This is a genomic window from Mycobacterium sp. NGS51 (genome assembly GCF_059812525.1).
On the sequence record NZ_JCALCV010000006.1, the window covers coordinates 230686 to 285527 of the forward strand.

Consider the following 54842-nt stretch of genomic DNA (forward strand, 5'->3'; position numbering starts at 1 on the left):
CGGTGCAGATCATCAGCAGATCATCCGGCGACACCGTCACGTTCTGATCAGTACCGCCTTGTGCCAGTGCATCATCCAGCGAGACCGCACCGGGCAGTTGCGGTGCCACACTGCCGTCGTCGACCGACACCAGCACCTCTGCACCGTCCGGTGGCAGCACTCCGGCGAACTTGGCGCCGAGTGAGCGGTGGTAGATGACCGCGCTGGGGCGCAGATATTCCAGCAGTTCGGCGACCTCACGCGGCGTGTAGTTGTAGTTGACGTTGACCGGAACGGTGCGGGCCTTCAGGCACCCGATCACCATGTCGGTGTAGAGGTCGTTGTGCATGACTAGCGCAACACGGTCTTGCCCGCATTCCCAATTCCGCAGGCTATCCCGTTCCCGGTGGGCGCCAAGACCTCGACCGGCAAGGAAGTTCGCGAGCCGACGGGTGCGATCCGCGGACTCGGCGAAGGTGCTGCGGCGGCCCCCACACACCGTCATCGTCCGGTCGCCAATGACGTCGGCGATGGCGTTCAGAACCGCGCCTATGGTCCATTCACTCATGCGCGTGATCGGCTACGCTGCCGACCCAACCTTTATTCCGAGCAAATCCAAGGCGTTGTCCCGCATGATCTTTCGGATATCGCCGTCGCTGAAGCCAGCCAGTTCGTCGGTGAACGATAGCGGCGATTCCAGGCCTTCCCCGTGCGGCCAGTCACTGCCGAACAGAATCTTGTCCACCCCGATGGTGTCGGCCAACAGCGGCACATCATCCTCGTAGTACGGAGCAATCCAGACGTTGTTGCGCAACTGCTCCACCGGGTCCTCCGGGAAATAACGCGGCTGGTTATTGGCGGCCTTCTTGAGCCGCTTGATCAGCCGGTACACGAAGTACGAGCCGTTCTCGATGCTGACCGCCTTCAGCTTCGGGTGCCGGGTGAATACCCCGTGCACGATCATCGAGGCCATGGTGTCGTGGATTGCGCGATCGTCGAGCAGCACCGTATCCAGCGGATCTTTGGCGCCGAACCCCTCGAAGGTCGCCTTGCCGCCCCACAGCGCGGCGATTGCCAGATACCCGCTGTCGCTCAGGTGAAAACCCACCGGCACACCGGCCTCCGCCAACCGGGCCCACACCGGGTCGTGGCTGCGATCGCCCAGCGAGCGCGGCTTCACCACCCCGGGCACCGGCGCCGGCCGCACCAGCACCATCTTGGCGCCGCGCGCCAGCACGAACTCGACTTCCTCGACGGCCTTGTCCGGATCGGCCAGCGAGATGATCGGAGCCGCGACAATCCGGTGATCAGGCCGGTCGAACCCCCAGTCCTCGTCGAGCCACAGGTTGAACGCGTGGACCGAGGCCATCGTCGCTTCGATGTCGTGTTTGAGCGCTTCCTCGACACCGCACGCGAAAGTGGGCAGCATGAAGACCGTTTCGATGCCCTGGGTGTCCATCACCGCGATACGCGCATCGCGGTTCTGGTACTCCGGGTGCTCGGCGAGCCGCTCGACCTTCATCAGCGACGCCGGGTCCACGCCTTCCGGAATCTCCCCGCGGAACAACAGATCCAGGCAGCCGGGCACGATGATCGGGTCGAACGTGACGTTGGGAATGAAGTGGTTGATGCGCTCACCCATCAACGCCCAGGTGCGCTTACCGTCGCTGACCATCTGCACACCCCGGCGCCTGAACTCCTTGTCCAGGTGCCGGGTGAACGAGTCGAGCGGTTCGTAGTAGTGGTTGTCGACGTCAATGGCTTGGTAGCCCAACGCGGTCATGATGATCCTCTCGGCTCAGGTCGCCAGCGGCGGAAACTTCGGCGGCCGCTTCTCCAGAAAACTGGTGATGCCTTCGATGACGTCGGGCCGTAACAGTGACTCGTGCATCAGCGTTTCCGCACGCGCACTGACGTCGGCCACGTCGCGCAGCGCGTCTCCGTAGGCCTGTTGCTTGATCACGGCCAGCGACGCCGGTGAACAGTTGCGCGCGATGTCTTCGGCGTACTCCATGACGCGTGCCATCAGCTGTTCGGGTGCGACCACTTCCTTGACCAATCCGAGTTCGTGGGCCTCTTCAGCGTGAAACGTCCGTCCGCTCAGCAGCAGATCCATGGTCACGCCCCAGCCCGCGAGCCGCGGCAGGATCCAAGTGATGCCGTATTCGCCGATCAGTCCGCGGCGGGTGAACGCCGTAGCGAACTTGGCGCCGGCAGCCGCGAACCGGATGTCGCACATCAGGGCATGGGTCAGGCCGATTCCAACGCACGCGCCATTGACCGCAGCGATGACGGGCTTGTGCAGCGCGGTGAGGAAGTGCGGGTAGCGTTCGCCGACCAACGCAGTGACATCGACGTCGCGCTCGCCCAGCTTTTCGTCGATGGATCCGGCGCCGCCCAGATCTGCGCCGGCACAAAATCCCTTGCCGTTGCCGGTCAGCACGATCACCCGCACCGCGGGATCGGCGTCGGCGCGGTCCATGCATGCGTAGAAGCGCGACGAGATGTCAGGCCCCCAGGCGTTGAGCCGTTTCGGGCGATTCAGCGTCACGACCGCGACACCACTCGGGGTCTCCTCGTACAGCACCGCGTCGGCGGTGGCCACATCGTCGGCCGTACTCACATGACGCTCCTGTCGCCCCAGTGGCCAGTTATGACACGCGAAATCGCCGACGGCGTGTGCTAAGTGGCCACTCGCGGCTGTCTGACAAAGCTATTACTCATACTGTATACCTTTCGATATCGGGATCTCGCAAGTTGCGACGGGCCCCCGATGAACCGACCGTCGCTGGTCAGAGGTCAGATTTGGGCCAGCACCGGAAAGTGCCACGTGAACCGGCATCCGAGTGACTAGCAGCGGTGGTCAAACTCGGTAAGCTCACCAACATGTCGCCCGACAATCTGGAAGCCCGTGTGACCAAGTTGGAGTCGCAGGTGCACCAGCTCGCCGCGCGGGTAGGGGCAAGCGAACAAGATGCCGCCGCTGCACGAGTGCTCGCGGGCGCAGCCGATCGCGATGTCACAGAGTTTCGTGACGAACTGCGCGACTTCCGGCGAGCCACCACCGCCAGCTTCAACGCCGTACGGGAAGACCTCACCGACTTGCGGGGGTATGTCGACCAGCGGTTCGGCCAAATCGACGAGCGATTCAACCAGGTCGACGAGCGATTCAACCAGGTCGACCAGCGATTCAACCAGGTCGACAACGGGTTCATCGGGATTCGCGGCAAGCTTGATGCGGCGGCCACCGGTCAGCAGCACATCGTCGAACTTCTCGAAGGCCTCATCGCCGACCAGGGCTGAGTCAGCTTATGCCTGAATGAGTCCCAGTCGGCGATAGGCCCGTTCGATCTGGGCTTTGCCCTCGGGCGGCAACTGGGCTTGCGGCGGACGCGAATGCGGGTAGTCGCCCACCGGGAGCCCGAGCAGCGACGCCGCGTACTTGAACGCACCGCCCCAATGGGTGAAGTAGTCGGATCGGCCCGGATAGCAGGTGAACCAGGAACCCATGTCGGTGTCGAACTGGTCCAGACCCGAATCACGCCCGTAGTCCATCGCCTCCACCAGCTTGTCGTTGACGATCAACTCCCAATACTCAGACAACAACCGCCGCTGCGGCGTCTCGAACAAGTAGCCGGCGGTGCCCAATTGCGCCGGGCACACGATCCCGTCGCGCAGCCAGCCGGCCCGGTAGACCGTTTTGTCGCATTCCCACAGCACCAGACCAGGCGCCAGCTCGTGCAGCAGTCGGCTGGCGGCGGGCCGGAACGCGCCCTCCTTCGTCGCGCATACCGCGGGCACTTCGTGGTAAATGCGCGCGCTTTCGGCCGGGCTCAACACATAGCCCGAAGACGGCGAATTGAACATGCCCAGCGCAATGTCGGTGCGCTCACCGATGTATCTGAAGAACCGCAACACTCCCTCGCCGCCGTGCGCCTCCATCATCGGGGTCTAGATGTAGGCGATGTCGGCGCCGGCGAGCTGCGCATGCAGCGTCAGGTCCAGACAATCCTTGGCCGACATGGCCGCGGTGCAAGCCTGTACGACGACGTCCGGGTTGACGGCCCTGGCTTCTTCGATCGCCACCTCCAGCAACCGCTTACGCTCGTCGAGCGTCAGCGACCAGAACTCGGCGATACCGCTGGTGCACCACAACAGCGGATGCCCGAGATCGTCCACGCAATAGCGGGCCAATGTCCGATACGCAGCCCAGTCGATACCGTCGCCGTCGGTGCCGCAAAACGGTGTGTAGAGCGAGTCGCCGATTCCGCGCAATGCACCGCGCGCCCATCCGCGTGCCTCGCCAGCCGTTGCCACGATTTACTCCTTGCGCAGCCCCAGATCCATCGCGTATCAAAACCCCTACGATAGGTATTACAGTAGTAGATCGTAACGGCGGCGCGGCTGCAACGATGCGGTTCGGTGAGCAAACTGCCGGTAAAATTCGAGCCTGACGGCCGCGCAGGCCGGGATGGCATGCGCAGCAGCGAACTTGATGGAGGTGCCCGTAGTGGCAAAGCAAGCGACCGCCGTGAAGCGTCAGCGACGTGAACGCGGGTCCATCAATCCCGATGACATCATCAGCGGCGCGTTCGAGCTCGCTGAGGACGTGTCGATCGACAACCTGAGCATGCCGTTGCTCGGCAAGCACCTCGGCGTGGGAGTCACCAGCATCTACTGGTACTTCCGTAAGAAAGACGATCTGCTCAACGCGATGACCGACCGCGCCTTGCGCAAGTACGTGTTCGCCACGCCCTACGTCGAAGCCAGCGACTGGCGCGAGTCGTTGCGTAATCACGCGCTTTCGATGCGGGAAGCGTTCATGGGCAACCCGATACTGTGCGACTTGATCCTGATCCGATCGGCGCTCAGTCCCAAAGCGGCACGAATGGGTGTTCAGCAGATCGAGAAGGCAATTGCAGGTCTGGTGGAGGCAGGCCTATCGCCGGAGGATGCCTTCGACACGTACTCGGCGGTGTCGGTTCACGTCCGGGGATCGGTGGTGCTGCATCGGCTGCACGAGAAAAACGCGGCGACCGAGAACGGAGCGCGCACGATCGAGGACTCGATGATCATCGACGCCGAAACGACGCCGTTGCTTGCCCAAATGACGGCCAAGGGCCACCACATCGGGACACCCGACGACAGCAATTTCGAGTACGGCCTGGACTGCATCCTGGATCATGCCAGCCGGTTGATGGAGCAGGGCGCCAAGTCGACGCCTCGCCAGCAGAAGGCAACCAAGTCGGCAAAACCCCGAGGACGAGCGAAGGCCGCTCGCTAGCGCGCGGAACGCCTTACGGCGCTTGGGGTTCCGGCACGTCGAAATGTTCGTCGCGGAGCCGGAAAGCCTCCTTCGTTCCGTGCTGGGCGCGGGCTTTGACGAAGTTGAATTCGCCGGGCGCGAACTGGAGGTTCGTCCCGAATGCGTGGAATAAGTAGCTCGCGACTTCCTCACCTTGGTAGGCCTGGCTCTGTTCGACGAGCCGGAACGCTTCCTTGGCGATGACGATACCGTCGGCCGGCATTTTCGCCGCCTTCTCCGCCCAGTACCGGGCCCGCGCGGTGACCATGCCGGGATCGCAAGTGTCGGTGAAGATTCCGAGGTGCTCGACGGCCCCGGCCTCGATGATGTCGCCGGTCAACAACAGGCGCCGGGCCAGTACCGGGCCCAGTCGATGAAAGAACATGTGCAGGCTGCCCAGCGCCGGCCCCAGAAAGCGGGTGGCCGGCATGCCGATCTTCGTGTTGCGGGCGATGACCGAAATGTCGGTCATCAGAGCCATCTCGAAGCCGCCGCCGAGCGCATACCCGCCGATCTCCCCGACCGTAACCTTCGGAAAACCCATCAGGTTGTGGTAGAAGCCGAATGACCTGCGGTCCACGGTGAGTCGACGACGTTGACTGGGCCGAGCCTTGGATCCTTGCTCGCCGTACCAGCCGTAGGCATTGTTCATATCCGCGCCGGTGCTGAAGACTCCGTCCGCGCCGCGCAGCAGCACCACGGTGAGATCGTCGTCGGCGGCGACCCGGTCCAGATATCGGGCCACGGCTGCACGCATAGCGGCGTCGTAGGAATTGCGTTGCGCGGGGTTGTTCAACGTGATGGTCGCGATTCGCTTTTCCGGATCGACGTCGAAAAGGACCCGATTGTCCGAGTCTGTCATCTGTCGGACTCCTTCCTGCGTGATGGCCACCCGTTGTTGCCGGGTTTGCCGGTGTCCGACATCCGCTTGGCCTCAATGGTTTTGTCGGTGCCGAAGGCAAGCGTGTTGCGCCGCGCCGCCGCCAGGTGATCTTGTGCGAGCCCGACCGCACGCGCGACGTTGCCGTCGCGGATGGCGTCGAGCAGGCGCTGATGGTCGCGCAGTGCGGCGCGCCGGGTCTTGCCCGCCATCGGCGCCGGGTCGCCGTCGTCGCTCCATACCGATGACTCGTGCGCCGACCAGACCAGCTCCAGCGAGCCAATCAGCAGGATCATCGATTGGTTGCCGCATCGAGAGACCAACGTTTCGTGGAACCGCCGGGCATTCGGCACGTACTGGATCACGTCATCGAACTGCGTTGTCTGGCTGTCGACTTCGGCTTGCAGGTAAGGCACTACTTCCGTCATTCGATCTTCGCGGGCGGCGCACATCCCGGCGCAGATCGGCTCGAGATGCATCAGCGCTTCACTGACGTCGGACGGTGTGGCGGCCCGCGCCTGCAGAACCATGCTGATCATGTGCGCGGTCCGTTCGGCCGTCGGCGCATGAACGACTGCTCCGCCGACATTGCCGCGACGCACCGAGATCAGCCCGTCGGTCTCGAGAAGGTGGATCGCCTCCCGCAACGCCGGTGGGCTCACGCCGAACTCACCGAACAGACTCTCCTGCGACGGCAAGACGTCGCCTTCCTTCAGCCGCCCGGACAGGATGTCGTCGCGCAGCCGTGATGCCACGATTTCGGCGACGCGTGGTTGGCGAATCCGCTGCACCACCACGTCAGGCCTGCTCAGCTCGCCGCTTGCCGAATCGGTGCCCGGTCAACTTGTCCGGGGTCATTGCCAGTGTGCTCGTCTCGCCGATGCACAGCACCTCGTCGTCCAGCAGCAGCCGGGCCGTCGACGTGATGCCCCGATCAATCTGGGACCTGGTGATATCGAAGCTCAGTTCGGTGAGGATCGGTGTCGGCCGGCGAAACGTCACGTTGAGTGATCGCGTCTTGCCCGACAGGCCGCTAACGCAGTTCTGGTGCTGGGTGACACAGTCGAAGAAGACGCCGAGAAAACCGCCATGCACCAACCCAGGTGGACCCTCGTACACCAGTGGAAAGGTGACTCGCCCCGACGCTGTCTGCGCCTCGAGCCGATCGAAGCAGTATTCGGGGAAGCACGGGTTGAACGCGCCGATGTCGGTGGCGTGATCGAGATACACCCGGCGGGTGTCATCGTCGTCCCCGATCCGCGGCGCGCTATCCGGCGAAGCGACTGCCGAGAACTCACGTTCCCATTCGGCGCATCGCGCAATCATGGCGTCGACCGTCGGGTGGGAGTTCTCCAACGCCAACAGCAGCGAACCGAGCCGCCGGATAATGCCCGCAGCGGCGACAGTCTGGGCCAGCGGCTGTTCGCCAAACCGGGCACCCTCGGGGCCGCTGCCCTGCACCATCGCGTCCTCTTCCGGTGAAGCGGCTGTTCCGCCGACAGGCTTTCCTTGCTAAGTTATACAGAGTAGCAATCGTATCGCCTACTGTATGGGTAACCGTAGCGGCGGGGAGGGGCGGATTCAACGGTGAGTCGACAGCTCGACCCCGAGCCCGACGAAGGCTCGCTGACCGTAGACCGCGACGGCGGTGTCCTGCGGCTGACCCTCGACCGGCCGTCCCGGCGCAACTCGTTGAGCCAGTCCATGATTGAGGCGTTCGTCGCCGCGTTGACCGAGGCCGCCACCGACGACTCGCTGCGCGCCATCTATATTCGCGGCGTCGGTAACGACTTCTGCGCCGGCGCGGACTGGGTCGCCACCAACGACAACGGTCAACCTCGTCCGCGGGCCGGACACCTCGTCCGCCGTATCCCGCACGCCGCCCACCGCGTGATCGAGCTGATCCACACCGTCCAGCTGCCGGTGGTCTGCGCTGTACGCGGCTGGGCCGTCGGCCTCGGGTGCAATCTGGCGCTGGCCTCCGACTTCACCGTGGCCGCCTCCGACGCCGTGTTCTGGGAGCCGTTTGTGGCGCGGGGCTTCAGTCCGGACTCGGGTTCCACGTGGTTGCTGCCCAGGCTGGTTGGGTTGGCGCGGGCCAAACACATGCTGTTGCTGGGCGAAAAGATCAGCGGGACCGATGCGGCGGATTGGGGCTTGATCCATCGTGCCGTCAGCGCGCCGGACGTCGATGACGCCGCCGGAGAACTGCTCAGCCGGCTCGCCACCGGCCCCACCGTGGCGATCGGGCTGGCTAAACAGGCCATTCACTATGGCCAGCACGCGACGTTGAGCCAAGGTATGACACAGGAACTCCACGGCCTCGAACTGGCTTGCCGGACCGCAGATTTCAAAGAAGGCTTGGCAGCGTTTCGGGAACATCGCCCGCCGGAATTCCACGGCCGGTGACGGCGCGCCTACGCGAAGGGAACAGCATGCCGTACGACACCATCAAATATGAGGTCGACGGGCACAAGGCCACGATCACCTTGAATCGCCCGGACGCGCTGAATGCGCTGAGTCCGCACATGATCATCGAGCTGCGAGCCGCATATCAGCAAGCCGAAAACGACGACAACATCTGGCTTCTCATCGTGACCGGGAGCGGTCGAGCGTTCTGCACCGGCGCTGACGTCAAGGCAATCCCCGGTGACGGCAAGGTGATCAACGAACGGCCGTACCTGTCCACCTACGACCAGTGGGAAGCGCCGCAGGAGGGCACGCCGCCGTTTCGCACGATGGCCAAACCGGTGCTCGCCGCTATCAACGGTCTGTGCTGCGGGGCCGGTCTCGATTGGGTCACCACCGGTGACATCGTCATCGCGTCGGACAAAGCGACGTTCTTCGATCCGCACGTCAGCATCGGGTTGGTGGCCGGCCGCGAGGTGGTGCGGGTGGCCCGGGTACTGCCGCGCTCGATCGCGCTGCGAATGGCGTTGATGGGCAAGCACGAGCGGATGAGCGCGCAACGCGCCTACGACCTCGGAATGATCAGTGAGGTCGTCGAGCACGACCGCCTGTTGGAGCGCGCCCACGAGATTGCCGACATCGTGAACTCCAACGCGCCGTTGGCCGTCCGGGGTACCCGATTAGCGATCCTCAAGGGGCTGGATCTGCCGCTGCACGAAGCCGAGATGCTGGCCGAATCATTCCGGGAGCGCAACCTGCACACCGCGGATTCCCTGGAGGGCCCTAAGGCGTTCGTGGAAAAGCGGTCCCCGGAATGGCAGTGCCGATGAGCTTTGACACCATCCTGCTCGAGGTGGATGCCCTCGACCGGGTCGCGACCATCACCTTGAACCGCCCCGGCCAACTCAACGCGTTCAACCGCACCATGTGTGAAGAGATGGCCCAGGCCTGGCGGATCGTCAAGGCGGACGACTCAGTCAACGCGGTGGTGCTACGCGCCGCCGGTGACCGCGCGTTCAGCGCCGGCCTTGACATCAAGTCGCCCTACGGCCAGCCCGACAACATCTGGAATCACGAGGACCCCGGCGAGGCGCTCAGCCCGAAGTGGCAGAAGCTGTGGAAACCCGTGGTGTGCGCCGTGCAGGGAATGTGCACCGCCGGTGCGTTCTACTTCGTCAACGAATCCGATGTGGTCATCTGCTCGGACGATGCGACGTTTTTCGACTCCCACGTCTCCGCAGGTTTGGTGAGCGCGCTGGAACCCATCGGCCTGATGCGCCGCATCGGCCTGAGTGAAACGCTGCGAATAGCGCTGCTGGGCAACGACGAACGCGTCAGTGCCGACACCGCGCTGCAGATCGGCTTGGTGTCGGAGGTGGTGTCACGCGACCGACTGTGGGGGCGGGCCCACGAGATCGCCGCAACGATCGCGGCCAAACCACCGTCGGCGACTCAGGGCACCGTCAAAGCGATCTGGGAATCACTGGACAAGCCATACCGCGCGGCCATGGAACAAAATCTCATCTACACCCGACTGGGCAACCCGATCGGAACCGCACAGTTGGCGGCGCACGCGGAGCGTCCAACCGTGGAGCCGAGAATTCGGTGACCCCCCACCCGCTCAGTCAGCGCATTGCCGACGTCCTGGCTCTGCAGCCCGATGCACCGGCTCTGGAGCATGAGGACCGCTGGATGTCGTGGGGCCAGCTCGCAGACATCACCGGCAAAGTCCGTTCCCTCGCCGGCAGTCGACAGGTCGGAATCCTGCTGCGCAACAAGCCGCCCCACGTCGCCGCGCTGTTGGGCGTCCTGCTGGGCGGCGGCACCGTCGTCGTCATCAACCCCTCCCGCGGCGATGAGCGCACGCTCGCCGACATCGACCAGCTGCGACTTCCTCTGATCCTCGGCGAATCCGACGACTTGCCTGTTTCGGCGCCTGGCACATCGATGGTCTCGCTTATCGATCTCGTAAGCGGACCGCCGGTAGCTGACCGTGGTGACGACGCTGATCTACGGCCCGGCGTTGCGGTGCGCATGTTGACCAGCGGAACAACAGGGCCGCCCAAGCGAGTTGATCTGACCTACGACATGCTGGCGCACAGCGTGATGGGCCCGGAGTTCGACCGGTCCCCGTCGCCGACGGGCTTGCGGCACGGCGTCGCGATCGTCAACTCGCCGCTGGTCCACATCGGCGGCGTGTTCCGCATCCTGCAGTGTGTCGCCGAGGCACGGCCTTTCGTGCTGTTGGAGCGATTCGAGCTCGACCGCTGGGCCGATGCGGTCCGCAGGCACAAGCCGCGGGCGGTGTCGCTGGTGCCCGCAGCGTTGCGTATGGTGCTGCATTCCGAGCTGACGCGCGAGGACCTGCACAGTATCCGCGCCGTCACGTCCGGCACTGCGCCGTTGTCTGCCGAGGATGCCGAGGCGTTCACCGCCAAGTACGGAATTCCCGTGCTGACATCTTATGCGGCAACCGAATTCGGTGGCGGCGTCGCGGGCTGGACATTGGCCGACCACCAGAAGTACTGGGTTGACAAACGCGGCAGCGTAGGACGCGCCAGTCTCGGTGCGCAATTGCGCGTGGTCGACGGCGACGGCGCACCGCTCGGGCCGGACCAGGTTGGGCTGCTCGAGGTCAAACCGGGACAGCGAGGGCCATCCGCCGAGTGGATGCGCACCACGGATCTGGCCCGCATCGATGCCGACGGGTTTTTGTGGATCGTCGGCCGCGCCGACCAGGCCATCATCCGCGGCGGCTTCAAGGTCATGCCGGACGACGTCCGCATCGCTTTGGAGAGCCACCCCTGCGTTGCTGGAGCTGCGGTGGTCGGGCGGCGCGAGGAGCGCCTCGGCGAAACACCCGTCGCGATGGTCGAACTGCGGGAAGCGGGTACCGCGGATGCCGATGCGCTCGTGGATTATCTCCGGAACCGGCTGGCACGCTACGAGGTCCCCGTTGAGATCGCCATTGTCGATGAGATCCCGAGGACCCCGTCGGGTAAGCCGGACCTTGGCGCGATCCGTCGCTTCTTCGGCGAGGCCGTGCCGGCTACGCAGGGCGACCATGGCGGGTGACTCGGCTACGGTCGCGACAGTCCTGCGTCGGCAGGCGGCGTCCAGGACAGATCACCCATTGCTGATTTGCGACGACGAACGGATCAGCTACGGCGAAGCCGAGCGGTGTTCGGCGCGGCTGGCACGTGGACTGGTCGCGCTTGGTGCCGGCAAGGGCACCCATGTCGGCCTGCTCTATCCCAATGGTCCGGCATTCGTCGTCGGGATGCTGGCCGCAGCGCGGATCGGCGCCGTGGTCGTCCCGTTCTCCACCTTCGCCACCGCCGGCGAACTGCGCCACCAACTGGTCGGCAGCGACGTCGAGATCCTGCTCGCCGCCGCGTCCTACCGCTCCCACGACTACACGCAGCGCCTTGCTGACGTGGTGTCGGATGCCGACATCGGTTCCGGCGAACACCTATTCAGTATCCACGCCCCAGTGTTGCGTCAGGTGATCATCGACGTCGACCGCGTCCACCGGCTCGCCGAGACCGTTGACGAGCCGCTATTGAGCGCGCTGGAAGACGATGTCGACGGGTCGGATCCGCTGGCCATCATCTACACATCGGGCACGACGAGCACACCTAAGGGCGTGGTGCACACCCATGCCGCACTACTGCACCATCAGCGCAACCTCAACGTCATCCGGGGCTTGACGGCCAGCGACACACTGTTCTGCAATTCCCCGTTCTTCTGGATCGGCGGATTCGCATTCGCGTTGCTTGCCAGCCTGGTCGCCGGATCGACGCTGCTGTGCTCCAACGCTTCTGAGCCCGCCGCGATGCTGGATTTGCTGGAGACCCAACAACCGACCGTCACCAACGGTTTCGCCGCCGCAGTCTCCGGCCTGGCGCAGCACCCGAGCTTCAGTCGCCGGAACCTGACATCGATGCGGCGCGGCAATTTGTATCCGATCATGGCGGCGGATGTGCGACCGGCCGATCCAGAATTGCGCCACAACATGCTCGGCCTGACCGAAGCCGGTAGCGTCGTATTGGTCAGCGACGACGAAACCGACCAGCCCGAACATCGTCGTGGTTCGTTCGGCAAAGCGGCTCCCGGCGTCGAGATCAAGATCGTCGATCCCGCCAGCGGCGCCCGAGTCGACGACGGCGAACTCGGTGAACTGTGTATCCGCGGCGGCTATCTGATGCAGCGGTACTACAAGCGCAGCCGCGAAGAGTCCTTCGGCGTCGATGGCTGGTTTCACACCGGTGATCTGGTTGCCGCCGACCGTGACGGGTTCGTGTATTTCGTGCGGCGGCGCGATTCGACGATCAAGACCGCCGGCGCCAATGTCTCACCCGCGGAGGTGGAGAAGGCCATCACCAAAGTCACCGGGGGTGCGGTGGCCTATGTTTTCGGCATCCCCGATCCCGAGCGCGGGCAGGCGGTGGCCGCGGTGGTCGCGCTGGAGACCGGCGCGCAGTTCGACGAAGCCGCGGTCCGCCGGCGACTCAAGGCTGAGCTCTCTGCGTACAAGATTCCGACGAGGTTTGCCGTCCTGCAGCGCGCCGACGTCCCGCTGCTGTCCAGCGGCAAGGTCGACATGCAGCAACTGAAGACGATGTTCGATGTCTGACACCACCGTCGACCACATGGTGCGTATGCGCGCCGCACAACATGGCGCCAAGCCGATGGTGATCGACTCCAACTACCGGCTCACCTATCACGAACTCGATGCCACCACACGCGAGTTGGCGGCGGCGTTCATCGAAGCCGGTGTGGGGAAAGGGAGCCGAGTCGGGTTGATCATGCCCAACAGTGTCGGTTGGGTGCGGATCGCCATTGCACTGACGCGGATCGGCGTCGTGCTGGTTCCGCTGAGCACGCTGTTGAAGCCGCCGGAATTGGCGGCCCAGCTGCGGGTCGCGTCGGTGCAGTTCCTGATCAGCGTCGAGGAATTTCGTGGGCATCGCTACCTTGATGGCTTGTCGGACGCCAAACTTCCGGCACTGCGTCAGGTTTGGCGTACCGACCTACTGCCTCACGCCGCCGGGTCCGCCGGGCGCATCGTCGACGCGTTGGCCGAGACAGTCGCACCCAGCGACCCGATGGTCATCATGTTCACCTCCGGCAGCAGCGGGCCGCCGAAAGGGGTGGTGCACTCGCACGGCAGTGCGCTGGGCGCTGTGCAGGCGGGCCTCGCCAGTCGCTGCATCGACTCGAACACCCGGTTATATCTGCCAATGCCGTTCTTCTGGGTTGGTGGATTCGGCAGTGGTGTGCTGTCGGTGTTACTGGCGGGTGCGACCTTGGTGACCGAAGAAATCCCCCACCCGGAGACCACGCTGCGGCTGTTGGAGCGTGAGCAAGTCACGTTGTTTCGCGGCTGGCCTGATCAGGCTGAAGCGCTGGCACGCCACGCCGGCACCGCCGACCTGTCAGCTCTGCGCCCGGGCAGCCTGGAGGCACTACTCCCGCCCGAGCAGCGCAGCGAGCCCGGGGCGCGTGCCAACCTGTTCGGCATGACCGAGGCTTTCGGCCCGTATTGCGGCTACCCCGCCGACACCGATATGCCCGAATCCGCTTGGGGCAGCTGCGGTAGGCCATTCCCTGGGATGGAGGTACGGATCACCGATCCGGATACCGGTGAACCTGTCGCGCCGGGAACCGTCGGCATGATTGAGATCCGGGGGCCCCACACGCTGCGGGGCATCTGCCGGCGCAGCCGAGAGGAGGTGTTCACCGTCGACGGCTTCTACCCCACCGGCGACCTCGGCCGTCTCGACGGAGACGGTTTCCTGTTCTATCACGGCAGATTCGACGACATGTTCAAGGTCAGCGGCGCCACCGTTTACCCCAGCGAGGTGGAGTGGGCATTGCGCGAGATCGACGGCGTCGCCAGTGCGTTCGTCACAAACGTGCCCGGTGCGCAGGGTGGTCGAGTGGGCGCGGTGGTGGTATGCGACGGCACCCTGACAGTGGAGCTGCTGCGCGACTCCGCGCGCACGCTGCTCAGCCCGTTCAAGTTGCCGACGGTGTGGCTGCTGGTTGATTCCGACGACGCGGTCTCGCGTGGGCCGACGGGCAAGGTCGATGCTCGGCTGCTTCGGGCGATGTTGGCTGGCGCAAGCCAAGCAACGACCTAGCCGTCATACAGCTGGATTGCCGGTGCCGTCACACCCGGAACTCGTCAAATTGGTGTAGCTGCGGCGCGAGGCACCGCATATATTCCTCGCCATTTTGTGGCTATAATCTTGCTAGAGTAAATAGCCACGATATAGGAGGCGGGCTGGTATGGAAATCGGCGTTCGGGAGCTCCGTGACCAGTTGAGTCGACACCTGGCGGAGGTCCGCGAAGGGCGAACCGTGACCGTGACAGATCACGGACGTCCGATCGCACGCATCGTGCCGGTGCATCAGCCGACGAAGCTCGAGCAGCTCCGCTCGGAGGGCCGTATTCAGCGCGCACGAACTCGTAAGCAGCCGGCGCCCGCACCCATGGCCACCGATGGGACAGTCAGCGACCTGATCAGCGAGCAGCGTAGGTGATCGGCTATTTGGACACCTCGGCGTTCGTACCGTTGTTGATCGATGAACCGACCAGCGCGGCGTGCCGGCGGTTCTGGGACGACGCCGATGTGGTCGTTTCGTCGAGATTGCTCTACGTCGAAACCGCTGCGGCTCTGGCCCAAGCAACGCGCATGGGGCGGCTTACTGAGCGCAGGCATCAGCAGGGCCGCCGCCGTCTTGATGAGATGTGGTCCGAGATGGACGTCGTTGAGGTGGATCAACAGGTCGTGGCCCATGCGGCCGACTTGGCGGGTCGCCTTCCCCTGCGTGGCTACGACGCTGTGCACTGTGCATCCGCCGAGCAACTCACTGACGACAGCGTTGTGGCCGCTTCCGGCGACCAGCGGCTGCTAGCCGCGTGGTTGGAGCTCGGCATAGCAGCCTACGACAGCAATCAGAAGATCACATACCAGCCGGAATAGCAGGTAGCTCGATAAGCATTGTGCGCGTGCACGTATCAGCTGTCGCGCACCGGCTCGAACTTCACATGCAATGCACTGAGCCCGCGCATGATGAACGTCGGGTCGTACTCGTACTTGCGGTCTGCGGGCGGGCCACGCCGCTGCTCGGAAATAGTGAGGTTAGCCATCCGGTCCAGCAGCCGGTTCATCGAGATTCGCGATTCGGCGCGCGCAAGCGGCGCCGCTGGGCACGAGTGAGCTCCGCGGCCGAACGCCAGGTGCTCACGCACGTTGCGCCGGTCATGCTGGAATTCATAAGGATCCTTGAACTTTCGCGGATCGCGGTTGCTGGCTCCGGGAAGAAGCATGATGATTGTTCCGGCCGGGATGTCTACGTCGCCGATCTTCTCGGCGTTCCAACGGACCAGCAACCGGGACGCAGGAGGAGAACGCTAGATCCTTGTAGGCGGCCAACGCCTCGGAATGCCCCGTCACTGCCACCACGCCGTAAGACGTGGCGGGCCGCACCGGGCACTGCGATCGCAGGTATTCGAAGTAGGGATACGGGTCGGGGACGAGAGACTGGTCGGTGAAGTAGTCAACCGACTCGAAATCGCTCATGGGGTTAACCCCTACCCAACATCGAAGAGAACCGGCAGCGACGTCGGTGAGCGGAACACCTGTCCGCGGATATGCGGATCGTCGCCGTCGGGGTCCAGACGCAGGTTGGGCAACCGGTCAAGCAGCAGATTGATCGCGGTCCGCATCTCCATGCGGGCCAAATGCATGCCAAGGCAGACGTGTACACCGTGACCCCAACCCAGGTGGCTTTTTGCCTGGCGGGAGATGTCGAATTGATCGGGCTCGGGATAGCGGTCTTCCTGACGGTTGGCCGCCCCCAGCATCGGCATGACAGACGAGCCGGCCGGGATGGGCACTCCGCCAAGTTCGGTGTCACGGGTGGCGACCCGCGTGATCGTCAATAATGGGGGCTCCCACCGCACGCCCTCTTCGATGGTCTGCGGCAGCAGGGACCGATCGGCGCGGATCGCGTCCAGCTGGGCAGGATCGGACAACAACGCAAGTAGCAGGTTTCCCAGGGCCCGGTACGTCGTCTCGACGCCGGCGGGCAGCAGCAGCCGACAGAACGAGTAGATTTCCTCGTCTTCGAGCTTCTGCCCATCGATTTCGGCCTGGGCGAGGCCGCTGATCAGATCATCCTTCGGCTCGGCGCGGCGGGCGGCAAGGATCGGGGCGAAGTAGTCGCACAGCGCCGCCGACGCGGCAAGGCCCCGTTCTGGATTCAGGATCCAGCTCAGCAGCGAAATCGACCATCGCTGGAACTGCGGGTAGTCCTCTTCCGGTAGGCCCAACAGGCCCGCAATGATCTGGCTCGGATAGTCGAAGGTGAATTCCTTGACTAGATCGGCCTTGCCGTTGGCGGCGAAATTGTCGATGAGACCATTGGCGACGCGTCCGATGAGCTCGTCTTCCCAACGGGCCATTGCCTTTTGGGAGAACGCCTTCGATACCAACGAGCGCAGCCGGCCGTGTACGGGCTCGTCCATGCCGAGCATCACCCGTTCGCCGAGGACCGGCCCGAAAGCGGCGATGACGCCTGACGACGAGAACGTCTCGTTGTCGCGCAGCAGCTGTTGGGCTTCCTCATACCGGTACACGATGAAGACTGGCTTGGATTCCTCATGCGGCATCCCGGAAGTGTCCAGGCGTTGAACCGGCTCCTCGCGGCGCAGCCGCGCAAGCTCCGTATACGGATCGCGTACGTCACCGGAGACCGCGGCATCGAAGGCGCCGAAGTCGTCGAGGTCGTCGAAAAGCTGTTCCATTGCTGCTCCTAAGAGATCGGGGTCGCGCAGGCTCCTTCGCCGGGCGGTGGTGGCTGGACTTCTGGCCTGCCATTCGGTTGCCCGCTCATCCATGTCGACCAGATGCCGACCGAGTATGGCCCTGGCGCACCATTCTTCTCGTAATAGCCCTGCGGGTCATACACTTTGGCTTCTGGATACGGCCATGGGCAGGCAACGGAGGTCGCTGCTCCACTGGCCTTGATGACGGCGAACCATGCGCCGTAGGCGAAGTAGGCCACGTTGATGATGGCGAGCATCACCAGGAATGTGCCGAGGACCGGCCGAGTGGGCAGAACCTTTACTCTCGCGGCAAGCTTCTCGGCCACCGACTTTCCGGTGTCGTCGCGATAACACAGGATCGCTGCCGGGACCATCACGAAAGTGACCGCAAACGACTCCCAGATCAGCGGGAACTGGAAGGTCGTTCCGGTGAACACCGATCCCCACGGAATCACCTGCGAGTAGATGTACATGCCGGTGTGCACCAGCTGTATCTCCAGCCACGCGTCGAAGATGAAGCCGATCACCAGAACCAACAGTCCAAGGCTGATCAGCGGGTGTCGTGACACGAACGCTGCAGGCCCGTACTTTGCCTGCAGTTTGCGCAGGATCCAGATCCCCGGGAAGTAGGGTCCGAAATAAAAGGTCACGTAACCGAACACGAGGAAGGGTTCGACGGTCGGCGACAGCGACACCAGCGGCCACGATTCCGGCCAGTGGATGAGTTCGGGGTTGTAAACCGCAAACGGCGCCCAGTTCATGATCGGGTCCTGCCACACGATCAACGTGGTGCACAGGAACATCAGCATGGCCGGGCTGCCCGGATTGCGGCGCCAGCCGACGATGAAGACGACGACCAGCACGACCAGCATCACGATCGTGGAGATCTGCAGAAACCCGATCCAGTAGTTCCAGCCTAAAAAGAACTCGACGGGACGTGGCCGACCCTGCACATTCGGGTTGGCGACGCGCGGATCGAGGCTGGTGCGGCAGACGGCGACGAAGAACAACACGAACGCCGCCAGCGCGACGCCGGAAAGCCAACGGCCCCAGTTGGGTTTGTCGCTGCCGCGCTGAGTTGGCAGCTTCTTTTCGGCGACGGAGGACGTGGACTCTTCTGTGGTCATCGCATCAATCTTCCGCGCCGAAGCGATCGACCAGCTGCGAGTTGACGCCGTCGGGATCAAGGGTGCGCGCCACCAAGTAACCGGCGCCCATCCAGGCTCGACGGGTCCACTTGCCGAACGAAACTCGCGTACCCGGTGCGCCTGAGGCTGCGGGCATCATCTTCACCCGTTCCAGCGCCTCCTTGACTCCGCGCGGACTCAGCGGGTGCGCATCTGTGAACGCCCGGACCAAGGTTGCCGCGACGTCGTGGTTGACTACCGATACGCAGTACTCGGGACGACTGCCGTTGTACTTCTTGGCGTACCGGTCCAGCCACGCCTGCCCGATGGGGTTGTTCTCGTCGTACTGGTCGACTCCGATCCAGCCCATGAACGCATTCCACATGATCGGGTTGACCCAGGCGTTTTGGAACGCGGTGGTGGTGAATCGCGGCGGGTCCCATCCAACTGCCTCGAGCGCAGGGTTGATGAAGACAATCCCGAAACCGAATCCGAGGTGCACAATTGCCTGCGATTTGGCCTCGTGCAGGCTCAGCACGGCAGCATTGATATCTTGCGCCGTCTGCGCAATGGGCGCCTCCGCCACAATGCGAATACCTTTGCGGGCACACGCACTTCGTAGATTTTTCACGTATGACTCGCCGATCAGGTTTTGCTCGACCAGCACACCGATTTCGGTTAAGCCTCGTTTGGCGACCAGATCAACAAGGAAGATCGGTTCGTCGGTCATCGATCCCTGCGGGAAGGAGAACGTCCACTCACCAAGCCAGTCGTCGGTTCCGGTGACGCTGATCGCGGGCACTTTGAACCGCTCCTCGATGGCCTCGCGAACGGGCACACAGTTGTCGGTGATGTTCGGACCGAACACCACCAGGCAGCCTTCGTCTACAAGGTCCCCGTATGCGTCGATCACCGCCTTCACCGATCCCTTGGGCAAACCCTCCACTTCGCGGTAGATCATCTGCACCGGTCGGTCCATCAAGCCCTGTTCAACCGCCTCCTCGAAGACGAGGTCGAAGCACTGTGTGAACGAGGCCAATAGCTCCTCCGGGAAACCGGGAGGGAGCGTGAAGTCCATCAAATATCCGACCTTGATCGGCTCAGCACTGCTTTCGTAGGACATGCGGCCTCCACGGGACGATTCGAACGCAGTTAGTCTGACGACCTAATATTTGTTCTGACATTAGCGACGGCTGGGTGCACCCGTCAATCACCTGTTCGGGCCGAAGCACCCAGATAGAGCTCGATCATTTCGTTGAGCGCGCGACTTACCGACGCCTCATCGGTCAGCGGACCTGCGATCGCCGCGTTAGCCGCCTCCACCATGGTCAGGCCCTCGGTGATCAGCCGGCCCGCTGCTATGAGAACCCGCGTCGACGCGACCTCGCGCAGGCCGCCGGTCTCCAGACGCCGTATTGCCTGCCCCAGGCGAACCAGTTCGGCGGCTGTGGCGCCGTTCACGCCGGCCTCATGGGCGACGATGGTCTCCTCGACTTCGGGGCTGGGGAAGCCGAACTCGATGGCGGTCATGCGTTGGCGGGTGGAGTCTTTGAGATCCTTCAGCACACTCTGGTATCCGGGGTTATACGACACCACCAGGCCGAAACCCGGTGCGGCGCCCAGCGTCACGCCCAGGCGTTCAATGGGTAGCTGGCGCCGGTAATCGGCCAACGGGTGTAGTACGACGGTCGTGTCCTGACGTGCTTCCACCACCTCGTCGAGGTAGCAGATCGCGCCTTCGCGCACAGCGCGGGTCAGTGGCCCGTCGACCCACACCGTCTCGTCACCGCGCAACAGGTATCTGCCGACGAGGTCCGCGGTGGTGAGGTCGTCGTGGCAGGCGACGGTAATCAGCGGACGGCCGAGGTCGTGGGCCATCGCTTCGACGAACCGGGTCTTGCCGCACCCGGTTGGACCTTTCAGAACTATCGACAGGCCTTGGCGATACGCCGCCTTGAAGACCGCTTCCTCGTTGCCTACCGGCTTGTAGTACGGACGCGGCGCTTCGCCCTGTGCCACCGTGCCGTTGTAGGCCGGGAGCCCGGACTCGTTAGCCATTGTCAAAACCCCTCGCCGTCAACGGTCCTCGTCTGGCCGGTGGACAACTCATGGCTTCCCTTCCGTCGCCCGCTGCGCTGCGCTCGATCGAGCCTAACCCGGAACAGATGTTTGTTTCAAGCCGCGGTCAGGGCGGGTCATGACACACGTCGACGAACCTCCGCGGAGTACAAAGCCGAGCGAAACAGCGGCCCGATCACGCCGGTGAGTTGGTCAGGCCGGCCGATGCTGGCGTGTGCAGCGCTGCCGAAGACGGTGCGCAGCGATGCCACGTCCGTGCTTGCGCCGACGGTCAGGCACACACACCCGGTCCCACGGCGGCGAGCCTCTGTCAACGCGCGGCGGGCGTCGGCGGCGCCGTAGGCCCGCTCATAGCCGTGGTCATAGGCCAGTCCGTCGGAGAGCACCACCAACAACCGTCGAGAGGTTCCGCCGCGGGCCTCCAGCACTGCCGACCCGTGCCGGATAGCGGCGCCCAGCCGCGAGTAGGCACCGGGCTCCAGGCTGTTCAACCGCCTGAAGATCCGAGTGTCGAGATGGTCGTTGAAACGCTTCAACGGCACCATGTGTACAGCGGCGCGGCCCTGCGAGTAGTAGGCATACAGCGACACTCGGTCACCCAGATCATGCAGTGCGACAGTAAGATTGGCAGCCGCAGTGCGCTGCTGCTGATGCACGGTTCGGCCGATAGTGCCGGGTTCGGCCGTCGAGCCCGACACGTCGAGCAGGAGCAGGACCGACAGGTCACGCCGTCGACGCAGGCTATCCAGGTAGACCGCCTCATCGGGCACCGAACCGGCCCGGATCTCCACCCGGGCCTCCACGGCGGCATCGATGTCGATGTCGTCGCCCTGTGATTGGCGGTGGCGGCGATGAAGGCCCATCCCCAGGCGCGCGAGGGGCCGTCGCAGCGCGATCGTTTCCTCGACGGCCGCAGCAGCAGACGCCTTCACGCGCGGCGGGGTCTCGCGCACCGTGCACCAGTCGGGTCGATAACTCTTGCGATTGACGTCCCATTCCGGGTATTTCACGCCGTCGGACGCCACATCGGCGACGTCCTCGGCAGGCACGGACGCGGTTGACGATACGGCGTAAGCGCCGCGGTTGGCCGCGTTGGTGCGGTGAGTTGGGGTATCGGCGCCGGGTGGCCCGCCACCACTGCCGCCAGAACGACGCGCCGAGGACAGCAGCTTCTTCAACCACTTGCCGATGAAGCCGCCTCCGCCGACGGGACTGGTGAAAAATTCTGGCTCGTCGGTGTTCATTACCTCGCCGTCGTCGAGCTCCTCGAGTTCCTGTGCCGTGGTGTCGCGTCGAGGTACGTGTCCCGGGCTGTCGTGGTCGACCTGTTTGCCGGCCCGTTTGACCGCGGACAACACCTTCTTGGGCCGGATGACGCCGAAGCTTGTCGGCGACTCATCGACTGCGGTCCGTCCCGATGCAATGGCCAATGACGTCGTTGCCGAATCACTGTGGCATGCGAGGTCAGGGGTGACCAGCGCGGTCAACGGACTCGGCAGCAGATCGGCGTTGGCCGCCAGGGCGCGATGCCCCTCGATGGCCAGGTAGCGCGACGCCAAGCGCGGCCGCGACAGTGCGCGCACGATCTCGGGGTCAAGACTGCCGGCTGCGATCAATGATGCGTGTACGGCCACCGACTCCACCTTCGTGCGGATGGTGGCCGTGGGGTCGATGAATATGGTTTGGCCATCGGTCCACGCGGGCTCACCTGAATTGAGCGGCGCCACCGCGACCGGCCGGCCCGCAAGCGCCGAGCCCAGCATGCCCAGTACCTGCAGACGGTCGCTCTCAGCGTCGTCGCCCACGCAGCTACCTCCACCCTCCGGTCGAGTTGACCAAATATCTGTTCCACCGTAGAGTCGCACCGGACTGGAGTCAATTGGACGTCCCGATGTCTACCTCGAGTCGATCGCCGCGTTTCTGGACGCACGCGCCCGACGAGCCAACGAAACAGAAGAAATCGCACAATGATTGATTTCACCGAGCAAGCGGCTGTGGTCACCGGCGCCGGCCGTGGCCTCGGTCGGTTGTACGCACTCGATTTGGCGCGTCGCGGCGCGGCGGTGGTGGTCAACGACCTCGGCGGAAGCATGCGCGGCGACGGCGCCGATGCCGGCGTGGCCGATGCGGTGGTCCGCGAGATCACGCAGGCCGGCGGAAACGCGGTCGCCTCCTACGATTCGGTCGATACGGCCGAGGGTGCTAGGTCGATCGTCGATACTGCCGTCGAAACGTTCGGGAGACTCGACGCCGTGGTCAGCAACGCCGGGATCTTCGGAAGCGTGCCATTCGAGGATCTCTCGCTCGACGATTGGAACCGGATGCTGCGCGTGCACCTCGATGGCGGCTTCCATCTTGCGCAACCGGCCTATCGCGTGATGAAGGCCAACGGTGGCGGCAGGTTCGTGTTCATCTCGTCATCGGCGGGCATCTTCGGACAGCCCATGGAAGCCCACTACGCCGCGGCCAAGGCCGGGCTGGTCGGATTGACGAACGTGATCGCGATCGAAGGCGAAGCTCACGGGATCTTAGCTAATTCCGTTATGCCGACCGGTTTCTCGCGCATGGTCACCGAAACGGTCGGCGACGAGAAGTTCCTCAGCGAGTCCGGCTTCATGCGCGCAATTCGCCCCGAGCTCGTGGTGCCGCTGGTGACCTTCCTGGCCAGCAAGGCCTGCACGTTCACCCACCGCAACTACTCCGCCTGCGCCGGCCGCTACGCGCGCGTGTTCGTCGGGCTTAGCGACGGGTGGTTGGCCGACGCCGAGAGCGCACCGACTGCGGAGGATATCGAGGCGCACCTCGACCAGATGTCGTCGACCGAGACGTTCATCGTGCCCGCCTCGATCGTCGACGAAGTCCTCGACGTGTGCGACAGACGGGGCATCAGTGCCATGCCCGATAACGCGGACGTCGCCTTTCCGGAACCAGGGCGGCGCTCATGAACATCAACGAGCTGCTCACCTGCACCAGGTCTGCCCGTAGGTCACTCGATCTGGACGCAACCGTCGACATCGACGAGATCCGCGAGTGCCTGCGTATCGGCTTGCAGGCGCCCAACGGTTCCAACCAGCAGTCGTGGCGGTGGCTGATCATCACCGAGCCCGCATTGCGGGACACGATCGCCACTCTCTACCGCGATGCATATCTGAGCAAGGTGGGTGGGCAGCTCATCGCCGGCTTCATGCCGCAGGACAGCCCGGAAGGCCGACTGATGACCTCCACTGAGTGGCTGGTCGAACACCTGGCGGACGTTCCCGCGTTGGTCATTCCGTGCTACGAGCCCACCATGCCGCGGACCCCCGGCGATGAATCGTTCTACCAGGCAACACTTTACGGGTCGATCTTTCCGGCGGTGTGGAACTTTCAGCTTGCATTGCACACTTACGGCTACGGCACCTGCATCACCACGTTGCATCTGCACCGCGAGGAAGCGGTATGCGGCCTGTTGGGTGTTCCCGAGTCCTACGTGCAGGGATGCTTGCTACCCGTCGCTCGCCTTGGGGCCGGCCACAACGTGAGGCCGGCCCCAAGGCGACCACTTGCCGAGGTCGTTGCCATCAATGGCTGGGATGGACTTATCCCCCAGGTCCGTTAGGCCACTTCAGCAACGAGCCGGCGTCGACACGGATCTGTTGCCCGGTGATATAGCGACTTTCGTTGCTGGCGAGGAAGACCCCAAGGTTGGCCATGTCCTCTGGTTCGACGTACGGGATGGGCATGGCCTGGAAAATAGTGAACAGTGGTTCGGCGTCTTCACGGGTGGCCTTCTTGCCCTCGGCGGTGAGGTCAGGCCGGAACATGCTGTACATGCCGTCGTTCTGCAACAGGTGGGTGTTGCAGTTTGTCGGGTGAATCGCATTAACCCGGATCATCCGGGGGGCCAGATGCAGACTCATCTCCTCGACGTATTCCATCACGATGCGCTTACTCCACCCGTACCCGGCACCGCCAGGTCCCATGTTCGGGTTGTCGGTGGTGCCGCGGATCATGCCCGCGGTCGAACCCGTGACGATGATCGACGAGCCATCGGCCAGGTGCGGAATAGTGACGGCGACGGTGTTCATCACGCCGAGTAGGTCGACGTCGGATGCGTCGACAAACTGCATCGGATCGGGCTTGCCCATCGCCATCGGAAGGATTCCGGCGTTGGCGACGACGATGTCGATCCTGCCCAGGTCGGCAAGCCCAGCCTCAACCGCGTCGCGCAACTCATGGCGCTCCCGCACGTCCGCGATCCTTGCAATGACCCGGCGTCCAAGTTCCTTGACCGACCGCTCCGTTTCAGCGAGGTCGTCGGGCGTCGCCAGCGGATACGGGTTCGACTCGATCTGGCGACAGATGTCGACGGCGATGATGTCAGCGCCCTCTTTGGCCATGGCGAGGGCGTGGGCACGTCCCTGACCGCGCGCCGCGCCGGTAATGAAAGCGACCTTGCCTGCTAACTTTCCGGGCATTCGTCCTCCGCTGATCGTCGGCGCGTAGGCGGTCCCACGCTCGAATGATGACCGAACCTACGAGATGGATCCGGTTAAGGCAAGAGTGTGCGGCACAAAGATTTGGTATTGCATCACGAGGAGTCTAGCCCGTCGCATTGACGGCCGCTCAGGGGGTAGTCGCAAATCCGATCAGCGAGCACCGTGGTCCGCGCCGCTCGCGTCGTCGACGACACCGTGCTCGATGAGATGGTCGATCAACGGCGCCGCGCCAGCGGCCAGGTGCTCCGACATGGCTTTGCGGGCAGCGCGATCGTCGTGTGCCTCGAGCGCCGCCAACACCCGGCGATGGTCTTTGATCGACTGATCGGGCCAGCCGGCGATGGCAGGGAACACCGATTCCGGTGCGTAGCGGGTGATTTGCGACATCAATTGAGCAAGTTTCGGCGAGTCGGCGGCAACGTTGATCGCCCGGTGAAAGTCGTGATTGAGCCGCACTGTCAGCTCATCATCCTCACCGGCATAGGCGTCTTCCAGCCGCGCCTGGATTTCTTTGAGCTCGCGCAGTTGGTCGGCGTCGACGTTGAGCGCGGCCCGTGCCGCAAGCTCGCCGCCGACGTGTGCCTGAACATTGGCGACGTCGGCGAGATCTCGTCCCGTCACTGGCAGGACCACGAAGCCGCGGCGCGGCTGCTGGGCTAACAATCCTTCGGCGCGTAGCTCGAACAATGCCTCACGCACGGGTGTCACGCTGATGCCCAATTCCGCGGCCAGCTGATCCAGCCGCACGTACTCTCCCGCAGAGTAGGTGCCGTCGAAGATTCGCCTACGCACGTAGCGCGCAACATCTTCCGACAGCTGCGGCCGTACGGCGAAATCTGGGGCGTTCACGGTCAAATCCGATAGTCGGCCAGCAGCCGCTTGCTGATGATCTGCTTTTGGATCTCGCTGGTCCCCTCGCCGATGAGCAAGAACGGTGCGTCGCGCATCAGTCGCTCGATCTCGTATTCTTTGGAGTAGCCGTAACCGCCGTGGATTCGGAAGCTTTGCTGAGTGACCTCCGAGCAGTATTCGCTGGCAAGGTATTTCGCCATGCCGGCGGCGACATCGTTACGTTCCCCGGAGTCTTTCAACCGCGCGGCGTTGACCATCATCAGATGTGCGGCCTCGACCTTGGTTGCCATTTCGGCGATTTGGAATGCAATAGCTTGGTGCTCTGCGATCGGCTTGCCGAATGTGTGTCGCTGCTGGGCGTATCGCACTGCGAGTTCGAAGGCGCGTACAGCGACCCCGCAGGCCCGCGCCGAGACATTGACGCGGCCGACTTCGATACCGTCCATCATCTGATAGAAGCCCTGGCCCGGTACACCGCCCAACACGTCGTCGGCGCTGGCCACGTACCCGTCGAAGATGAATTCGGTGGTATCAATGCCCTTATAGCCCAACTTGTCGATCTTGCCCGGGATCACCAGCCCCGGTGCGACCTCGCCGAACCCGACCGGCTTCTCGATGAGGAAGGCCGTCAGGTTGCGGTGCGGCGACTCTGCTCCCTCATCGGTGCGCACTAACGCCGCCACCAACGTGGAGCTGCCGCCGTTGGTGAGCCACATCTTCTGGCCGTTGATGGTGTAGGTGCCGTCGGGATTGCGCGCTGCGCGGGTGCGGATCGCCGCGACGTCGGAGCCCAACTCCGGCTCGGACATTGAGAACGCGCCACGGACTTCGCCCGTTGACATTCTCGGCAGCAGTCGTTGCTTCTGGGCTTCGGTGCCGTGTTGGCGCACCATGTAGGCAACGATGAAGTGGGTGTTGAGGACACCGGAAATGCTCATCCAACCGCGCGCCAACTCCTCCACGCACAGCGCGTAAGTCAGCAGCGACTCCCCCAGTCCGCCATACTCGGTGGGTATCATCATCCCGAACAGACCCATGTCACGCATCTGGTCGACGATGGCCTGCGGGTAAGTGTCGGTTCGTTCGAGCTCGGGCGCGTTGGGAATGACTTCCTTCTCGACGAACTGCCGGACAGTGTCGATGATCTCGGTCTGAAAGTCGGTAAGGCCAACCGTCTGGGCAAGTCTGGTCATGCAACTCTCCTCTGATTAGCAGGCAATGGTTTTCGCGGTGGCCAGCCGCTCGATATCAGCGGTGCTCAACCCCAATCGACCGGTGAGAACGTCGACCGTGTCGATGCCGAGTGCGGGGGCCGGCCCACTCACCGGGTGGGTGCCGTCGACGGCCATCGGCATGCCCGGTGCGAGATAGTCACCCAGTCCGTCTTGGTGTAGCCGGGAAAACAGCGGATTGGACGTCACCCGTCGATCTTCGGCAACCTGTGCGAAGCTCAGGTAGCGCTCGAACAAGACAGTGGTGGCCGACAATGCTGCGGTGATCTCGTCGGCGGAGTGCTCGCTGAACCAGGTTGCGAACAAGCCGCTCAGCACGTCTCGGTACCGGTAGCGGTCGCCCTCGGTGCTGAAGTCGGCACCGAGGGCTTCGGCAAGCGCGGACATCGCGGCACCGGTGCCGGTGACCTCGACCAGGTCGCGGAAGTGCCGCTTGGTCAACGTGACAACCATGAACGCGGCGCCGTCACGGCTGGTGAAGTCCTGACCGTACTGGCCGTAGATGGCATTGCCCACACGTGGACGTTGGGTGCCGTTGACTTGGGGCTCGGTCAGCAGGCCCAGGTTGCCGGCGGTGGCAAGTGCGACATCTTCCAGTGCGAGAGTGACTTTGGCGCCCTCACCGGAATGGTCGCGACGGCGCAGCGCGGCGGTCACCGCCAGTGCGGCGTACAACCCGCAGCACACATCCCAGGCCGGCAGCACATGGTTGATCGGACCGCCGTGCTCAGCCGGACCGGTGACAAGCGGGTAGCCGGTCGCCGCGTTGACCGTGTAATCCACGGCAGTGGAACCGTCGCCGCGGCCGAGTAACTGGACGTGGATGATGTCGGAGCGCAGCGCGACTAACCGCTCGTAGGACAGCCACGACAGGCCCGCGGCGTTGGTCACCACGACGCCGTCCCCTTCGACGATCAGCCGCTGGACCAACTCCTGGCCGGCGGGTGAGCGCAAATCGATAGTGACCGACCGCTTGCCCCTGTTCAATCCGGTCCAGTAGATCGAGGTGCCACTGGCTGCCAACGGCCAGCGGTTGACGTCGGATGCGCCGCCAATCGGGTCGACTCGAATCACGTGCGCGCCCAATTGATTCAGCGTCATACCGCACAACGGTGCGGCGACGAAGCTCGACACCTCGACGACGGTGACATCGTCTAGCGGCATATTCACGGTGAGACCCGTTCGAACACCGCGGCCAGTCCCTGGCCGCCGCCGATGCACATGGTTTCCAGGCCGTAGCGGGCTTGGCGTCGTTGCAGTTCGCGCGCCAGCGTGGCCAGCATCCTGCCGCCGGTCGCGCCGACCGGATGGCCCAGCGAGATCCCGGATCCGTGCACGTTGGTGCGCTCCCGATCCGATGCGGTGAACCCCCACTCCCGCATCACCGCAAGCGCTTGGGCCGCGAACGCCTCGTTAAGCTCGATGAGTTCGATGTCGCTCAGTTGCAGCCCCGCCTTCGCCAGTGCAACCTCGGTGGCAGGCACCGGGCCGATACCCATGATGTTGGGCGCCACTGCCGCGGCCCCCCACGACACCAACCGAACCAGCGGCGTGAGCCCCAGTTCGTCGGCCTTCTGCGGCGTGCTCACCACGCACATCGACGCCGCGTCGTTTTGCCCGCTGGAGTTCCCGGCGGTCACCGTCGCATCCGGATCATCAGCCAGCAGAACAGGTTTGAGCTTGCTCAGCGACTCGACCGACGTGTCGGCACGCGGATGTTCGTCGGTGTCGATCAGTTCTTCACCCTGGCGCGTACGCACCGCGACCTGGATGATCTCCTCGGCCAGGATGCCGTCCTTCTGCGCGGCCACCGCTCGCCGGTGCGAGGTCACCGCGAGTTCGTCTTGCTCGGTGCGCGAGATGCGGTATTGCCGGCGTAGGTTTTCGGCGGTCTCCAACATGCCGCCGGGCACTGGGTGGTGGCGACCGCCGGCGGTCGTCCGCCCGCGAGCGAGCCCGTCGTGCACCCGCACACCGCTGCGCGCACCGCCCCACCGCATGTCGGTGGAGTAGAACGCCACGTTGCTCATGCTCTCCGCACCGCCGGCTACTACGAGGTCGTTGTCGCCGCTGGCGACTTGCAGGCAGGCCTGGATGACCGCTTGCAGCCCTGAGCCGCAGCGGCGGTCGACCTGCATGCCCGGCACCGTCACCGGCAGCCCGGCGTCGAGTGCCACCACCCGTCCGATCGCCGGCGCCTCGCTACTGGGATAGCAGTGCCCGAGGATGACGTCGTTGACGGCTTCGACTGGGATACCGGTTCGCTTCAGCAGCCCGGTCAGCGCGGCGACACCGAGGTCGACGGCGGTCAGCGATGTGAACATGCCGCCGTAGCGGCCAATCGGTGTCCGGACGGGTTCACAAATTACGGCTTCTCTCGGCCCGGTCACATGAACCGCCCGCCGGTCACGTCCAGCACGGTGCCTGTCATGTACGACGACAGGTCGGATGCCAAAAACAGCGCGACGTTGGCGACTTCGGCCGGCTCACCGGCGCGGCCCATCGGGACTTCGGCTACCTTGTCGTCCCAAATACGTTGCGGCATCGCTTCGGTCATCGCCGAGCGGATCAAGCCGGGCGCGATTGCGTTTACCCGTACACCGAGGTGGGCGAGCTCCTTGGCGGCGGCCTTGGTCATCCCCACGATTCCGGCCTTGGCCGCCGAGTAGTTGGTCTGCCCGACCATCCCGACCTTGCCCGACAGCGACGACATATTGACGATCGCGCCGCGCTTGTTCTCCCGCATGATCCCGGCGGCCTTCCGGAGGCCATTCCAGGTTCCCTTCAAATGCACCGCGATAACTTGGTCGAACTGTTCCTCGGTCATCTTGCGCATCGTCGCGTCGCGGGTGATCCCGGCGTTGTTGACCATGATGTCCAAGCTGCCGAACCGGTCGACGGCGGTGGCGACCAACGCGTCGACGTCGGCCGCGAGCGTGACATCGCAGCGCACCGCGAGCGCGACATCATCGCCGCCGAGTTGCGTGGCCGCGGCCTGCGTTGCCTCGAGATTCACGTCGCCAAGCACGATGCGCGCACCCTCGGCGACGAACCGCTCGGCGATCGCGAATCCCAATCCCTGGGCTCCACCGGTAACGACTGCGGTTTGACCGGTCAGCAATGACACCTGATCACCATCCTCTTCGTGCTCGGACCCCCGACATTTTTGCACATCATATTTCATATATGATCGCCCGTGGTTTGGGCGCCTGCCGTCGCCCGGAAGGGAGTGTGGACTTCATGGCCGCTGCCGCCGTCGACGACGACGATTTCCAGCAGATCCTCGCGCAGACCCGCCAATTCGTCCGCACCGCCGTCATCCCGCGCGAGCAGGACATCCTGGCTAGCGACCGAGTGCCCGAGGACCTTCGCGAGCAGACCAAGAAGATGGGGCTGTTCGGATATGCCATCCCGCAGGAGTGGGGTGGACTCGGTTTGGACCTCGCCCAAGACGTCGAACTGGCGATGGAGTTGGGCTATACCTCGCTGGCGCTGCGCTCGATGTTCGGCACCAACAACGGCATCGCCGGCCAGGTCTTGGTCGGCTTTGGCACCGACGAGCAGAAGTCGCGCTGGCTGGCGGCGATGGCCTCCGGCGACGTCGTCGCCTCGTTCGCGCTGACCGAGGCCGGCGCCGGGTCCAACCCGGCCGGACTGCGCACCAAAGCCGTTCGCGAGGACGATGATTGGGTGATCTCCGGCGAGAAACGCTTCATCACCAATGCACCAGTGGCCGATCTGTTCGTGGTGTTCGCCCGCACCCGGGCCGCAGACGACGCGGGTCCGGGAATCGCAGTGTTCTTGGTTCCCGCGGATGCCGCGGGCGTCGAGGTCGGCGCCAAGGACGCGAAGATGGGCCAGGAAGGGGCGTGGACGTCCGACGTCCGCTTCACCGACGTCCGGGTACCCAGCGACGCGCTGGTCGGCGGTAGTGAGGATGTCGGCTACCGGGCGGCCATGACCTCATTGGCGCGCGGCCGGATCCACATCGCCGCGCTGGCGGTGGGAGCCGCGCAGCGGGCACTGGATGAATCGGTGACCTATGCGGCCACCGCCACCCAGGGCCACACGCCGATCGGCAATTTTCAACTGGTGCAAGCGATGCTGGCCGACCAGCAGACCGGGGTGATGGCCGGGCGCGCGATGGTCCGTGAGGCTGCCCGGCTGTGGATCACCGACCAGGACCGCCGGATCGCACCGTCGGCGGCAAAGCTTTTCTGCACCGAAATGGCCGGCAAGGTTGCGGATTTAGCGGTGCAAGTCCACGGCGGCAGTGGCTACATGCGCGAAGTTCCGGTGGAACGGATCTACCGCGACGTTCGGCTGCTGCGACTCTATGAGGGGACCAGCGAGATTCAACGCCTGATCGTCGGATCGAATCTGGTCAGGGCGGCGTCGAAAGGACAGCGTGCATGAGCGGTCGGCTGACGGGCAAGGTGGCCTTCATTACCGGAGCGGCGCGAGGCCAGGGTCGTGCGCACGCCGTCCGGATGGCCCGCGAGGGCGCCGACATCATCGCCGTCGACGTCGCGGGCAAGCTGCCGTCCTGTGTCCCCTACGATTCGGCCACCCCGGAAGATCTCGCCGAAACGGTGCGCCTGGTGGAAGCCGTTGACCGTCGAATCGTTGCCTCCAGCATCGATATTCGAGACTTTGACGGACTGGGCGAGGCAGTCCGCGACGGCGTGACGACGTTGGGGCGACTGGATATCATCGTCGCCAACGCCGGTATCTCGGCGCCGCAGGCCTGGAACGACATCACCCCCGAATCGTTTCGGGACGTCATGGACGTCAACGTCACCGGCACCTGGAACACCGTGATGGCGGGCGCGCAATCGATTATTGACGGCGGCCGCGGTGGGTCGATCATCTTGATCAGCTCCGCGGCCGGGATGAAAATACAGCCGTTCATGGTGCACTACACGGCCAGCAAGCACGCCGTGACCGGGATGGCCCGCGCGTTCGCCGCCGAGCTGGGCAAGCATTCGATCCGGGTCAACAGCGTACATCCGGGACCGGTGAATACCCCGATGGGCAGCGGCGACATGGTCGCCGCGATCACCAGCACCGCCGAAACCAATCCACAGCTGACCAATATGTTGACCCCGTTTCTGCCGAGTTGGGTGGCCGAGCCGGAAGACATTGCCGACGCGGTGTGCTGGCTGGCCAGCGATGAATCACGCAACGTCACGGCAGCCCAGATCGCGGTCGACCAGGGCTCTACGCAGTACTGACTCTGACGCGCCCCCTCTTGCCGCGAGCGTGCGTGTCGCCGGTCGACACGCCGAGCTAAGAGCCGGGTTTGCGCACGCTCGCGGTGAAGGACGCGGTGAAGGACCTAGCCGCCGATCAAGTCCAGCGTGCCGAGATCGCGGATCGCCTGACAACCGCGGCTCAGCATGGTCAGCACCATCTCGTCGCCGCGGTCGGTGGCCGTGGCGAACGCGAACCCCAACGCGGAGATCAGCAGAGCTTGCGGCATGCCGAGTCGGTAGTCGTGCCAGCATGTTTCGCGGTCATAGCCGGTGACGCCGTGGCCGGTGAGCGTTCGATGATAGGCCTCGACAAGATCTGTTTCGATCGCCGAGCGTAGTTCGGGCTTGAGGCTGGTGGCGGTGAAGTAGGCCAGATCGCGCGCCGGCAGGCCGACGCCCAGCGTCTGCCAGTCGACCACCGTGATGGTCTTGGCGTCGTAGTTGAACAGCATGTTGTCGAGTCGGTAGTCGCCGTGTAACAGGGAGAAGCGGTCTTGTTCGGCGAGCAGCCAGGGCGTCACCAAACCCATGGTGGTGGTGAAAGTTTCCCGGTCGGCCGTGCTCATTCGGTCGCCGAGTTTGTCCAGCGTGATGTCAGCGCTCATTCGCGCAACTTCGCCCAGACCGTTGGCCGAGGCTTCGTCGGGCCGGGCGAAGGCAATGCCGGGGAAATCCAGCCAGACCGGATCACACCAACTGGGTCCGTGCAGACCGGCCAACGCTGTGACGGCAAGCCGCGCTTCCCGCTCCTCGCAGCCGGCGATTTGGTCACCCTGTACCGCCGGCGCCTGATCGGCGAGCAGCAGCGCATAATCCATCGCGTCCTCGGTGATCGCGCAGTAGAAGCACTGCGGTACCGGCACTTCGACCCGGTCAGCCACCCCGGCGTAGAACGCACATTCACTGCGGTAGCCGATCGTGACCCGGTCACGCACGGTGTCGTCCTGCGCGGGCAGTTTGATCACAAAGGTGGTCGGCAAGCCGTCCGGATTGGCCGGGTAGCCGGCCGACACCCGGTATGTCGCCCCGGTCTGCCCGGTGCCGATCGCCGTGACGTCGACCGTGGACACCGCGATTACCGAGCCGCGATCGCTGAGTACTTCCGACAGCCATTCGCGGGTGACGTCGGCCGGGTATCGCGGCATCGGTGCGCGTTCAGCCGCAAACTCTGGCAATGTGCCTCCCAACGACGGCGGTAACCGGACGATCCCGCCCGACTGACCTGCCAACTGTAAGCCATACGGCATCAGACGCGACCACGTTGGCGGACCTGCGCCCGAGGCACATCATTGCGCCGGTCGCCCACTTACCAAAGAACCAAAACTTTGTCTGGCGTCCGCTCCACGTTGCCATAATGTTCGTGTCGGCGGGTGATGGCCCGCAGACCCGCAGCGACGGGCGCGAAAGCGGGCAGGTACCGAACAAGCGGGGTATGGGCGTGAAGCGGCTCAATGGCATGGACGCAATGCTCCTCTACAGCGAGACGCCGAACCTACACACGCATACCGTAAAGGTCGCGGTTGTGAATACCGCGGACTACGGCGGTGAGTTCAGTTTCGAGCTAGTCCGCGACACGCTGCGCAGCCGCCTGCATCGCCTGGAACCGTTACGGTACAAGCTGGTTGACATTCCGGGGCGGCTACATCATCCGATGTGGCTGGAAAACTGTGAAGTCGACATCGACTATCACCTGCGACGGGTGGCAGTGCCCAGCCCGGGCGGCCGCCGCGAACTCGACTGCGTCGTCGGTGAGATCGCCAGCGCTCCGCTGGACCGCCGCCGTCCGTTGTGGGAGTTCCACTTCGCGGAGGGTATGGCCGATCACCGAGCCGCTCTAATCGGAAAAATTCATCATGCCTTGGCGGACGGGGTGGCATCGGCGAATTTGCTCGCCCAAGCGATGGATCTGGAACAGCCCGTTGAGGACAAGCGCGATATCTACGGTGTCTGTCTGCCGCCGCCAAAGCTGGAGCTTCTGCGGGCGGCTGCCCGCGACCATGTACAGCAAGCAGCCGAACTGCCGGCACTGATCAAGGACGCTCTTTCCGGCTTTCGGCGAGTGCGCCGTCGTTCACGAGAACGAGGCGAGCAAAAGGACTTGGCCAAACCGCTACAGGCGCCGCCCACGTTTATCAATCATGTGGTGTCGCCCGCGCGCACTTTCGCCACCGGAACACTCTCGCTTGCCCAGGTGAGGGAGACCAGTAAACACCTGGGAATCACTATCAATGCCATTGTCCTGGCGATGGCAGCCGGGGCACTGCGGGAACTATTGTTGCGCTACGACGGCAGGGCCGACTACCCACTCGTCGCCTCGGTGCTGGCGAGCACCGACAAATCAGCGGACCGGATAACCGGAAACGAACTGAGCGGTATGCCGGTATCGCTGCCCGTGCACATCGACGATCCGCTGGAACGATTGCGACTGACCTCCACTGCCGCCGCGATCGCCAAAGAAAATTACGAACTGCTCGGTCCGGATTTGTTCGGCCGAATGGTGACGTACCTGCCGCCCACCGCCGCAACACCGGCGTTCAGATGGTTGGCGAGGCGGGATATCCGAAACAAGCTTTTCAACTTTCCGATCTCCAACGTGCCGGGGCCGCGGGAACGCGGCCACTTCGCCGGGGCCCCGGTCAGCGAGATTTACTCTGCTGGTCCGTTGCCGCCGGGCTGCGGTATCAACGTGACGGTGTGGAGCTACGTCGACCAACTCAACATCTCGGTCATCGCCGACGACCACACCCTCGCCGATACTCATGAGGCGACGGATGCAATGATCCACGCATTCTCCGAAATACGCAGTGCGGCCGGGCTTCCTAGCGAGCTAACCGAGGTCTGCACCGCCATGCCGCAAGTCACCGCCTGCTAGCACTCGTCGGGGCCCGGCATCACCGTCAACGGATCGTCTTCAGCCCAGCACCGGAAGCCGACGTTCGCGAGCCAGTTGGTCCAGTGCGGTCTGCATCACCGAACGAACTTGGGTATCGATCTCGTCGACCGCGGAGCCGTCGGCTTGCAGCGCAGCGACGTCGATCGGCTCGGATATTTGAGCCACTATCTTGGTCGGCAGCGGAATATTCACCGGAAGCAGCGCACTCAGCCCGAACGGGAAACCCAGAGTGACTGGCAGAATATCCGACCGAAAGCGGGTAAGACCCAATTTTTTGGCTAGCCACGTTCCACGAGTCAAGAACAACTGGCTTTCCTGGCCGCCGACGGACACGATCGGCACGATCGGCACCCCGGCTTCGATTGCGGTCTTGACGTATCCGGTACGGCCGTTGAAGTCTATGACATTCGCAGTCAACGTAGGCCGGTAAGCGTCGTACACGCCGCCGGGGAAAGTCAGTACAACCCCACCCGACCGCAGCGCCCTGACCGCGGTTTGCCTGTCGGCGCGAATAACGCCCAGGCGCGCCAGGCAATCCCCCAGCGGTCCGACGAACAATCCGTCGTGACCGAGCGTATAGAGCGGACGACCATAACCCAACTTGTTGTAGAAGGCTGAGGCGAAGATCAGTACATCAGGTGTCAGCATGCCACCCGAGTGGTTGGAAACCACTAGCGCACCGCCGTTGGGCGGCAACGATTCTAGGCCGCGCACGTTCGGGCGAAACCAATACTTGGCTATGGTCCCCGTGGCATTGACGAACCGCTGGATAAAGCCACGGTCCCACCTGAGGAACTCGTAACTGTCCGAGTTATCCGCGCTCACCGGATCGGATTGAATTCGAGGTGCAGTTGGGTCAGTCCCCGCATTTGCCAGGTCGGCTCATAGCTGTAGCGACGAGCGTCCGGAGGGCCGTGTACCGCTTCGCAAATGGTGATGTCGGACATTCGGTCAAGGATGCGGTTGAGCGAAATCTGTCCCTCGGCACGGGCCAGCGGTGCGCCGGGACAAGAGTGGTTGCCGCGCCCGAAGGCCACGTGCTCGCGCACGTTGGGGCGGTCGAGGCGGAAGCGGTCGGGTTCCTCGAACTTTCGCGCATCGCGGTTGCTGGCCCCAGGCAGCAACATCACGGTGCAACCAGCCGGAATCGGAACATCACCGATCGTCGTCGAGGTGCGTGCCATGCGGAAGTGGGACTTGACCGGACTTTCCATTCGCAGTGTCTCCTCGATGAAGGCTGGAATGCGGTCACGTTCGGCACGCAGCTGCGTTTGGAGCTCGGGATGTTCAGCGATCGTCTTCATCCCGAAGCTGAGCAATTTCGTCGTTGTTTCCTGTCCGGCCGCAAACAGGAACGTGGCGAGCCGAACCACGTCGATGATGTCGGGAGTTGACCCGTCCGGATATTTCGCCAGAGCCAGTTGCGTCAGTACGTCCTCACGTGGCTCTCGCCGTCGTTCGGTGATGTGGGCAGAGAACTTATCGTCGAGCCACTCCAACGGATTGTGGGCACGTGTCACCGAATCGTCCTCGATCCCCCCGGAAAACTGGCCGGAAAACACGGCACGGAATTCTTCGTGGTCTTCTGCCGGGACGCCGAGTAGATCGGCAATGACCAGCCCCGAGAACGGCCTGGCGTAGTCATCGAGAAACTCGCACTTGCCGCGGAACACGAATTCGTCGAGCTGCTGATCGGCGAGCCGCCACATGAAGTCTTCGTTTTCCTTGAGCCGCTTAGGAGTTAACAGACGGCTAAGCAGTCCGCGGGTCCGCGTGTGATGCGGTGGGTCTTGGGTGACGATGTGTTCGCTCATCGGGATCTGCGAACGGTGTTGCTCGATGAGCGCACTGATGTCGTCGCCCTCAGGCTCGAAGGGCAGGCCGGAAAACGGCCCGGCGACCGACACGCACGCCGAGAACGCCGGGTCCCTGTACACCGAGAGGGCATCGGCATGTCCGGTCACGGCCACCACGTCGTGCTGTGAATCCCGCCGCACCGGGCACTGCGCGCGAAGAAAGTCGAAATATGGGTAGGGATCTGGGATCAGCGATGCGTCGGAGAAGTAATCAACCGTTTCGAAGTCGCGCACGGTGGCCTCCCACAGATTCGTATGACACCGCACATGCGGTGACCCACACCCGCACTCTATGCTGGAACAAATATTAGGTCAAATCGGAGCAGGCGGCACACCTGTCGGCTCGCTACTGCACCACCGTCGTGGTTTCAGCTGCCCGCGCGGCGGTGAGATCCATGATGGTGTCCAGGTTGTGCGCGATATCCTCAGCCGTCAGCGGCGATTTGGTCAGCCCCTGCGTGTGCACGATGGCGATGCGAGCGACCGAGCCCATGCCCGCCTGCAGAATCTCGCCGTTGAGGGGGCATGATTCGTGCGCCAAGAAGGCGGCCGCCGGGGCGCACATTTCCGGAGGCATGCTGGCGTTGATCTCTTCCATGACCTCTTTGGGCATGTCCAGAACGGCCGACAACCGCTCGGAGTGTGAGGCCGACATCCGGGTATAGGCCCGCGGCGCAACAGCATTGACTCGGATTCCATGGGCGAGGCCCTCGGTGGCCAGATTGCGGGTGAGGCCGAACACCGCTCCCTTGGCCGCGCCATAACTGGTCAGCTCGGGAATGCCGCCCAGCATGGCCTCGGAGACGGTGTTGACGATGCGTCCGTATCCAGTGCGGACGAAGTGCGACCACGCGGCTCGGCTGACGAACAGTGTGCCGAAATAGTGCACGTCGAGCATGGCGCGGTGTTGCTCGATGGAGAGTGCGTCGAAGGCGCCGGGGTCGTGGATGCCCGCATTGTTGATGACCGCATCGAGGCGTCCAAATGCGTCGATCGCGGTATCGACGATGCGTTGTGCGCCGCGTTCCTCGGCCACCGAGGCATGGCATGCCACCGCCCGTCCACCGTGGTCGTTGATCTCGCCAACGACGTCCTCAGCCGGTGCCGGCGACGCCCCGCCGCCGCCAATCCCGACGCCGTAATCGGCGACCACGACACGAGCGCCCTTCGCGGCCAGCAGTAACGCGTGGCTTCGCCCTATCCCGCGGCCGGCTCCGGTCACGACAACCACGCGGTCGTCAAAGCGCAACTCCGTCAGCACATCGCCGAGGGCATCGACGTCATCGAGATCGTCAAACCGCTGCACTGATGCCCTCCTTCAGCCCGCGGGATACCCCACCGACTTGACTTCGGTGTACTGGTCGAATCCGGCCACACCGTTCTGGCGGCCCACCCCGCTGTACTTGTATCCCCCGAACGGGGTATCGGCCCCGTAGGGGGCGCCACCGTTGACGCCCATGAAGCCGGCCCGGATCCGCCGCGCCACCGCCAGCGAATGCTCCAGCGAGCCCGACATCACATTGCCCGCCAATCCGTACGCACTGTCGTTGGCGATGCGAATCGCGTCCTCTTCGTCGTCGAACGGGATGACCGCCAGCACCGGGCCGAAAATCTCCTCTTGCGCGATGGTCATCGAGTTGTCCACGTCAGTGAAAAGGGTTGGCCGAACGAAGAATCCTTTGTCGAATCCGGTGGGCGCATCTGGTCCGCCGACCAGTGCGGTGGCGCCTTCTTCGACGCCCTTGTTGATGTAGCCCATCACGCGGTCGCGCTGCACCTCCGAGATCACCGGACCGCACAGGGTCCCGGGATCCTGCGGGTCACCGCACGTGACGTTCTCGTAGATGCCCTTCAGGATCGCCACCCCCTCGTCGTAGCGAGAGCGCGGCAGCAGCATCCGGGTCGGGTTCGCACAGCCTTGCCCGGCGTGCATACACGGCGCGATGCCGATCGCGCATGCCATTCCGAAGTCGGCGTCCTCCAAGACGATGGTGGCCGACTTGCCGCCGAGCTCGAGGAACAGCCGCTTCATCGTGGCGGCACCCTTCTCCATGATCCGCTTGCCGACCACCGTCGAGCCGGTGAACGAGATCAGGTCGACCTTGGGCGACAGCGTGAGCTCCTCGCCCACAAAGTGATCCGATGCGGTGACGACGTTGACTACACCGGCGGGGATATCAGTCTTTTCGGCGATCAGCCGGCCCAACCGGGTCGCGTTGAACGGCGTGTTCGGCGCCGGCTTGAGCACCACGGTGTTGCCGGTAGCCAGCGCCTGACCGAGCTTGTTGATCGTGACCTCAAAGGGGAAGTTCCACGGCACAATTGCGCCGACCACGCCTACTGGCTCCCGCCATACTTTGCGCGACGTCAACGTGCCGGTGAGGCTGATCGTCTTGTCGCCGAGGTCGGTTTCCCATGGGTATTCGTCGATCAACTTCGCGGGGTAGCGCAGCCCGTCTTCCAGCGGGGCGTCCAGCTGCGGACCGAAGGTTATTGCCCGCGGCGAACCGACCTCGAGAATGAGTTCCTCGCGCAACTCTTCCCGCTCGGCGTCGATCGCGTCGTGCAGCTGCAACAGGCAACGCTGGCGCAACTTGTGGTCGGTGGACCAATCGGTTTCGTCGAACGCCCGCCGGGCGGCGTCGATGGCCCGGTGCATATCTTCTTTCGACGCGTCGGCAACCTGGCCGATGACCTCTTCGGTCGCGGGGTTGATATTGGCGAACGTGCCCGCGCTACCCTCGACCAGCTTGCCGTCAATCATCATCTTCGATTCGAAACGAATCGTGGAGGTGTCAGCCATTTTTCTCCGTCTCCTGGGTTGTGAGGGCGCCGAACCGGGGTTGTCCCATCATCAAACGCGTCATGTGATGAAGTCCAGCGGCAGGTAGTAGCCGGTTGGCGAGCAACAGCATCCGTGCATCGGGCCCCACCGAGCGCCGGACGAACGGCGCGCGCGCTTCGAGAGCCTTGGCCAGCCCAGCCGCGAAGCGCTCCGGTGGCCGCGCGGTGAGCTTCATCGCCAATCGGCCCCGCCGGTCGATGGTGGCGTGTTGACGCGCATAGGGCCCTTCGAGGTCGCGGCAATCCGTCGTGCCTGCGTCGGTGATGATCTCAGTGTCGTAGGTCCCGGTGACCAGGATTGTCACCCCCAGGCCGAATGGCGCGATCTCACCGGACAGCGATTCACCCCACCGCTCCAGAGCTCCCTTGGCTGCGGAATATGCGGCGGTCGACGGCATGCCGCGCACACCGCTCTGGCTGGAAACCATGACGATTCGCCCTCGGCCGGCGGCCCGCATTGCCGGAAGCAGCGCGTTCGTCAAAGCTACCGGCCCAAAAATGGTGGTCTGAAACATCCGCTCCCACAGGACGCTCGGGGTTTCCTCAGCCATCCCGGCGGCAGAGATCCCGGCATTGTGCACCACCGCGTAGGGTGCGCCAACGGCTCCTTCGATCATCTTGGCGGCGGCAACAACCGATGCGGAGTCGGTCAGATCCAGTGCGATCCCGATCAACCGCGCGTCGTCGTCGGGCGCACCGGTGGCTTCACGCAGCCGCGACAATCCCGGCTCCGGGTTACGCATTGCGGCCACGACGCGCCATCCCCGCCGATACAGATGGACCGCGGAGGCAAACCCGAGTCCGCGTGACGCACCGGTGATGACGACGCTGCGCGGCTCAACCATTGCCCGGCCCGCACCGTCCGTCGTCGGCCGGTAGTTGGGCGTCCGGCCGCCCGTTCGGCTGGCCGCTCAACCAGGTCGACCAGATGCCCACCGAATACGGACCAGGCTGGCCCTCCTTCTCGTAAAAGCCCTGGGGGTCATAGATTTTGGCCTCCGGGTAGGGCCACGGGCAGGCGACCGTCCGTGACAGGTGAGTCATTTTGACCAGGGCAAACGTGCCGCCATAGCAGAAGTAGCCGAGGTTGATCAGGACCAGCATCACCACGAACATGCCGAGGGTTGGACGGCTGGCGAAGATTTTCGCCCGCTGCGCCAGTTTCTCGGCGACAGTGCGGCCGGTGTCGTCGCGGTACAGCAGCACCCCGGCCGGCACCATCACGAAGTTGACCGCCAGTATCTCGAAGATGAACGGGAACTGGTGCGTCTGACCGACGAAGATCGACCCGAACGGGACTTGGGAATAGATGTACATGCCGGTTTGAACCAGCGTGATCTCCAGTGCCGCGTCCAAGAGCATGCCGAACGGGAGGATGCAGATCGACAGGCTGACCAGCGGGTGGCGCCACACGAAGGAGTCGGCAGGCCGACGCGCCTGGATCCGGCGCAGCAACCAGATGCCCGGGAAATAAGGAGCCAGGTAGAACATGATGTAGCCGAGGACCACGAACGGCTCGACTGTTGGCGAGAGCGATACCAGGGGCCAGTCTTCTGGTAGGTGATGTAGCTCCGGGTTGTAGACAGCGAACGGCGCCCAGTTCATGATCGGGTCCTGCCAGACGATCAACGTCGTGACGATTCCCATCAACAGCACGGGGTGATACGGGTGCCGGCGCCACACGACTACATAGGTGACCGTGATGAGGACCATCACGACGATCGTGAAGGCTTCCAGGACACCGAGCCAATGGTCGAACCCGAACAAGACCGGCACCGGCCGCGGCGGCGGCGACGCGGTGACCTCGGGGTTGCGGACCCGGTCGGACGTCAGGCCGGTGCGGGCATTGGCGAGGAAGAAGACGAGCACGCCGACCGCGGCGGCTACCCATGCCCAGATCCACGGCGATCCTTTTCGCTGTGCGGGGGGCGGCCTTCCCGTGGTCGGCGTTGCTTTTTCTACGGTCATCGGTTACTCCTCTCCGAAACGGTCGACGAGGTGGGAGTTGGCGCACCTCACCACCCGCTTGCTGTGCGACCTAAAATTTGTTCAGACCCTAACGTGCCCTCTGCTCATCGTCAATCGTCGTGTCGGGCAAGGCGCGGAGTCACCTAGTTTTGTTGCGCTGCAACGAGCTAGTGGCGGCTGCGTCCGATCAGGCCGCTCGTCGCCACCCGGGCTGGGTCTTCGTCCGCCGGACTACCGCCGCGTTCAGCAGCTTCACACTGCCCGGTGACGGGGCTACCTTCTGGTAGCGTTTTACCAAACATTCGGTCACCCGGCCTGGCCCGACCTGCACCGGGCGACCAACGACGACTGCCGGGAAGACCCGGGATGGGAGCTGAGACCCGTGGAGGTGTCATGGTGGGTTCGCCCATGACACCGAAGCTGCGCCAAGCCCAGCCGGGAGCTTCCAGCGAAGCCACCGGTGGCGCCTACGACGACGGGACCCGCCGCACCGAGATCCTGCAGACCGCGGAATCGTTGATCGCCTCCTCCGGCCTGCGCACCTCGCTGCAAGAGATTGCCGATGCTGCCGGCATTCTGCCGGGTAGCTTGTACCACCATTTCGAATCCAAGGAAGCGATTCTCGTCGAGCTTGTCCGGCGGTATTACGCCGATTTGGAGCGCATCGGCGAAATCGCCCACGAAAGACTGGACGAGAGCTCACGGCCGGCCGCTGCGGCGATCGTCGATCTGGGATCGGCCATCGCACGGTGCGCCGTGGCGCATCGTGCCGCACTGCAGATGTCGTTCTACGAGGCGCCCAGCGCGAATACGGAGCTGGTCGAATTGCTCCAACATCCGCCCGACGCGGTCCAGCACGCGATGCTGCAAACACTGCGTGCAGGCAGATGGAGCGGGTACATCCGGGCGGATATCGATCTACCGACGCTGGCGGACCGGATCTGTCAGTCCATGATGCACGTCGGCCTCGATGTCATCCGGCATACCGCCGCGGCCGATCAGGCCGCTGCACTGCTGTGCCGGATCATGTTGGAGGGACTGGCCAGTCGACCGCACAGCGACGAGGAATTGGATCGTTCCAGCGCCTTCGTCGCTGCCGAGGCGGCCATCAAAACGTGGGCCGACGACCCGGATTCTGGGATCAACGACAAAGCAGTGCATGTCCGCGCGGTGGCTCGTGCCGAGTTCGGCCGCAAAGGATATGAGGTCACCACCATCCGGGATATCGCCTCGGCGGCAGGACTGGGGACCGGCACGGTCTATCGGCTGATCGGCTCAAAAGATGAGCTCCTCGGGTCGATCATGGAGTCGTTTGGCAAGAAAGCCGGGGGCGGCTTTGCCGCCGTTCTTCGGTCGGACGCCACGCCCACGGAGAAGTTGGATGCCCTGACCTGGATCAACATCAACGCCTTGGATCAGTTTCCTGACGAGTGGAAGATCCAGCTGGCATGGATGCGGCAGTCCCCACCTGATACGCCCAATCCCGGGTTGTTGTTCACCATGCGGATGCGGCAACTGAAATCACTGCTTTCCGAGGGGATCCGGTCAGGAGACATCCGCGTCGACACGCCCTCCATCGAGATGCTGGCGCGGTGTGTGATGGACGTTCTGTGGATGCCGGAAAATATCGTGCGCGCTCAAGGGACGGGAGCAGCCTTGATCAACGCCCGTGACACGGTGGTGCGCGGCGTTGCCGACCGCGACGCCGGCAACTAGCGGAATCCCGCGGCCCGCGTAGGCGCACTCAGCTATTGAAACCAAATATATGTTCTACGTAGAGTGCTTGCAGGTTGCAGTTCCCCCGGAAGGAGAACAATGTCCGGTATCGAGCAGTTCCGGTACGACGGCAAGCGAGTGCTCGTCGTCGGCGGCGCCACCGGCATGGGCGCTGCGGCAGCCAAGACCGCGGCGGCGCTCGGCGCCGAAGTAGTAGTCATGGACTGTGTGCCGGTGACGTACCAGGCGGCACAAACAATAACGGTCGACCTGACCGACCGGACCTCGATTGACCGCGCACTCGACGAGATGAGCGGACCGGTCGATGCCGTCTTTTCAGCCGCCGGTATTGCTGATGGACCAAAGCTGATGCGGGTCAACTTTATTGGACATCGCCATCTGATCCAGCGGCTGCTAGACGGTGACCGGTTGCGCCGCGGCTCGGCGATCTGTTTCATCTCTTCGGTAGCCGGTATGGGCTGGGAGAACGACTTGCCCCTCCTTCAGGAGTTCTTGGCAACTCCCGATTACGACAGTGCCGATGCCTGGGTCTCGGCACACGAAGCCGAAGGCATCATCCACTACGGCTTCAGCAAAAAGGCCATCAATGCCTACGTGGCGACCCAGGCCTACTCGCTGTTGAAGAAGGGCGTGCGCATCAACGCCATCTGTCCGGGCCCGACGGATACGCCGCTGGCTCGGGCCAACGCCGATCTGTGGCTGACCTTCGCCCAGGATTACCGGGACGAAACCGGTTGCCAAGTCCACACGCCAGATCAGATGGCCAACACGATGGCTTTTCTGAACAGCGACGCAGCCTGTGGTATCAGCGGCATAACTCTGCTCGTCGACAATGGACACGTGATGTCGTCGCTGACCGGGGCATTTCCGCCGGGCAAGCCCATCATGGACTTGATCATGGGCCGGGTGACGCTCGCCTAGAGCGCGTGGCGCGGCAAGGTGATCGGCAGATCAAGCGAACTTAGCAGCCCTGCCGGCGCGTCCACGACATAGGGAATGGCGTTGACGACCCGCATTGCGGTGGCCGCCATCGCGCCCCGGCCGGCGCCGTGTCCCTCAGCTTCGCCGAGCGTCATCGAGCAGTGGATGTCAGGGTCTCCCTCGATGTCGACGCGGTAGGTGGCGTCGCAGTCGGAGTTCAGCCAGTCCGGGGCCACGTCGCGGGCCATCCGGATGATGTGCTCGACCACGATCGCCTCGCGGCCATCGACGACACCAGCGGCACGGGTACTCACCGCGCCGCAAGTTCCGGCTGCAATCGTCCCGAACGCGACCTCGATGTCGCGATCGGCCAGCCGACGGTCGAGCGTGCCACGGATCTCTCGCACTTCGACCCCCAAGCCCTCTGCTATCAGGTGAATCGGTGCGTTCCAAGCCATCTCGATGAATCCCGGAGTGCTCAGCATCGGCTCGAAGTCGAGCGGACGGCCGAACCCCATCCCGTCCATCATGACGCTGGCCACCGGGTAGTGGTCGTTGAGCGCAACCTCGGTGACTGTCAGTTTGCGAATTGTCTTCGATTGGGTCGAGAGCACCAGCGCGAGTTGATCCGAGCCGAACCCGGGAAAGATGCCCGACGCGTAGAACGAGACACTTCCCGATTTGGCGGCCGATTCGAGCTGATGCCGCCACTCGGCGTGAAAGTAGGCGGGCGGGTAGACCAGGCTGGTGGACGTCGTGGAGACCACGTTGATTCCGGCCTCGAGCAACCTCAGGTAGTCGGGTACCGCGCCGGCGTCGCGCTGCGGGCCGCTGGCGGTGTATACGACACAGTCCGGGCACAGCGCGATAAGCGCATCCGCGTCGTTGGTTGCCGCCAGGCCGATGGGGGCGCCACCGGCGAGCTCGCTCGCATCGCGACCGTCCTTGTCGGGCGAATGTACCCAGACGCCAACGAGTTCGAGGTCGGGGCGTCGCAGAATGGCATCGATGGCGATCGAACCGACGCCGCCCGTGGCCCATACGACGACTCGAATTGGTTTCGCGGCCATGATTCTCCTCAGTCAGGATCGGTATTCACGTGCGCCTCCGCGGCGGCAGCGACCGCACGCTCGAGGTAGGGCCAGGCGAGGTCGGGCGGCAACCCGGCGCATAGCGGCAGTAGCGGCAGACTCCGACCGCCGCGGACGTAGTCGATCGCCTCGTCCGAGGTGAAAACGCGATACGGGCCCGGTGCTTGGCGCAATTGAGTCACGTTTGTCGCGCGCGAAATGCTGGCCACCATTACGTCGCCGTGCCGGTAGGCGGCTGCGGTCATCGCATCGTGCAACAGATAGGGCCCCAGCTCGTTCCATGCCCGCTCCGGGTCGTCTGCGACGAACACCGTTGTCGGCGCGCCGCCGTCGGGAAACTGCGACAAGCCCGGTTCATTGCCATGGGCACGGCATGCCGACTCGTAGAAGTCCTTGAGGCCCGGCGGGTTTGCCTGCGCGATAAACCCCAATCCATGTCTGGCCGCCCGCTGGGCCGCCGCTCGACCGCCACCGGCGATCATTCACCGTTCCCCTAAACCACGCAGACTATAACCTAATGTTTGTTCTCATCGAAAGTGCGCGGCGGGGACGCGGGATTTCGTTTCGAGCGTTGAGGGGAGCCCGTCGCAGTAAGCTTCACTTTTCGACCGCAGCGATTTGTCGCGGATGGGGGAAGGAAGGTGGCCGGTGAGAATCCGTTTCATCGTCACCGTGCTGGCAGCTTCAATACTGGCGGCGGGCGCTGCGGGATGCACGCCCCATTCCGAATCGGTGCACCAGAAGACCGCCCGGGTGACGATCAACGGCCATACTCGTACCTCGCATGCGGTCTCCTGTAGCCAGGTGCAATGGTTGTTGACCGCTGACATCGGCGCTGCGCCCGCCCGCGTCCAGGCGGTCATCGATTTGGGTCAGAAAAATCCCACGCCCGAGTCCGTCCACATCGATAACTTCGACGGCTTCACCGGGGTCGCCGACGCTGGCGTCGGCAAGGCGAAGGCCGTTTTCTCCCGGGACACGTACACCATCACCGGTACCGCCCAAGGGACTGACCCCGACAATCCCAACACTCCGGCAACCGCTGACTTCAAGATCGAAGTGAGCTGTTGACTAACCGGCTGTGACCCGCCACTCGGCAGCATCGTGCTGCTGTTGCCAAAACTCACTGAAACGTCCGTCCGCGGAAAGTAATTCGTCGATGCTGCCATCCTCCACCACTCGACCGCTTTCCAGAAACAGCACCCGGTCGGCATGACGAACGCTCGCCAACCGGTGGGCCACGATCACCCCGGTGCGCGCAAGCGGATCGACGGTGAGGGCGTCGACCACCGCTGCTTCGTTCTCGGTGTCCAGAGCACTGGTCGCCTCGTCGACCAGCAGGACAGGGGCGGATTTCAGCAGAGCCCGTGCGATGCTGACCCGCTGGCGCTCGCCGCCGGACAGCGCCGAACCGGCCTCCCCCACGACCGTTTCAGCGCCATCGGGCAGCCTGCCGATGAGCTCGTCGACGCGCGCCAGCCCTACCGCCCGCGCATACGATTCGTCGCCGGCAACCGGGTTGCCGGCAAGCACGTTTTCGCGGATCGTACCGTGGAATAGATACGGATGTTGAAACACCACACTGGTTGTCGCGCGCCGCGCTTCGGCACTCAGCGTCACGGCGTCGACGCCGTCGATGAGGACCCGACCTCGAACCGGCTCGTGCAAGCCGGCGATCAGCGCCAAGATCGTGCTCTTGCCCGATCCGGAGGGCCCGACAATCGCGGTCGTGGTCCCCGGCTGCAGTGCAAAGCTGACCCCGTCGAGCACCGCTTCCCCGCCCCCGCTGCCGTAGCCGAAGGTGACGTTGTCGAACTCGATGCGCGGCGCCGCATTGCCGGACAGCGTTCCGGTTCCGGCACCCATGGCGGGTGCGGTGAGTACGGCATGGATGCGGTCGAGGGTGGCGCGGGTGCTCTCAAGGGCCGGCGCCAACTCGCTGATGGTGGTGAACGGCTCCAGGTAGCGGGCGATCACGACGATCAGGGCGATGGATTCGGGCACGGACAGCGTGCCGGTCACCGTGAGCGCCACCGTCGCGCCCGCCAGCAGGATCAGCGCCAATTGGCTGGCCAGACTGAACAGCAGCTGGCCTGGAATCTGCATCAGCAGCAACCGCATTGCGGTTCCGTGCTGGGCAGCCAGCGCGTCGCCGACCAGGCTTCGCGCCGGCTCGACGCGCCGCGCGGCTCGCAGCGCCTGCTGGGTTCGAGCGAACTCGATAATCCTTTCGGTCAGCGCGGTGTTGGCCTCGCCGGCGGCGGTATCGGCGCGACGGGCAAGGCGTGCGGAGCCGCCCAATGCGCCCAGCAGCAACGGCACGCCGCCTAGGGCGGCCGCCGCAAGCTGCCACGAGATCGGCAGCAGGGCAACGGCGATAGCGGCTGGCAGCAGGATCGCGGTGACCAGTGGCGTCAACAGATTGACAACCAGACCGACGAGTTCCGGACCGGTTGCCGCGATCGCCTGGCGTGCCGTCGCGGTGTTCTCGGCGGTGAACCAATCCAGCCGGACATCTGGAAGCCGCTGCGCCACATCATGCTGCGTGTGGTCGAGCACCGCGAAACCCAGATCGAAGCCGATCCGCACGGTCGTGGTGTCGACCAACCATCCGGCCGCCGTCGCGGCGGTGAGCCAGCCCAGCCACACCAGCGCGCGTTGCGGGGCGTCGCTGAATAATGCGCCCACCAGCGGGACCAGCAACACCGTTCCCGCTGCCCGTACCACGACAGAGACCAGCGCCAGCACGGTGTAGGCGATCACGTTGGCACGCCGATCTTCCGGCACGAGGCGTATCCACGTGCGGATCATCGCGCTACCTCCTGAACGGCTGTGTCAGCGATCGGGCCGCGGCGACCGCTATCCCAAAGTCGTCGATAGCGGCCGTCCGCGGCGAGCAACTCGTCATGGGTGCCGCGTTCAGCGACCCGGCCCTGGTCGAGCACGACGATCTGGTCGGCTGCGGTGACGGTGTGTAGTCGATGGGCGATCACTAGAACGGTGCGTTCCCGGGTCAGCCGGTTGAGCGCTTGCTGGACAAGGTATTCCGATTCCGGGTCGGCGAATGCCGTGGCCTCGTCGAGGATCAGGATAGGAGTATCGGCGAGTATCGCGCGGGCAATGGTGAGCCGCTGCCGTTCGCCGCCCGACAGCTCGCAGCCCGCACCCAGCACGGTATCGTAGCCGTCCGGCAATTGCAGGATCCGCTCGTGAATTTGCGCCTCGCGAGCCGCGGTCTCCACTTGTGCGGCGGTGGCGTCGGGAACGGCCAGCGCGATGTTCTCGGCGACGGTACCGTGCACGAGCTGAGTTTCCTGCAAGACAAACCCCACTCGGGTGTAGAGCTCGTCGGCGCTCAACGCCCGAATATCCTGTCCACCAATGTGTATCGCACCGCACTCGATGTCGTGGAACCGGGCCACCAGGGCGGCGAGCGTCGACTTCCCAGACCCAGATGGGCCGACAAGAGCGGTGACCGTGCCCGGCCGCAACGTCAGCGATACGTCTTTGAGCACCGGAACGCCGGGCCGGTAGCCGAAGCTGACACGGTCGATCAACACCGTCCCGGCCGACTCACCGTCCGAGACGTCGCGCGCTTGATCTAGCACTCTGAGGTCGCGCTCGTCGAGGACGATCTGGAGCCGACGAGCGGCCGAGAACCCGGCGCCGATGCCGCCGATCCCATATGCGATCCCGAGCAGCCGCGCACCGAATGTGTTTCCCAACAACAAGAACGGTAACAGGTTTACCGGATTCAACTTGCCCGCGACGACCAGCAGGGTGCCGGTCACCGCGATCAACCACAAAAATGTCGACGGGCGGGTGGCCAGATCCATCAAGGTTTTCTTGCCGACGAGGGGACGCTGCCAGGTGACCAGGAATTCGATGTACTCCTCCAACTGGCCGCGGAAACTCGAGGCGGCGGCACCGCCGAAGACCCGAATCACCGGCTGACCCTCGAGATACGCAGCGGCTTCGTCGCTCATCTTCTCGGCCCATCGCTGGGATTGAACGATGCGCGGGCCGGACTGAACCGTGATCACCGAGGTCAGCACCAGGTAGACCAGAACAGGCCCAAATAGGACGAGTGCTACCCGCCAGTCAACCACGAATAGGTAGACCAGCACGGCCACCGGCGCGATGACCGCGGCGACCGCGTCCGGAATGGCATGCGTCACCAGGTAATGCAGCGACAGGGTGTCGTCCTGCACCAATTGCTTGATCGAGCCCGACCCTCGTGCCGTGAACCAGCCCAGTGGCAGCCGGGACAGCTTGCTCAGCAATCGCGAACGCAAGTCGCTGGCGAATCGTGCGTCGACAACGTGCAGCCATAACGTCAGTGCGGCGCCGAGAACGGTACTTACCCCGAGCAGCGTGACAGCCGCGATACCGAGCGCCCACAACCGGGACGGCTCGGCGCGTGACAGCAAAAGCCGGGCCAATTCCACCAGCAGCACGAAGGGCGCGAGCTGCAGTAGCGTGAGCACTGCCTGCAGCACACCGGAGAGAATCAGCACCGGGCGCAACGGCGCAAGCATCCGGCCGGCCGCCTGGGCGCGCCAACTGCCGCGAGCTCGCGTGACCGCGGCGTCGACTACCGGTTCAGCCTGTATCTGCTGTGCTGCAATATTTTCCGCCGTCGCTGGCGGCTCAGCACCACGGCGGGTGCCCATCTCGCGCCCCGCGCTCCAGTAAGCCTGAGCATGTATCTCTGACTTGGGAAAGCCGAATTCGTCACGCAGTCGCTTCCGGACATGCTTGAGGGTTGTAGCTTCCGGTGTTGCCCAGGCATACCAGTTCGACCAGTCTCGGCTCTCGAGTACCGCGGCCAGCGATTGCTCGTCACGTCGTGCGGCCCAGTGCACGCGCAGCCGAGGATGCTGCGCGAGCGGGATCAGCGTGTCGTTGTCGTCGTGTTGCTCGAGGTACAGTTCGATCGGAATATCCTCTGGGACAGTTCCGATGATTCCGTTGATCCCAGGGATTGATGCAGCGTCGCCGATCAACAGATAGCCTGCCGGCTGCTCGCCGGGTATGTCGAACCGCGACGAGCCCATCAGCGACATCACCGCGATCGTGGCGCCCGGTTCGACGGTGCGTGCCCATGTCGAAGCCGGACCGGCGGGGTCATGCAGCACGACGTCGACCGCGAAACGGCCGGCGTCGGGGTCAGCCTCGGAGATGGTGTAGGCGCGTTGGAACTCGGTGTTGGACCCGTCCGGGTCGGGAAACCAAAACCGCAGCCACGCTGCGGGTTCAGCCATCACCTCATCGAACAAAGTGGGCGACGTCATGCGTATCCGCACGAAATGCGGGGCGACCCGGACGGTTTCGAGCACCGTCGCCAGGTGATCGCGCGCGCCGAAGCTCCGCAACATTACACCCTGGAACCCGCGCGCCATCAGCGGTCCTTTCCCGCGGCGGATTCCGCCACGACTTCGGCGATCGGGCGCCCCGGCGGAATCGACGCGACCAGACCCCGGATCGAAGCGGCCAGCAACAGCCGCACGAATTCTGTACTCGACAGCTCCGGCAACGAGACGTGGGCCGGACCAAGCTGCGCATCACCGGCCAACCGGTGGGCAACGGCGTCGCGCTCCAACTCGAATCCGCTGGCCTGGTTCCCGGCGGTTGCGTTGGTGTTGCTCTCTTCTCGAGCAGCAAGGCTAATCGCCAGTGTGGCCACGGCGCTGCTCAGCACCATCGCCGCGTCGGCGGCGTAGCCTCGTCGGCTCAGCGCCTCCATCTCGTTGGCCAACAACCGCGTACCGGCGGCGCCGCGTGGGAACAGGACCTGCAGATAGGACGCGAGTCCTGGGTGCTCGGCGGTGAAGTCCAGCAGTTGCAGCCCGAAGGACAGCAGGTGTTGTTCGATGCCGGCGCTCAGATCGTCGCGCAGCTCGAGTTCGGCGAGCACGCTTTCACCGACCAGGCGCTCGAGCTCCCATCGACCGTCGACATGCCTATACAGGGCTGTTGCCGATACCCCGAGGCGCGCCGCGACCGCATTGACGCTTAGCCGTTGCATCCCCAGCTCACGGCCCGCCCGCACGACGTCATCGATAGCGATGAGCGGAGGTCGCCCTCCAACACGCGAGGCAACGGTTCGCACCCGGCACACCACCTCAGCTCGGTAAGTTACCCCCACAAACTAAGGGTCTCCTTACCAAAGGTCAACCCCGTCATGTCGGTGGCCGCTCGTAACATCTGCTGCATCAGGAGAGGAACCATGACTAGACACAGTTGTCTGCGATGCGGACTCGAAACTCGTTGCTCACACGGCAGTTGGCCCGACCGTCACCCAGCGGCCGCTGTTGTGTTCGCGGTGCCGATAACCATCATTGGGCTCGGTTCGATCGCCGCCTATCCATGGCTGTTCGTGCCGCTGCTCGCCTTGGCCGCTGTGGCGTACGTCGTGGACCGTGAACATCGCCGCCGTGCGGCGTTGGCCGCTCGCGCCGACTACGAGCACCGGGCGCTCGCGGCTGGCTCGGTGCCGCCGGTAGTGCCGCTGGCGGTGCGGCAGACACATTCGCTGCCGTGGCAGACCGTCCATCTGCTGCGCACCGAGCCGCTGCGGATCCCAGAGCGCCGTTGAGCCCCATCCGCTGAATGCGTGCCGTATCCCAACAAGGGCTCAGCGCCGTGCCAGAACCCGACCGCAATATGCGTCGATGGCAACGTCCCCCGAGCGATAAGCCATCCGCAGCGGGCGGTAGTGCGTCAGCTTGCACCGGCCTGTCAGCGGTCCTAGCGTCACCTGCATGAGCACGGATGACACCGCCGCGTCCGAGCACGGCGCAGATGCCGAGACAACCCAAGTGCCGTCACCGCCAGGCGACGAACCAGAGCTGGCCTGGTCAGTCGATGACGATACCGATGAGGTGTCGACCAACCGGCACGGTCGACTCGTGTGGGCCGCTCTTGCCGTCCTTGTCGTCGCCATAACGGCTGCGTTGGTCCTGCTGGTATCAACGCTTTTCGGTCGGCACCGTTCGGATATAGCTGAGCCGCAACCGATCCCACCGTCGCCGCCGTCTTCGACTGTGGCAGCAGCGCCAGCACCACCGATTGTGACGGCAGCTCCTCCGGCACCGTCTGTGGCTTCGGCTACCCCCTTCACCACCCTGGCGGGCAAGTGGGAAGGACATGAGCGGGAGCTGAGCGTCTCCGCCGACGGGACTATCGAGATGGACATCCCCGACTTTCCAGCGTGCCCTACGTGCAGTATGGCCTCGATGCCCGATGCCACCATCCGCATCGGCTTGACTTCCTACGACAGCGGCCCAGACGGTACGCCTGACAGCAGCGGGAAGTTCTTCGGCTACGTCAAGGACAGCTCGGATACCCGTGTGGTTCCTGTAGGCGTACCTGTCGAAGTCGATGTGATGAAGGCAAGCGATTACAGCTACCTTGGCAGCCCTGTTGACCACACCGCACCAGGGCGAGTGCTCACCGTTTCGATCAACGGCGACCACGTCGGTGCGATGAACGAGGGGCATCAGTTGGGCGATCCGGTTCCGTTCTGTGACAAAGCTTCAGCGCACCAGTCTGTGTGCGGGGCATGAGATAGGCACTTGTAAGAGAGATCAACTGAATAGGCGTGCGCCGAACTATCGATGCAACTGGAAACCATCGATGCTGAGCTTGCGCTGCTGGCTGATCTTTGTCAGGCGTGCCGCCAAACAGACCGGGGGCATTACCGTCGATGCCGCTAAACCAACGCAATGCGTTGACGCGAATCTGACCCGCTTAGTCAATCGGTCTTCCAACCAAGCCCCAGCCCTTCCGCCGCATATGACAGCTTGCTCTCGCTCTCCGATAGATTAGTGCGATGACAACCCAGACCATCCTGCTCATCGCCGCCGTGGTCGCCTCTGTCGCGTTAACCATCTGGCTCACGCAGCGAGGCGGCCCTAATCGCTGAGGGTTTCCCGTACGGTCTGAATCCGATTCTGGGCAGTTAGGCAGTGCCCACGTCACTACAAAGGTTGCTCTCTAGCAGAATTCATGCTGCGCGGAGAGCACTTTAGGATGGCGCGACGAATCACAGGCATCAAGCCATGCCGGATTGTATTCACAGAAGGCGCCCACAGAAGAGCCGATCAGTTCGTTGACCTGCTCCTGGCTGAGGTTGGGCCAGTTGCGTTCGATGCCCGCTTCGACATCGTTCTCGCTGGCGGTGTCGAGTGATTCGCATATGCCTCGGCCTAAGCCAACCTCATCCGTCCATTCGCCTTTGAGGCGGTAAAGCTCAAGAATTCGCTGCTGAGGTGTGGGAGATGGCTTAGACCAACGCATTCCGAGCACGTCGAGTAACCTTTGCCTTGCGCTGCGCTGCTCGATACGTGCACGAATCGGGTTACGGGTGCGTGATGTGCAATTCCTGCGGCGGCGAATCGTGTCAGAGAACGCGGTGCAGATCGATGCCCGCCATGTTGTCGGACCCACCAAAGGACGTGAGGCCCGCTCGGTGTCGGTGCCTGAGTTCGTTTTGAATGGCTATCGATGCAGTGCAAAGGCAAGGCTGCGACCGATGTTCGGTGGTCGCGGCGGTGGGTATCTGCCGCGACCGAGGTCGTCCAACGGGTGGTTTCCGCGTGCGGTCACCACGGCTGGGGTGCAGAGCGTCACTCCGCACGATCTCCGGCACCCTGTGCATCGCTGGCGGTGAGCGCTGGTGTGAACGTGCTGGCGCTGGAGCGGATGCTCGGGCACAAAGACCCGAGTGTGACGCTGCGGGCCTATGCCGACTTATTTGACACTGATCTTGATGTGGTCGCTGCGAACCTTCATGCGAAATATTCGCGAGAAAAGTGTGCTCAAAATGAGCTTACCGAGCGCTTACGCGAACGTAAAAACACCCTCTGAACTGCGCAAACACTGGTGCGGGCGGAGGGACTCGAACCCTCACGCTCTTTCGAGCACGGGCACCTAAAGCCCGCGCGGCTGCCAAATTACGCCACGCCCGCAAGCCCAGCGATCGTACCGCTCAGCTTGCGGACGAATCTGTCGGTGGTCCCTCCTAACTTGGATTCAGAACGGCAGCGAAAGAGGTGGAAGAATGCGATCCGCGGAGGAGTTCGCAGCGGTGCAG

At 64.0% G+C, this 54842-nt stretch carries 51 protein-coding genes, 1 tRNA gene and 2 pseudogenes (1 of these 54 running past the window's edge); 21 read left to right on the forward strand and 33 right to left on the reverse strand.

All coding sequences use genetic code 11. The annotated features are described in order from the left end of the window. The 3 genes in view from AC5Y5W_RS10140 to AC5Y5W_RS10150 are tightly spaced (at most 15 nt apart) and all read right to left on the reverse strand, a layout consistent with a single transcriptional unit that may run on beyond the window. A protein-coding gene (locus AC5Y5W_RS10140; protein WP_500012660.1) for an acyl-CoA synthetase crosses the window boundary here: on the reverse strand, positions 1-547 show its start. The gene continues 1091 nt to the left of window position 1, outside the view; only the first 547 of its 1638 coding nucleotides appear in the window; the start codon lies at positions 545-547; the stop codon falls past the left edge of the window. Positions 548-559: 12 nt separating this feature from the next. After that, positions 560-1762, reverse strand: coding sequence for an amidohydrolase family protein (locus AC5Y5W_RS10145; RefSeq protein ID WP_500012662.1), 1203 nt, complete (start codon positions 1760-1762; stop codon positions 560-562). A gap of 15 nt (positions 1763-1777) precedes the next feature. Next, positions 1778-2602, reverse strand: coding sequence for an enoyl-CoA hydratase (locus AC5Y5W_RS10150; RefSeq protein WP_500012663.1), 825 nt, complete (start codon positions 2600-2602; stop codon positions 1778-1780). Between the two features lie 263 nt (positions 2603-2865). Between AC5Y5W_RS10150 and AC5Y5W_RS10155 the strand changes: the two genes are divergently transcribed. Further along, a complete protein-coding gene (locus tag AC5Y5W_RS10155; protein WP_500012665.1) occupies positions 2866-3282 on the forward strand; it encodes a hypothetical protein in 417 nt (138 codons plus the stop codon). A 6-nt stretch (positions 3283-3288) separates the two neighbouring features. Here AC5Y5W_RS10155 and AC5Y5W_RS10160 read toward each other — a convergent pair. Next, positions 3289-4296, reverse strand: a pseudogene (locus AC5Y5W_RS10160) (dihydrodipicolinate synthase family protein). Between the two features lie 178 nt (positions 4297-4474). Between AC5Y5W_RS10160 and AC5Y5W_RS10165 the strand changes: the two are divergent. Continuing rightward, entirely contained in the window at positions 4475-5263 is a 789-nt protein-coding gene (locus tag AC5Y5W_RS10165; RefSeq protein ID WP_500012667.1) for a TetR/AcrR family transcriptional regulator, read from the forward strand. A 13-nt stretch (positions 5264-5276) separates the two neighbouring features. Here AC5Y5W_RS10165 and AC5Y5W_RS10170 read toward each other — a convergent pair whose 3' ends face one another. From AC5Y5W_RS10170 to AC5Y5W_RS10180, 3 genes are read right to left on the reverse strand one after another with little or no spacing between them, the layout of a single operon-like run. Continuing rightward, entirely contained in the window at positions 5277-6146 is an 870-nt protein-coding gene (locus tag AC5Y5W_RS10170) for an enoyl-CoA hydratase/isomerase family protein (protein WP_500012668.1), read from the reverse strand. Further along, positions 6143-6961, reverse strand: coding sequence for a FadR/GntR family transcriptional regulator (locus tag AC5Y5W_RS10175; protein ID WP_500012670.1), 819 nt, complete (start codon positions 6959-6961; stop codon positions 6143-6145). Before AC5Y5W_RS10175 ends, AC5Y5W_RS10170 begins: the two co-directional genes overlap by 4 nt. A 1-nt stretch (position 6962) precedes the next feature. Continuing rightward, complete coding sequence (locus tag AC5Y5W_RS10180) at positions 6963-7628, reverse strand: hotdog family protein (protein ID WP_500012672.1); 666 nt, start codon at positions 7626-7628, stop codon at positions 6963-6965. Between the two features lie 123 nt (positions 7629-7751). Here AC5Y5W_RS10180 and AC5Y5W_RS10185 point away from each other — a divergent pair, with 123 nt between their 5' ends. From AC5Y5W_RS10185 to AC5Y5W_RS10220, 8 genes are all read left to right on the forward strand, one after another. Continuing rightward, entirely contained in the window at positions 7752-8573 is an 822-nt protein-coding gene (locus AC5Y5W_RS10185; protein ID WP_500012674.1) for an enoyl-CoA hydratase/isomerase family protein, read from the forward strand. Between the two features lie 26 nt (positions 8574-8599). Continuing rightward, on the forward strand, positions 8600-9403 hold the full coding sequence (locus AC5Y5W_RS10190) for an enoyl-CoA hydratase/isomerase family protein (protein WP_500012676.1): 804 nt from the start codon (positions 8600-8602) through the stop codon (positions 9401-9403). Beyond that, entirely contained in the window at positions 9400-10182 is a 783-nt protein-coding gene (locus AC5Y5W_RS10195) for an enoyl-CoA hydratase/isomerase family protein (RefSeq protein WP_500012678.1), read from the forward strand. The genes AC5Y5W_RS10190 and AC5Y5W_RS10195 overlap by 4 nt, the downstream gene beginning before the upstream one ends. Continuing rightward, positions 10179-11648, forward strand: coding sequence for a class I adenylate-forming enzyme family protein (locus AC5Y5W_RS10200; protein WP_500012680.1), 1470 nt, complete (start codon positions 10179-10181; stop codon positions 11646-11648). The genes AC5Y5W_RS10195 and AC5Y5W_RS10200 overlap by 4 nt, the downstream gene beginning before the upstream one ends. Further along, complete coding sequence (locus tag AC5Y5W_RS10205) at positions 11638-13209, forward strand: class I adenylate-forming enzyme family protein (protein WP_500012682.1); 1572 nt, start codon at positions 11638-11640, stop codon at positions 13207-13209. Before AC5Y5W_RS10200 ends, AC5Y5W_RS10205 begins: the two co-directional genes overlap by 11 nt. Further along, complete coding sequence (locus AC5Y5W_RS10210; RefSeq protein WP_500022271.1) at positions 13202-14719, forward strand: class I adenylate-forming enzyme family protein; 1518 nt, start codon at positions 13202-13204, stop codon at positions 14717-14719. Before AC5Y5W_RS10205 ends, AC5Y5W_RS10210 begins: the two co-directional genes overlap by 8 nt. Positions 14720-14867: 148 nt before the next feature. Further along, on the forward strand, positions 14868-15122 hold the full coding sequence (locus tag AC5Y5W_RS10215; RefSeq protein ID WP_500012686.1) for a type II toxin-antitoxin system Phd/YefM family antitoxin: 255 nt from the start codon (positions 14868-14870) through the stop codon (positions 15120-15122). Then, positions 15119-15565, forward strand: a complete 447-nt coding sequence (locus AC5Y5W_RS10220; RefSeq protein WP_500012688.1) for a type II toxin-antitoxin system VapC family toxin — start codon at positions 15119-15121, stop codon at positions 15563-15565. Before AC5Y5W_RS10215 ends, AC5Y5W_RS10220 begins: the two co-directional genes overlap by 4 nt. 35 nt (positions 15566-15600) lie before the next feature. On the opposite strand, the pseudogene AC5Y5W_RS10225 reads toward AC5Y5W_RS10220, so the two are convergent. The 6 genes and pseudogenes from AC5Y5W_RS10225 to AC5Y5W_RS10250 form a co-directional block, all read right to left on the reverse strand. Next, positions 15601-15948: pseudogene (locus AC5Y5W_RS10225) on the reverse strand (cytochrome P450); the annotation flags it as partial. Positions 15949-16176: 228 nt separating this feature from the next. Further along, entirely contained in the window at positions 16177-17391 is a 1215-nt protein-coding gene (locus AC5Y5W_RS10230) for a cytochrome P450 (RefSeq protein WP_500012690.1), read from the reverse strand. Between the two features lie 8 nt (positions 17392-17399). Further along, a complete protein-coding gene (locus tag AC5Y5W_RS10235; RefSeq protein ID WP_500012692.1) occupies positions 17400-18539 on the reverse strand; it encodes a spirocyclase AveC family protein in 1140 nt (379 codons plus the stop codon). Positions 18540-18543: 4 nt separating this feature from the next. Continuing rightward, positions 18544-19662, reverse strand: a complete 1119-nt coding sequence (locus tag AC5Y5W_RS10240; protein WP_500012694.1) for an ABC transporter substrate-binding protein — start codon at positions 19660-19662, stop codon at positions 18544-18546. A gap of 83 nt (positions 19663-19745) precedes the next feature. Then, on the reverse strand, positions 19746-20597 hold the full coding sequence (locus AC5Y5W_RS10245) for a CbbQ/NirQ/NorQ/GpvN family protein (RefSeq protein ID WP_500012697.1): 852 nt from the start codon (positions 20595-20597) through the stop codon (positions 19746-19748). 137 nt (positions 20598-20734) lie between these two features. Beyond that, positions 20735-22423: a nitric oxide reductase activation protein NorD gene (locus AC5Y5W_RS10250; RefSeq protein ID WP_500012699.1), complete on the reverse strand. Its 1689-nt coding sequence runs from the start codon at positions 22421-22423 to the stop codon at positions 20735-20737. Positions 22424-22585: 162 nt separating this feature from the next. Between AC5Y5W_RS10250 and AC5Y5W_RS10255 the strand changes: the two genes are divergently transcribed. Both AC5Y5W_RS10255 and AC5Y5W_RS10260 read left to right on the forward strand, forming a co-directional pair. Then, positions 22586-23563 (forward strand): SDR family NAD(P)-dependent oxidoreductase, encoded by a 978-nt coding sequence (locus AC5Y5W_RS10255; protein WP_500012701.1) that lies wholly within the window; start codon positions 22586-22588, stop codon positions 23561-23563. Further along, positions 23560-24216 carry a nitroreductase family protein gene (locus tag AC5Y5W_RS10260; RefSeq protein WP_500012703.1) on the forward strand — a complete coding sequence of 219 codons (657 nt, stop codon included), beginning with the start codon at positions 23560-23562 and terminating at the stop codon, positions 24214-24216. The genes AC5Y5W_RS10255 and AC5Y5W_RS10260 overlap by 4 nt, the downstream gene beginning before the upstream one ends. Here AC5Y5W_RS10260 and AC5Y5W_RS10265 read toward each other — a convergent pair. From AC5Y5W_RS10265 to fabG, 6 genes are all read right to left on the reverse strand, one after another. Then, the gene (locus AC5Y5W_RS10265; protein WP_500012705.1) at positions 24197-25075 is read right to left on the reverse strand and encodes a mycofactocin-coupled SDR family oxidoreductase; all 879 of its coding nucleotides are present in this window, start codon (positions 25073-25075) and stop codon (positions 24197-24199) included. The genes AC5Y5W_RS10260 and AC5Y5W_RS10265 overlap by 20 nt on opposite strands. Positions 25076-25246: 171 nt before the next feature. Continuing rightward, the gene (locus AC5Y5W_RS10270; RefSeq protein ID WP_500012707.1) at positions 25247-25945 is read right to left on the reverse strand and encodes a GntR family transcriptional regulator; all 699 of its coding nucleotides are present in this window, start codon (positions 25943-25945) and stop codon (positions 25247-25249) included. Positions 25946-25947: 2 nt separating this feature from the next. Further along, the gene (locus AC5Y5W_RS10275; protein WP_500012709.1) at positions 25948-27141 is read right to left on the reverse strand and encodes an acyl-CoA dehydrogenase family protein; all 1194 of its coding nucleotides are present in this window, start codon (positions 27139-27141) and stop codon (positions 25948-25950) included. Positions 27142-27156: 15 nt separating this feature from the next. Then, complete coding sequence (locus AC5Y5W_RS10280; RefSeq protein WP_500012711.1) at positions 27157-28344, reverse strand: CoA transferase; 1188 nt, start codon at positions 28342-28344, stop codon at positions 27157-27159. Positions 28345-28346: 2 nt separating this feature from the next. Further along, on the reverse strand, positions 28347-29570 hold the full coding sequence (locus AC5Y5W_RS10285; protein ID WP_500012713.1) for an acetyl-CoA C-acetyltransferase: 1224 nt from the start codon (positions 29568-29570) through the stop codon (positions 28347-28349). Beyond that, on the reverse strand, positions 29567-30364 hold the full coding sequence (gene fabG / locus AC5Y5W_RS10290) for a 3-oxoacyl-ACP reductase FabG (RefSeq protein WP_500012715.1): 798 nt from the start codon (positions 30362-30364) through the stop codon (positions 29567-29569). Before fabG ends, AC5Y5W_RS10285 begins: the two co-directional genes overlap by 4 nt. 56 nt (positions 30365-30420) lie before the next feature. Here fabG and AC5Y5W_RS10295 point away from each other — a divergent pair, with 56 nt between their 5' ends. Continuing rightward, positions 30421-31596, forward strand: a complete 1176-nt coding sequence (locus AC5Y5W_RS10295) for an acyl-CoA dehydrogenase family protein (RefSeq protein ID WP_500012762.1) — start codon at positions 30421-30423, stop codon at positions 31594-31596. Further along, complete coding sequence (locus tag AC5Y5W_RS10300; RefSeq protein WP_500012717.1) at positions 31593-32414, forward strand: mycofactocin-coupled SDR family oxidoreductase; 822 nt, start codon at positions 31593-31595, stop codon at positions 32412-32414. Before AC5Y5W_RS10295 ends, AC5Y5W_RS10300 begins: the two co-directional genes overlap by 4 nt. Before the next feature lie 104 nt (positions 32415-32518). On the opposite strand, the gene AC5Y5W_RS10305 is transcribed toward AC5Y5W_RS10300, so the two are convergent. After that, positions 32519-33580 (reverse strand): phosphotransferase family protein, encoded by a 1062-nt coding sequence (locus tag AC5Y5W_RS10305; RefSeq protein ID WP_500012719.1) that lies wholly within the window; start codon positions 33578-33580, stop codon positions 32519-32521. A 293-nt stretch (positions 33581-33873) separates the two neighbouring features. On the opposite strand from AC5Y5W_RS10305, the gene AC5Y5W_RS10310 reads away from it, so the two are divergent. Then, positions 33874-35307 (forward strand): WS/DGAT/MGAT family O-acyltransferase, encoded by a 1434-nt coding sequence (locus AC5Y5W_RS10310; RefSeq protein WP_500012764.1) that lies wholly within the window; start codon positions 33874-33876, stop codon positions 35305-35307. Positions 35308-35346: 39 nt separating this feature from the next. Here AC5Y5W_RS10310 and AC5Y5W_RS10315 read toward each other — a convergent pair whose 3' ends face one another. The 6 genes from AC5Y5W_RS10315 to AC5Y5W_RS10340 all read right to left on the reverse strand — a co-directional run bounded on the left by AC5Y5W_RS10315 (position 35347) and on the right by AC5Y5W_RS10340 (position 41996). Next, positions 35347-36153 carry a lysophospholipid acyltransferase family protein gene (locus AC5Y5W_RS10315; RefSeq protein WP_500012721.1) on the reverse strand — a complete coding sequence of 269 codons (807 nt, stop codon included), beginning with the start codon at positions 36151-36153 and terminating at the stop codon, positions 35347-35349. After that, positions 36150-37418, reverse strand: coding sequence for a cytochrome P450 (locus AC5Y5W_RS10320; RefSeq protein ID WP_500012723.1), 1269 nt, complete (start codon positions 37416-37418; stop codon positions 36150-36152). Before AC5Y5W_RS10320 ends, AC5Y5W_RS10315 begins: the two co-directional genes overlap by 4 nt. A 112-nt stretch (positions 37419-37530) precedes the next feature. Next, complete coding sequence (locus AC5Y5W_RS10325) at positions 37531-38490, reverse strand: SDR family NAD(P)-dependent oxidoreductase (protein WP_500012725.1); 960 nt, start codon at positions 38488-38490, stop codon at positions 37531-37533. 12 nt (positions 38491-38502) lie between these two features. After that, on the reverse strand, positions 38503-39951 hold the full coding sequence (locus AC5Y5W_RS10330) for an aldehyde dehydrogenase family protein (RefSeq protein ID WP_500012766.1): 1449 nt from the start codon (positions 39949-39951) through the stop codon (positions 38503-38505). 28 nt (positions 39952-39979) lie between these two features. Continuing rightward, entirely contained in the window at positions 39980-40873 is an 894-nt protein-coding gene (locus AC5Y5W_RS10335) for an SDR family oxidoreductase (RefSeq protein ID WP_500012727.1), read from the reverse strand. Continuing rightward, positions 40866-41996, reverse strand: a complete 1131-nt coding sequence (locus tag AC5Y5W_RS10340; RefSeq protein WP_500012729.1) for a spirocyclase AveC family protein — start codon at positions 41994-41996, stop codon at positions 40866-40868. The genes AC5Y5W_RS10335 and AC5Y5W_RS10340 overlap by 8 nt, the downstream gene beginning before the upstream one ends. Positions 41997-42404: 408 nt before the next feature. Between AC5Y5W_RS10340 and AC5Y5W_RS10345 the strand changes: the two genes are divergently transcribed. Then, positions 42405-43712, forward strand: coding sequence for a TetR/AcrR family transcriptional regulator (locus AC5Y5W_RS10345; RefSeq protein ID WP_500012768.1), 1308 nt, complete (start codon positions 42405-42407; stop codon positions 43710-43712). 99 nt (positions 43713-43811) lie between these two features. Next, the gene (locus AC5Y5W_RS10350) at positions 43812-44654 is read left to right on the forward strand and encodes an SDR family oxidoreductase (RefSeq protein ID WP_500012731.1); all 843 of its coding nucleotides are present in this window, start codon (positions 43812-43814) and stop codon (positions 44652-44654) included. Here AC5Y5W_RS10350 and AC5Y5W_RS10355 read toward each other — a convergent pair. Both AC5Y5W_RS10355 and AC5Y5W_RS10360 read right to left on the reverse strand, forming a co-directional pair. Beyond that, positions 44651-45724, reverse strand: a complete 1074-nt coding sequence (locus AC5Y5W_RS10355; RefSeq protein ID WP_500022272.1) for an NAD(P)H-dependent amine dehydrogenase family protein — start codon at positions 45722-45724, stop codon at positions 44651-44653. The two genes, AC5Y5W_RS10350 and AC5Y5W_RS10355, sit on opposite strands and share 4 nt — an antisense overlap. Positions 45725-45732: 8 nt before the next feature. Beyond that, entirely contained in the window at positions 45733-46227 is a 495-nt protein-coding gene (locus AC5Y5W_RS10360; RefSeq protein ID WP_500012735.1) for an LLM class flavin-dependent oxidoreductase, read from the reverse strand. Between the two features lie 166 nt (positions 46228-46393). On the opposite strand from AC5Y5W_RS10360, the gene AC5Y5W_RS10365 reads away from it, so the two are divergent. Further along, positions 46394-46816: a lipoprotein LpqH gene (locus AC5Y5W_RS10365; RefSeq protein ID WP_500012737.1), complete on the forward strand. Its 423-nt coding sequence runs from the start codon at positions 46394-46396 to the stop codon at positions 46814-46816. Here the strand turns inward: AC5Y5W_RS10365 and AC5Y5W_RS10370 are convergent, their stop codons facing one another. The 3 genes from AC5Y5W_RS10370 to AC5Y5W_RS10380 are packed head-to-tail and all read right to left on the reverse strand — an operon-like array spanning position 46817 to position 51797. Then, entirely contained in the window at positions 46817-48556 is a 1740-nt protein-coding gene (locus AC5Y5W_RS10370; RefSeq protein ID WP_500012740.1) for an ABC transporter ATP-binding protein, read from the reverse strand. Beyond that, positions 48553-51147: an ABC transporter ATP-binding protein/permease gene (locus tag AC5Y5W_RS10375; RefSeq protein ID WP_500012742.1), complete on the reverse strand. Its 2595-nt coding sequence runs from the start codon at positions 51145-51147 to the stop codon at positions 48553-48555. Before AC5Y5W_RS10375 ends, AC5Y5W_RS10370 begins: the two co-directional genes overlap by 4 nt. Next, positions 51147-51797, reverse strand: a complete 651-nt coding sequence (locus AC5Y5W_RS10380; protein WP_500012744.1) for a TetR/AcrR family transcriptional regulator — start codon at positions 51795-51797, stop codon at positions 51147-51149. Before AC5Y5W_RS10380 ends, AC5Y5W_RS10375 begins: the two co-directional genes overlap by 1 nt. A 273-nt stretch (positions 51798-52070) precedes the next feature. Between AC5Y5W_RS10380 and AC5Y5W_RS10385 the strand changes: the two genes are divergently transcribed. Together AC5Y5W_RS10385 and AC5Y5W_RS10390 are read left to right on the forward strand one after the other, a co-directional pair. Beyond that, entirely contained in the window at positions 52071-52343 is a 273-nt protein-coding gene (locus AC5Y5W_RS10385) for a hypothetical protein (protein ID WP_500012746.1), read from the forward strand. A gap of 640 nt (positions 52344-52983) precedes the next feature. Further along, positions 52984-53313: a hypothetical protein gene (locus AC5Y5W_RS10390; protein ID WP_500012748.1), complete on the forward strand. Its 330-nt coding sequence runs from the start codon at positions 52984-52986 to the stop codon at positions 53311-53313. Positions 53314-53743: 430 nt separating this feature from the next. On the opposite strand, the gene AC5Y5W_RS10395 is transcribed toward AC5Y5W_RS10390, so the two are convergent. After that, positions 53744-54055, reverse strand: coding sequence for a DUF732 domain-containing protein (locus AC5Y5W_RS10395; protein WP_500012750.1), 312 nt, complete (start codon positions 54053-54055; stop codon positions 53744-53746). Between the two features lie 372 nt (positions 54056-54427). On the opposite strand from AC5Y5W_RS10395, the gene AC5Y5W_RS10400 reads away from it, so the two are divergent. Beyond that, positions 54428-54616, forward strand: coding sequence for a hypothetical protein (locus tag AC5Y5W_RS10400; RefSeq protein WP_500022273.1), 189 nt, complete (start codon positions 54428-54430; stop codon positions 54614-54616). A gap of 13 nt (positions 54617-54629) precedes the next feature. On the opposite strand, the gene AC5Y5W_RS10405 is transcribed toward AC5Y5W_RS10400, so the two are convergent. Continuing rightward, positions 54630-54717: transfer RNA gene (locus AC5Y5W_RS10405), tRNA-Leu, on the reverse strand. Positions 54718-54842 lie beyond the last annotated feature (125 nt).

What these genes read in the sequence shown, in the direction of transcription:
- AC5Y5W_RS10245 (WP_500012697.1), bottom strand. Translation starts at nt 20,597, where the DNA reads ATGGCTAACGAGTCCGGGCTCCCGGCCTACAACGGCACGGTGGCACAG.
- AC5Y5W_RS10180 (WP_500012672.1), bottom strand. Translation starts at nt 7,628, where the DNA reads ATGGTGCAGGGCAGCGGCCCCGAGGGTGCCCGGTTTGGCGAACAGCCG.
- AC5Y5W_RS10240 (WP_500012694.1), bottom strand. Translation starts at nt 19,662, where the DNA reads ATGTCCTACGAAAGCAGTGCTGAGCCGATCAAGGTCGGATATTTGATG.
- fabG (WP_500012715.1), bottom strand. Translation starts at nt 30,364, where the DNA reads ATGAAATATGATGTGCAAAAATGTCGGGGGTCCGAGCACGAAGAGGAT.
- AC5Y5W_RS10235 (WP_500012692.1), bottom strand. Translation starts at nt 18,539, where the DNA reads ATGACCACAGAAGAGTCCACGTCCTCCGTCGCCGAAAAGAAGCTGCCA.
- AC5Y5W_RS10280 (WP_500012711.1), bottom strand. Translation starts at nt 28,344, where the DNA reads ATGCCGCTAGACGATGTCACCGTCGTCGAGGTGTCGAGCTTCGTCGCC.
- AC5Y5W_RS10230 (WP_500012690.1), bottom strand. Translation starts at nt 17,391, where the DNA reads ATGGAACAGCTTTTCGACGACCTCGACGACTTCGGCGCCTTCGATGCC.
- AC5Y5W_RS10295 (WP_500012762.1), top strand. Translation starts at nt 30,421, where the DNA reads ATGGCCGCTGCCGCCGTCGACGACGACGATTTCCAGCAGATCCTCGCG.
- AC5Y5W_RS10375 (WP_500012742.1), bottom strand. Translation starts at nt 51,147, where the DNA reads ATGGCGCGCGGGTTCCAGGGTGTAATGTTGCGGAGCTTCGGCGCGCGC.
- AC5Y5W_RS10390 (WP_500012748.1), top strand. Translation starts at nt 52,984, where the DNA reads ATGCCCGATGCCACCATCCGCATCGGCTTGACTTCCTACGACAGCGGC.
- AC5Y5W_RS10305 (WP_500012719.1), bottom strand. Translation starts at nt 33,580, where the DNA reads ATGCCGCGATACCCGGCCGACGTCACCCGCGAATGGCTGTCGGAAGTA.
- AC5Y5W_RS10345 (WP_500012768.1), top strand. Translation starts at nt 42,405, where the DNA reads ATGACACCGAAGCTGCGCCAAGCCCAGCCGGGAGCTTCCAGCGAAGCC.
- AC5Y5W_RS10355 (WP_500022272.1), bottom strand. Translation starts at nt 45,724, where the DNA reads ATGGCCGCGAAACCAATTCGAGTCGTCGTATGGGCCACGGGCGGCGTC.
- AC5Y5W_RS10335 (WP_500012727.1), bottom strand. Translation starts at nt 40,873, where the DNA reads ATGGTTGAGCCGCGCAGCGTCGTCATCACCGGTGCGTCACGCGGACTC.
- AC5Y5W_RS10340 (WP_500012729.1), bottom strand. Translation starts at nt 41,996, where the DNA reads ATGACCGTAGAAAAAGCAACGCCGACCACGGGAAGGCCGCCCCCCGCA.
- AC5Y5W_RS10210 (WP_500022271.1), top strand. Translation starts at nt 13,202, where the DNA reads ATGTCTGACACCACCGTCGACCACATGGTGCGTATGCGCGCCGCACAA.
- AC5Y5W_RS10275 (WP_500012709.1), bottom strand. Translation starts at nt 27,141, where the DNA reads ATGACCAGACTTGCCCAGACGGTTGGCCTTACCGACTTTCAGACCGAG.
- AC5Y5W_RS10215 (WP_500012686.1), top strand. Translation starts at nt 14,868, where the DNA reads ATGGAAATCGGCGTTCGGGAGCTCCGTGACCAGTTGAGTCGACACCTG.
- AC5Y5W_RS10165 (WP_500012667.1), top strand. Translation starts at nt 4,475, where the DNA reads ATGGAGGTGCCCGTAGTGGCAAAGCAAGCGACCGCCGTGAAGCGTCAG.
- AC5Y5W_RS10350 (WP_500012731.1), top strand. Translation starts at nt 43,812, where the DNA reads ATGTCCGGTATCGAGCAGTTCCGGTACGACGGCAAGCGAGTGCTCGTC.
- AC5Y5W_RS10155 (WP_500012665.1), top strand. Translation starts at nt 2,866, where the DNA reads ATGTCGCCCGACAATCTGGAAGCCCGTGTGACCAAGTTGGAGTCGCAG.
- AC5Y5W_RS10190 (WP_500012676.1), top strand. Translation starts at nt 8,600, where the DNA reads ATGCCGTACGACACCATCAAATATGAGGTCGACGGGCACAAGGCCACG.
- AC5Y5W_RS10195 (WP_500012678.1), top strand. Translation starts at nt 9,400, where the DNA reads ATGAGCTTTGACACCATCCTGCTCGAGGTGGATGCCCTCGACCGGGTC.
- AC5Y5W_RS10360 (WP_500012735.1), bottom strand. Translation starts at nt 46,227, where the DNA reads ATGATCGCCGGTGGCGGTCGAGCGGCGGCCCAGCGGGCGGCCAGACAT.
- AC5Y5W_RS10370 (WP_500012740.1), bottom strand. Translation starts at nt 48,556, where the DNA reads ATGATCCGCACGTGGATACGCCTCGTGCCGGAAGATCGGCGTGCCAAC.
- AC5Y5W_RS10260 (WP_500012703.1), top strand. Translation starts at nt 23,560, where the DNA reads ATGAACATCAACGAGCTGCTCACCTGCACCAGGTCTGCCCGTAGGTCA.
- AC5Y5W_RS10145 (WP_500012662.1), bottom strand. Translation starts at nt 1,762, where the DNA reads ATGACCGCGTTGGGCTACCAAGCCATTGACGTCGACAACCACTACTAC.
- AC5Y5W_RS10265 (WP_500012705.1), bottom strand. Translation starts at nt 25,075, where the DNA reads ATGCCCGGAAAGTTAGCAGGCAAGGTCGCTTTCATTACCGGCGCGGCG.
- AC5Y5W_RS10205 (WP_500012682.1), top strand. Translation starts at nt 11,638, where the DNA reads ATGGCGGGTGACTCGGCTACGGTCGCGACAGTCCTGCGTCGGCAGGCG.
- AC5Y5W_RS10300 (WP_500012717.1), top strand. Translation starts at nt 31,593, where the DNA reads ATGAGCGGTCGGCTGACGGGCAAGGTGGCCTTCATTACCGGAGCGGCG.
- AC5Y5W_RS10255 (WP_500012701.1), top strand. Translation starts at nt 22,586, where the DNA reads ATGATTGATTTCACCGAGCAAGCGGCTGTGGTCACCGGCGCCGGCCGT.
- AC5Y5W_RS10170 (WP_500012668.1), bottom strand. Translation starts at nt 6,146, where the DNA reads ATGACAGACTCGGACAATCGGGTCCTTTTCGACGTCGATCCGGAAAAG.
- AC5Y5W_RS10330 (WP_500012766.1), bottom strand. Translation starts at nt 39,951, where the DNA reads ATGATGATTGACGGCAAGCTGGTCGAGGGTAGCGCGGGCACGTTCGCC.